The organism is Amycolatopsis sp. La24, from assembly GCF_029087445.1.
Classification (GTDB): domain Bacteria; phylum Actinomycetota; class Actinomycetes; order Mycobacteriales; family Pseudonocardiaceae; genus Amycolatopsis; species Amycolatopsis nivea.
The window spans coordinates 115,205-165,877 of sequence record NZ_JARACH010000010.1; the positions used below are offsets into that span (position 1 = coordinate 115,205).

The 50,673-nt window shown below is 68.3% G+C and carries 52 protein-coding genes and 1 pseudogene (1 of these 53 running past the window's edge); 17 read left to right on the forward strand and 36 right to left on the reverse strand.

The features are described from left to right. A protein-coding gene (locus tag PUT80_RS13410) for an ABC transporter ATP-binding protein (RefSeq protein ID WP_037812034.1) crosses the window boundary here: on the reverse strand, nt 1-651 show its 5' portion. The gene continues 147 nt to the left of window position 1, outside the view; 651 of the gene's 798 nt are visible here — the first part of the coding sequence; it begins with the start codon at nt 649-651; its stop codon lies off the left edge, out of view. A gap of 137 nt (nt 652-788) precedes the next feature. Between PUT80_RS13410 and PUT80_RS13415 the strand changes: the two genes are divergently transcribed. Continuing rightward, the gene (locus PUT80_RS13415; RefSeq protein ID WP_134663261.1) at nt 789-2,069 is read left to right on the forward strand and encodes a sensor histidine kinase; all 1,281 of its coding nucleotides are present in this window, start codon (nt 789-791) and stop codon (nt 2,067-2,069) included. Between the two features lie 24 nt (nt 2,070-2,093). Here PUT80_RS13415 and PUT80_RS13420 read toward each other — a convergent pair whose 3' ends face one another. The 5 genes from PUT80_RS13420 to PUT80_RS13440 form a co-directional block, all read right to left on the reverse strand. Next, on the reverse strand, nt 2,094-2,738 hold the full coding sequence (locus PUT80_RS13420; RefSeq protein ID WP_043839341.1) for a response regulator transcription factor: 645 nt from the start codon (nt 2,736-2,738) through the stop codon (nt 2,094-2,096). A 41-nt stretch (nt 2,739-2,779) separates the two neighbouring features. Then, nucleotides 2,780-3,562, reverse strand: coding sequence for a hypothetical protein (locus tag PUT80_RS13425; protein WP_275292134.1), 783 nt, complete (start codon nt 3,560-3,562; stop codon nt 2,780-2,782). Next, nucleotides 3,562-4,848 (reverse strand): type III PLP-dependent enzyme, encoded by a 1,287-nt coding sequence (locus PUT80_RS13430; protein WP_037812040.1) that lies wholly within the window; start codon nt 4,846-4,848, stop codon nt 3,562-3,564. Before PUT80_RS13430 ends, PUT80_RS13425 begins: the two co-directional genes overlap by 1 nt. Nucleotides 4,849-4,860: 12 nt before the next feature. Beyond that, the gene (locus PUT80_RS13435; RefSeq protein WP_275292135.1) at nt 4,861-5,775 is read right to left on the reverse strand and encodes a 3-oxoacyl-[acyl-carrier-protein] synthase III C-terminal domain-containing protein; all 915 of its coding nucleotides are present in this window, start codon (nt 5,773-5,775) and stop codon (nt 4,861-4,863) included. Nucleotides 5,776-5,848: 73 nt separating this feature from the next. Continuing rightward, the gene (locus PUT80_RS13440; protein ID WP_275292136.1) at nt 5,849-6,208 is read right to left on the reverse strand and encodes a hypothetical protein; all 360 of its coding nucleotides are present in this window, start codon (nt 6,206-6,208) and stop codon (nt 5,849-5,851) included. 45 nt (nt 6,209-6,253) lie between these two features. Between PUT80_RS13440 and PUT80_RS13445 the strand changes: the two genes are divergently transcribed. Genes PUT80_RS13445 through PUT80_RS13455 form a run of 3 tightly spaced genes read left to right on the forward strand, consistent with a single transcriptional unit; the run spans nt 6,254 to nt 8,239 of the window. After that, nucleotides 6,254-6,700: a MarR family transcriptional regulator gene (locus tag PUT80_RS13445; RefSeq protein WP_275292137.1), complete on the forward strand. Its 447-nt coding sequence runs from the start codon at nt 6,254-6,256 to the stop codon at nt 6,698-6,700. 37 nt (nt 6,701-6,737) lie between these two features. Next, nucleotides 6,738-7,634: an NAD(P)H-binding protein gene (locus tag PUT80_RS13450; protein ID WP_134663267.1), complete on the forward strand. Its 897-nt coding sequence runs from the start codon at nt 6,738-6,740 to the stop codon at nt 7,632-7,634. Continuing rightward, nucleotides 7,631-8,239, forward strand: a complete 609-nt coding sequence (locus PUT80_RS13455; protein ID WP_275292138.1) for a CPBP family intramembrane glutamic endopeptidase — start codon at nt 7,631-7,633, stop codon at nt 8,237-8,239. The genes PUT80_RS13450 and PUT80_RS13455 overlap by 4 nt, the downstream gene beginning before the upstream one ends. Here PUT80_RS13455 and PUT80_RS13460 read toward each other — a convergent pair. Then, the gene (locus PUT80_RS13460; RefSeq protein ID WP_275292139.1) at nt 8,206-9,393 is read right to left on the reverse strand and encodes an FAD-dependent oxidoreductase; all 1,188 of its coding nucleotides are present in this window, start codon (nt 9,391-9,393) and stop codon (nt 8,206-8,208) included. The two genes, PUT80_RS13455 and PUT80_RS13460, sit on opposite strands and share 34 nt — an antisense overlap. Before the next feature lie 130 nt (nt 9,394-9,523). Between PUT80_RS13460 and PUT80_RS13465 the strand changes: the two genes are divergently transcribed. Beyond that, nucleotides 9,524-9,970, forward strand: coding sequence for a MarR family transcriptional regulator (locus PUT80_RS13465; protein ID WP_275292140.1), 447 nt, complete (start codon nt 9,524-9,526; stop codon nt 9,968-9,970). Here PUT80_RS13465 and PUT80_RS13470 read toward each other — a convergent pair. Further along, the gene (locus PUT80_RS13470) at nt 9,955-10,578 is read right to left on the reverse strand and encodes a VC0807 family protein (RefSeq protein ID WP_037812049.1); all 624 of its coding nucleotides are present in this window, start codon (nt 10,576-10,578) and stop codon (nt 9,955-9,957) included. The two genes, PUT80_RS13465 and PUT80_RS13470, sit on opposite strands and share 16 nt — an antisense overlap. A gap of 224 nt (nt 10,579-10,802) precedes the next feature. Between PUT80_RS13470 and PUT80_RS13475 the strand changes: the two genes are divergently transcribed. The 3 genes from PUT80_RS13475 to PUT80_RS13485 are packed head-to-tail and all read left to right on the forward strand — an operon-like array spanning nt 10,803 to nt 13,215. Further along, nucleotides 10,803-11,411, forward strand: coding sequence for a DUF1453 domain-containing protein (locus PUT80_RS13475; protein ID WP_275292141.1), 609 nt, complete (start codon nt 10,803-10,805; stop codon nt 11,409-11,411). Next, on the forward strand, nt 11,408-12,562 hold the full coding sequence (locus PUT80_RS13480; RefSeq protein ID WP_275292142.1) for a histidine kinase: 1,155 nt from the start codon (nt 11,408-11,410) through the stop codon (nt 12,560-12,562). The genes PUT80_RS13475 and PUT80_RS13480 overlap by 4 nt, the downstream gene beginning before the upstream one ends. Further along, complete coding sequence (locus PUT80_RS13485; protein WP_037812055.1) at nt 12,559-13,215, forward strand: response regulator transcription factor; 657 nt, start codon at nt 12,559-12,561, stop codon at nt 13,213-13,215. The genes PUT80_RS13480 and PUT80_RS13485 overlap by 4 nt, the downstream gene beginning before the upstream one ends. Nucleotides 13,216-13,230: 15 nt before the next feature. On the opposite strand, the gene PUT80_RS13490 is transcribed toward PUT80_RS13485, so the two are convergent. Beyond that, nucleotides 13,231-13,917, reverse strand: a complete 687-nt coding sequence (locus tag PUT80_RS13490) for a hypothetical protein (protein WP_275292143.1) — start codon at nt 13,915-13,917, stop codon at nt 13,231-13,233. 249 nt (nt 13,918-14,166) lie between these two features. Here PUT80_RS13490 and PUT80_RS13495 point away from each other — a divergent pair, with 249 nt between their 5' ends. The 4 genes from PUT80_RS13495 to PUT80_RS13510 are packed head-to-tail and all read left to right on the forward strand — an operon-like array spanning nt 14,167 to nt 17,919. Beyond that, the gene (locus PUT80_RS13495) at nt 14,167-15,186 is read left to right on the forward strand and encodes a D-isomer specific 2-hydroxyacid dehydrogenase family protein (RefSeq protein WP_275292144.1); all 1,020 of its coding nucleotides are present in this window, start codon (nt 14,167-14,169) and stop codon (nt 15,184-15,186) included. Further along, entirely contained in the window at nt 15,179-16,216 is a 1,038-nt protein-coding gene (gene vanA / locus PUT80_RS13500; protein ID WP_275292145.1) for a D-alanine--(R)-lactate ligase, read from the forward strand. Before PUT80_RS13495 ends, vanA begins: the two co-directional genes overlap by 8 nt. Further along, complete coding sequence (gene vanX / locus PUT80_RS13505) at nt 16,213-16,821, forward strand: D-Ala-D-Ala dipeptidase VanX (protein WP_037812060.1); 609 nt, start codon at nt 16,213-16,215, stop codon at nt 16,819-16,821. Before vanA ends, vanX begins: the two co-directional genes overlap by 4 nt. Next, nucleotides 16,822-17,919: a UDP-N-acetylglucosamine--N-acetylmuramyl-(pentapeptide) pyrophosphoryl-undecaprenol N-acetylglucosamine transferase gene (locus tag PUT80_RS13510; RefSeq protein WP_238608034.1), complete on the forward strand. Its 1,098-nt coding sequence runs from the start codon at nt 16,822-16,824 to the stop codon at nt 17,917-17,919. Here PUT80_RS13510 and PUT80_RS13515 read toward each other — a convergent pair. Together PUT80_RS13515 and PUT80_RS13520 are read right to left on the reverse strand one after the other, a co-directional pair. Beyond that, nucleotides 17,869-18,981 carry a HAMP domain-containing sensor histidine kinase gene (locus tag PUT80_RS13515; protein WP_343076882.1) on the reverse strand — a complete coding sequence of 371 codons (1,113 nt, stop codon included), beginning with the start codon at nt 18,979-18,981 and terminating at the stop codon, nt 17,869-17,871. The two genes, PUT80_RS13510 and PUT80_RS13515, sit on opposite strands and share 51 nt — an antisense overlap. After that, nucleotides 18,978-19,652, reverse strand: a complete 675-nt coding sequence (locus tag PUT80_RS13520; protein ID WP_037812063.1) for a response regulator transcription factor — start codon at nt 19,650-19,652, stop codon at nt 18,978-18,980. The genes PUT80_RS13515 and PUT80_RS13520 overlap by 4 nt, the downstream gene beginning before the upstream one ends. Before the next feature lie 88 nt (nt 19,653-19,740). Here PUT80_RS13520 and PUT80_RS13525 point away from each other — a divergent pair, with 88 nt between their 5' ends. Next, nucleotides 19,741-20,277 (forward strand): M15 family metallopeptidase, encoded by a 537-nt coding sequence (locus PUT80_RS13525; RefSeq protein WP_275292146.1) that lies wholly within the window; start codon nt 19,741-19,743, stop codon nt 20,275-20,277. Here PUT80_RS13525 and PUT80_RS13530 read toward each other — a convergent pair. Further along, entirely contained in the window at nt 20,274-23,033 is a 2,760-nt protein-coding gene (locus PUT80_RS13530) for a BTAD domain-containing putative transcriptional regulator (RefSeq protein ID WP_275292147.1), read from the reverse strand. The two genes, PUT80_RS13525 and PUT80_RS13530, sit on opposite strands and share 4 nt — an antisense overlap. Before the next feature lie 282 nt (nt 23,034-23,315). On the opposite strand from PUT80_RS13530, the gene PUT80_RS13535 reads away from it, so the two are divergent. Next, nucleotides 23,316-24,047, forward strand: a complete 732-nt coding sequence (locus tag PUT80_RS13535; RefSeq protein ID WP_275292148.1) for a phosphotransferase — start codon at nt 23,316-23,318, stop codon at nt 24,045-24,047. A 16-nt stretch (nt 24,048-24,063) separates the two neighbouring features. Beyond that, the gene (locus PUT80_RS13540; RefSeq protein WP_275292149.1) at nt 24,064-25,233 is read left to right on the forward strand and encodes a GyrI-like domain-containing protein; all 1,170 of its coding nucleotides are present in this window, start codon (nt 24,064-24,066) and stop codon (nt 25,231-25,233) included. Here the strand turns inward: PUT80_RS13540 and PUT80_RS13545 are convergent. The 3 genes from PUT80_RS13545 to PUT80_RS13555 form a co-directional block, all read right to left on the reverse strand. Then, nucleotides 25,193-26,068, reverse strand: a complete 876-nt coding sequence (locus PUT80_RS13545) for a nuclease (RefSeq protein WP_275292150.1) — start codon at nt 26,066-26,068, stop codon at nt 25,193-25,195. The genes PUT80_RS13540 and PUT80_RS13545 overlap by 41 nt on opposite strands. Nucleotides 26,069-26,185: 117 nt before the next feature. Next, entirely contained in the window at nt 26,186-26,311 is a 126-nt protein-coding gene (locus PUT80_RS13550; RefSeq protein ID WP_255409804.1) for a hypothetical protein, read from the reverse strand. A gap of 51 nt (nt 26,312-26,362) precedes the next feature. Continuing rightward, nucleotides 26,363-26,758: a cupin domain-containing protein gene (locus PUT80_RS13555; RefSeq protein ID WP_238608039.1), complete on the reverse strand. Its 396-nt coding sequence runs from the start codon at nt 26,756-26,758 to the stop codon at nt 26,363-26,365. A gap of 62 nt (nt 26,759-26,820) precedes the next feature. On the opposite strand from PUT80_RS13555, the gene PUT80_RS13560 reads away from it, so the two are divergent. Next, a complete protein-coding gene (locus PUT80_RS13560; RefSeq protein ID WP_238608040.1) occupies nt 26,821-27,291 on the forward strand; it encodes a MarR family winged helix-turn-helix transcriptional regulator in 471 nt (156 codons plus the stop codon). Nucleotides 27,292-27,523: 232 nt separating this feature from the next. Here the strand turns inward: PUT80_RS13560 and PUT80_RS13565 are convergent, their stop codons facing one another. The 13 genes and pseudogenes from PUT80_RS13565 to PUT80_RS13625 all read right to left on the reverse strand — a co-directional run bounded on the left by PUT80_RS13565 (nt 27,524) and on the right by PUT80_RS13625 (nt 39,927). Then, the gene (locus tag PUT80_RS13565) at nt 27,524-28,093 is read right to left on the reverse strand and encodes a nucleoside-diphosphate kinase (protein ID WP_275292151.1); all 570 of its coding nucleotides are present in this window, start codon (nt 28,091-28,093) and stop codon (nt 27,524-27,526) included. Beyond that, complete coding sequence (locus PUT80_RS13570) at nt 28,090-28,920, reverse strand: spermidine synthase (protein WP_275292152.1); 831 nt, start codon at nt 28,918-28,920, stop codon at nt 28,090-28,092. The genes PUT80_RS13565 and PUT80_RS13570 overlap by 4 nt, the downstream gene beginning before the upstream one ends. Beyond that, nucleotides 28,917-29,294, reverse strand: a complete 378-nt coding sequence (speD, locus tag PUT80_RS13575) for an adenosylmethionine decarboxylase (protein WP_275292167.1) — start codon at nt 29,292-29,294, stop codon at nt 28,917-28,919. Before speD ends, PUT80_RS13570 begins: the two co-directional genes overlap by 4 nt. A gap of 75 nt (nt 29,295-29,369) precedes the next feature. Then, nucleotides 29,370-30,437, reverse strand: a pseudogene (locus PUT80_RS13580) (type III PLP-dependent enzyme); the annotation flags it as partial. A gap of 528 nt (nt 30,438-30,965) precedes the next feature. Continuing rightward, a complete protein-coding gene (locus PUT80_RS13585; protein ID WP_275292153.1) occupies nt 30,966-32,156 on the reverse strand; it encodes a cytochrome P450 in 1,191 nt (396 codons plus the stop codon). Between the two features lie 14 nt (nt 32,157-32,170). Beyond that, nucleotides 32,171-32,986, reverse strand: coding sequence for an ABC transporter permease (locus PUT80_RS13590; RefSeq protein ID WP_043839379.1), 816 nt, complete (start codon nt 32,984-32,986; stop codon nt 32,171-32,173). Continuing rightward, nucleotides 32,983-33,942, reverse strand: a complete 960-nt coding sequence (locus PUT80_RS13595) for an ATP-binding cassette domain-containing protein (protein WP_275292154.1) — start codon at nt 33,940-33,942, stop codon at nt 32,983-32,985. The genes PUT80_RS13590 and PUT80_RS13595 overlap by 4 nt, the downstream gene beginning before the upstream one ends. A gap of 21 nt (nt 33,943-33,963) precedes the next feature. Then, entirely contained in the window at nt 33,964-34,809 is an 846-nt protein-coding gene (locus PUT80_RS13600; RefSeq protein WP_037812081.1) for a DUF4097 family beta strand repeat-containing protein, read from the reverse strand. A 78-nt stretch (nt 34,810-34,887) separates the two neighbouring features. Continuing rightward, complete coding sequence (locus PUT80_RS13605) at nt 34,888-35,409, reverse strand: YlcI/YnfO family protein (protein ID WP_275292155.1); 522 nt, start codon at nt 35,407-35,409, stop codon at nt 34,888-34,890. 139 nt (nt 35,410-35,548) lie between these two features. After that, nucleotides 35,549-35,953 carry a MerR family transcriptional regulator gene (locus PUT80_RS13610; RefSeq protein WP_037812083.1) on the reverse strand — a complete coding sequence of 135 codons (405 nt, stop codon included), beginning with the start codon at nt 35,951-35,953 and terminating at the stop codon, nt 35,549-35,551. 42 nt (nt 35,954-35,995) lie between these two features. Further along, nucleotides 35,996-37,228 (reverse strand): iron uptake transporter deferrochelatase/peroxidase subunit, encoded by a 1,233-nt coding sequence (gene efeB, locus PUT80_RS13615; protein WP_275292156.1) that lies wholly within the window; start codon nt 37,226-37,228, stop codon nt 35,996-35,998. 19 nt (nt 37,229-37,247) lie between these two features. Then, nucleotides 37,248-39,281, reverse strand: a complete 2,034-nt coding sequence (gene efeU, locus PUT80_RS13620) for an iron uptake transporter permease EfeU (protein WP_275292157.1) — start codon at nt 39,279-39,281, stop codon at nt 37,248-37,250. Nucleotides 39,282-39,357: 76 nt separating this feature from the next. Beyond that, nucleotides 39,358-39,927, reverse strand: a complete 570-nt coding sequence (locus tag PUT80_RS13625) for a TetR/AcrR family transcriptional regulator (RefSeq protein ID WP_043839390.1) — start codon at nt 39,925-39,927, stop codon at nt 39,358-39,360. Between the two features lie 71 nt (nt 39,928-39,998). Between PUT80_RS13625 and PUT80_RS13630 the strand changes: the two genes are divergently transcribed. Continuing rightward, entirely contained in the window at nt 39,999-40,583 is a 585-nt protein-coding gene (locus tag PUT80_RS13630; protein WP_238608050.1) for a dihydrofolate reductase family protein, read from the forward strand. 825 nt (nt 40,584-41,408) lie between these two features. Here the strand turns inward: PUT80_RS13630 and PUT80_RS13635 are convergent. The 8 genes from PUT80_RS13635 to PUT80_RS13670 form a co-directional block, all read right to left on the reverse strand. After that, complete coding sequence (locus PUT80_RS13635) at nt 41,409-42,221, reverse strand: aldo/keto reductase (RefSeq protein ID WP_275292158.1); 813 nt, start codon at nt 42,219-42,221, stop codon at nt 41,409-41,411. A gap of 14 nt (nt 42,222-42,235) precedes the next feature. Next, entirely contained in the window at nt 42,236-43,414 is a 1,179-nt protein-coding gene (locus PUT80_RS13640; RefSeq protein ID WP_275292159.1) for an MFS transporter, read from the reverse strand. Nucleotides 43,415-44,419: 1,005 nt separating this feature from the next. Continuing rightward, nucleotides 44,420-45,526 (reverse strand): alpha/beta hydrolase, encoded by a 1,107-nt coding sequence (locus tag PUT80_RS13645; protein ID WP_343076883.1) that lies wholly within the window; start codon nt 45,524-45,526, stop codon nt 44,420-44,422. A 136-nt stretch (nt 45,527-45,662) separates the two neighbouring features. After that, nucleotides 45,663-45,917 carry a hypothetical protein gene (locus PUT80_RS13650; protein ID WP_037812097.1) on the reverse strand — a complete coding sequence of 85 codons (255 nt, stop codon included), beginning with the start codon at nt 45,915-45,917 and terminating at the stop codon, nt 45,663-45,665. Nucleotide 45,918: 1 nt separating this feature from the next. Then, entirely contained in the window at nt 45,919-46,557 is a 639-nt protein-coding gene (locus PUT80_RS13655) for a VOC family protein (RefSeq protein WP_238608054.1), read from the reverse strand. Nucleotides 46,558-46,570: 13 nt separating this feature from the next. Next, on the reverse strand, nt 46,571-47,329 hold the full coding sequence (locus tag PUT80_RS13660) for a maleate cis-trans isomerase (protein WP_275292161.1): 759 nt from the start codon (nt 47,327-47,329) through the stop codon (nt 46,571-46,573). Then, on the reverse strand, nt 47,326-48,855 hold the full coding sequence (locus tag PUT80_RS13665) for an FAD-dependent monooxygenase (protein WP_275292162.1): 1,530 nt from the start codon (nt 48,853-48,855) through the stop codon (nt 47,326-47,328). The genes PUT80_RS13660 and PUT80_RS13665 overlap by 4 nt, the downstream gene beginning before the upstream one ends. After that, the gene (locus PUT80_RS13670) at nt 48,852-50,522 is read right to left on the reverse strand and encodes an AMP-binding protein (protein ID WP_275292163.1); all 1,671 of its coding nucleotides are present in this window, start codon (nt 50,520-50,522) and stop codon (nt 48,852-48,854) included. The genes PUT80_RS13665 and PUT80_RS13670 overlap by 4 nt, the downstream gene beginning before the upstream one ends. Between the last annotated feature and the right edge of the window lie 151 nt (nt 50,523-50,673).

Here is a 50,673-nt window from a genome sequence, read left to right on the forward strand (position 1 = left end):
GTCGGCGTAGGAGGCGGCGACCGGATCGTGCGTCACCATCACGATGGTCTGCCCTTCGGCCCGCACCGCCGCGCGCAGCAGGTCCAGGATCTCGCTCGCCGACGTCGTGTCCAGCGCGCCGGTCGGCTCGTCGGCGAAGGTCACGTGCGGACGGCTGACCAGCGCGCGGGCAATCGCCACGCGCTGCTGTTGGCCGCCGGACAATTCACCGGGGCGGTGCCCGCGCCGTCCGCCGAGCCCGACCTGCTCGATGATCCGGTTCACCAGCGCCGGATCGGCCTTCTTCCCCGCCAGCCGGAGCGGAAGCGTGACGTTGTCGACCACGTCGAGCGACGGCAGCAGGTTGAACTGCTGGAAAATGAATCCGATGTGGTCGCGGCGCATGCGGGTCAGCTGCGCCTCGTCGAGCCGGCCGAGATCCTGGTCGGCCAGCACGACCGTGCCCGAATCCGGCTGGTCGAGCCCGGCCGCGCAGTGCAGCAGGGTGCTCTTGCCCGAACCGGACGGTCCCATCACCGCGGTGAAACTGCCGCGGGCGAACGAAACCGAGATCCCGTCGAGTGCGACGACGCGGGCCCGGTTCCCTCCGTAGAACTTGGTGACGGAGCGGAGCGTCACCGCATCCGTGCTTGGCTGTCCGGACTGGTACATCGGTCACTCTCCCAGGCGCGTCGGGTACAGAAGAAACCTACGAGCGGCAAGGGCGGATTCCGATGGTGCTAACTCTTCGATCCGGACTGGTCCTAGCACCCCTGCCGGGAAAGCCGGGAACAGCACATAATCGGAACATGCCCTCCACCGATGCCCGCGAGCCGGCGGCGCCGAAGCCCTGGTTCGCGCGGGGCGGCCTCGCCGTGCTGCACAGCACCGCGCTGGGTCTGCTCGCACCGGTCGAGGTGGTGCTTTTCGCGCTCCTGGCCTGCGCTGCTTCCCTGCTGGGCGTCGGCGTCGGGGTGTTCCTGATCCCGCCGGTGGTGTACGCCGTCCGCGCGGTCGCCAATTTGCAGCGGAAACTGCACGGCGCCTGGACCGGGCGGGAGGTGCCGCAACCGTATCTCCCGCTGCCCGAGGGCACGCGGTTCTTCCAGGTGTTCGCGCGGTTGCTGGCCGACCGTGCCACCTGGCGGGACACGGCCTGGCTGCTGGTGGACTGCACGATCGGGTGCCTGCTCACGCTGGCCCCGCTGGCGCTGGTGGTCGACGGCGTGCGCGGGCTGCTGATGCCGTTGCTCTACCCGGTTCTGGACGATTTGTGGCTCGGCGACTGGTACGTGGCGCTGCCAGTGGACAACCCGGCCGTCGCCTGGATCGCGGTCGTGCTGGGCCTGCTGCATTTCCCGCTCGTCCTGTGGGCGGCCCCGCACCTGCTGAAACTGCACGCGGCGCTGGCGGCGAAATTCCTTTCCCCGTCCGAAAGCACCGTGCTCGCCCAGCGCGTCCAGCACCTCACCACCACACGCGACGACGCGGTTGGCCACCAGGCGCTGGAACTGCGCCGGATCGAACGCAATCTGCACGACGGCGCGCAAGCCCGCCTGGTCGCGATGGGAATGACGCTCGACGCGGCCGCGAAACTCGCCGAACGGCAGCCGGAAGCCGCGAAGAGCCTGCTGGAAGAGGCCAAGGCGAGTTCGGTGAAAGCACTGCAGGAACTGCGCGATCTGGTCCGCGGGATCCAGCCGCCGGTGCTGGTCGACCGCGGTCTCGCCGACGCGGTCCGCGAACTCGGGATGGAAGCGACGCTGGAGATGGAGACCACCGTCGACCTCCCCGGCCGGTTCGCGCCCGCCGTCGAGACAGCCGCGTATTTCACCGTTTCCGAGGTGCTCAACAACGCGATGAAGCATTCCGGCGCGGATTCCGGGAAAATCGACATGCACCATTCCGCCGGACGGCTGTCCATCACGGTCACCGACTACGGCAACGGCGGCGCGGACCCGGCCAAGGGCACCGGCCTGCGGGAACTCGAACGCAGGCTCGCCCCGCTGGACGGATTCCTCACCGTGCTCAGCCCGCTCGGCGGCCCGACCTCGGTGGTCATCGAAATCCCGTGCCGGCCGATCGGCTGAACGCAAGAGGGTATCGGCGCGCAGTCAGCGGCGCAGGTAGGCCAGCACCGCCTGCACCCGGCGGTTGCTGTCCTCGGACACCGGCAGCTGCAGCTTCGCCAGGATGTTGTTGATGTGCTTGGACACCGCCTTCTCGGTGACGAACAGCTCGGCGGCGATGTTGCTGTTGGACCGCCCCTCGGCGATCAGCCGGAGCACGTCGTTCTCGCGCGGGGTGAGGCTCTCCAGCGCGACGTCGCGCGTGTTGTGCGTGAACAGCCGCGACACCACTTCAGGGTCCATCATCGTGTTGCCCGCGGCGACCCCGCGCAGGACGTCGACGAAGTGGTCGCCGTCGAGCACCCGGTCCTTGAGCTGGTAGCCGACCGCGCCCGCGCCGTCGGCCAGCAATTCGTTGACGTACAAGCGTTCGACGTATTGCGACAGCACCAGCACCGGCAGCCCCGGCACCTGGCGGCGCGCCTCGATCGCCGCGCGCAACCCCTCGTCGGTGAACGACGGCGGAAGCCGGATGTCGACCACGCCGACGTCCGGCTTCTCCGTGACCAGCGCGTTCAGCAGATCCGGCCCGTTGTCGAGCGCCGCGACGATCGTCATCCCGTGCGCTTCGAGCAGCCGGACCAGCCCGTCGCGGAGCAGGAACTGGTCTTCGCCGATGACCACGCGCACAGATCTTCACCTTTTCTTCGCCGCGGCAGTTCCGCTCCCGATTATAGGGGCGCGGAGGGCTCGCTTTCCCGGGCGAAGGCGCAAATTCCCAGAGTCCCGCGAATCGGGTCGTAATCAGCGAGAACCGCAGGCGGCTCGGCCCACAAGGCGGTAGCGGAGCGTCCTTCCACGACCGACCCGCCAGTCAAACCTGGCCCATAACGATCCGCCGACGCGAGCCGATCAGCCTCGGCCCGAGCGTCGGCCGGGTCGATTCCGGGCAGCAGCGCCACACGGGTGCTGCCTGCTCCGGACTCGAACAGCAGCGCGGCAGCCGCGTCCACGGGCGGGCGGGCTCCGGCGTACGGCATTCCTCGCTGCTCCATGACGAGGATGAGCACGCGCCGCATCGGCCTCCGGCGCGCGTATCCGGCCGCCACCCGCAGGGCGAGGAAACCGGCGAGCGGGCCCTGTCCGGAGACCGAGTACGTCATCGGGCCGCCCGGCAGCACGGCGGTCAGGTTGACCGGAGCGGACAGCCGCGGGTCGAAGTCGGGACCATCGTGGGCGACGACGACCAGGTCGAGCGGCTCGCTCACCCGGTCGTGCAGCAGTTCCCGGGCCAGGGAGATGAACGTGTTGCCTTGCGCCTGGGCGACCAGGTCCGGCGAGTAGCCGACGTCGTGTCCGGCGGCCAGATCGGTGAAGTACCGCGTCATGATCGGGTCGTCGAGCCGGTCGGTGCCGGACTCGAAACGCCGGTGCAGCACGGTTTTCAGTCCCATGGGCAGCACGGCGAACGGCGAGGTCCGCGTGGCCGCCACGGGAGCGCCGGCACTGAACATCAGCCCTCCACCGCGGGAACCGGCAGCCGGTGCAGGTGCTGGCGGCGCAGCAGGTCCTCCGGCTGGTCCCGTTCACTGATCACATAGGACTGTCCATCATGGACCAAAACCTCGGCGGGATAGCCGTGGCTGAGGAACAGCACCGGTGACGCACTCGGGCCATAAGCACCGGAGCGTTCCACGCCGATCAGGTCGCCCGGCTGCACCGGCGGCAGCGGGATCTTCTTGCCCAGCACGTCGTTCGGCGTGCACAGCGGGCCGGTGATCTGCCAGGTTTCGGTGGCCGGTTCGTCGATCCGGTTCAGCAGCCGCATCGGGAAATCGCGCTTGACGTAAGAACCGATGCCGACCGCGGCCATGTGGTGGTTGGTGCCGCCGTCAGCGACCGCGAAGTTCTGTCCCAGCGAGGTTTTGACGTAACGGACGCGCACGACGTAGGTGCCGCTCATCGCGGTCAGGTAGCGGCCCAGCTCCATCACGAGCCGTGTGTCCGGATGCCGCCTGGCGAACTCGTCGATCACCGGGTTCAGGCGCGAGGTCAGCAGATCGAGGTCGAGGTCGCGTTCCCCGTCGAAGTACGCCACGCCCAGCCCGCCGCCGACATCGACCAGGTCGAGCCCGAAGCCCAGCCGCGCGGACAGCTGTTCGGCCAGCGCGAAGATGCGCGTGGTGTTCTCCACCACCGATTCCTCGCTGAGAATGCGCGTGCCCATGTAGACCTGGACGCCCATGATCCGCACATTCGCGTGCCGCGAAACCAGATCCTCGGCGGCGAACAGCTGTTCCTCGTCCATGCCGAACTGGCGCGGCTTCCCGCCCATCGTCAGCCCGGACCCCTTGACCGCGAAGCTCGGATTGACCCGCAACGCCACCCGCGCTCGCACTCCGCGCGCCGCGGCGAGCTGGTCGATCAACGCGAGTTCCCCGAAGGATTCGCAGACGATCGCCGCGATGTCCTCGTCCAGACAGGCTTCGAGCTCCGCCTGGCTCTTGCCCGGACCGAGGAAAATGATGTCGTTCGGCGACACTCCAGCACGGCGTGCGGTGCGCAGTTCGGCGAGACTCGAAACCTCCGCGCGCGCCCCATTGTCGTGCAGCACAGCCAGAATCGACACGTTCGGGTTCGACTTCAGCGAGAAGAAGACCTCCATGCTGTCGTGCAGTTCCCGCCGCAGCCGGGCCATCCGGCCGGACAGCTCGCCGCCGTCGTAGACGAACAGCGGGGTGCCGTAACGGTCGGCCAGCTCGGTGATCCCGACGCCCTCGATCTCGAGTTCCGTACTCATCAGGTTCTGCTCCTAGTGTTCGAAGACCATCGCGGAAAACGTCGAGCCGAGGCCGACCGAAACCATCAGGTAGCGCTCGCCCGGGTTCAGCAGCCCGAGCCGGGTCGCGGTGTGGTAGTTGAGAAACGGGTCCGCGCAGAAACAATGGCCGGTGCGCGGGACGTTGCCGAGGAAGATCCGCTTCCGCGGCACGTCCATCGCCTCCGCCGCGCGGATCCACGAAACCTTGTTGACGTTGTGCGGAAGGACGAGCGCGAGATCGCCCGCCGCACACCCGGCGGCCTCGAGCGCGGCGCGGGTGACGTCGCCCAGCGCGTCCGGATAGATCTGCCGGAACACCTTGTTCTGCTCTTCGTTCGTGATGACCTCGCCGCCGGGACCGCCGAGCGTCGTCGTCGCGTAGCCGAGCAGCCGGTCCCGTTGCCCGCCAGGCGCGACCAGCACCGCGGCGGTCCCCTCGCCCATCACCGCGACGTCCGGGATGATCTGCGCGGCCGGGGTGAAAGCCTTCTCCCCAGCGAGAATCAGCGCCAGCGCGTCCGGGTCGCCGTCCTGTTCGAGCAGTGCGCCGGCGAGGTCCAGGGCGAGCAGCCCGGACGCACAGGCGTGGTCGGTGACGGTGAAGGCGAGCGCGTTCCGCAGTCCGAGCCGCTGCTGCACTTCGGCCAGCGGATCGAACGGATGCGGCGACGCCGCGGGCACGGTCTTGGGCCGCAGCACGTAGCGGACGCGTTCCTCGACCCCGGCGAACCCGTCGAGCTTCGCGACCGCGCCGAGCAGCATTTCGGCCTCGGACTCGGGCGACCGGCAGACCTCGGACAACCCGTAGATGCGATGCAGCCTGCGCAACTGGGCGTCGGTGAGGCCGAGCGCGTCCTGCAGCGTCGCGATCGGCACCGCGGCGGGCAGGTAACTGGACACAGACATCAGGCACGTCACCCCGACAGCGTCGCAACCGGCACTGACGTGACGCTGACGCGCGGCTTTCAACCGGCTTCGTTCACCACAGCACGACGGCGGTGAGCACATGCACCGCGCCCACCACGGAGCTTCCCGCGATCATCCCCTTCTCCCCGCGGAAGATCCCGATGCCGGCGTCTCCAGCCTGCGCGACCGCCGCCGCGATCAGGACCACCGCGCAGGCTGGTCCAGACCAGATGAACGGCACCACCGCGGCCGCGCAGCCCAGCGGCACGGCTCTGACCGCGTACATCCAGCTGTAGAACTTCTCGCCATTCGTCGGCGCCTCGCTATGGCTCAACGCCGCCGGCCGCACGGCCGCCACCACCGCGAAAACGACGCTGACCACCGCGAGCACGGCATTGGCCACCACCAGGACGGTCATCATTACCTCACTCATCAACTATTTACAGATTGAACTGTGCACAGATGATAGAGTACCCGCGTGGCGACCGACAGCTCCTTGCCCGAGACCGCGGCCTTCCGGCTCATGGTGCTCGGCACTGACCTGGCGAACGACTTCGCCGGGCACCTGCGCGAAACCGGGCTGACGCCCAAACACCTCGGGACGCTCGCCATGGTCGACCAGGGTTTCGCCCGGACCCAGGACGACGTCGCCCGGCTCATGCGGGTGAGTCCCAGCCTGGTCGTCCGGCTGGCCGACCAGCTGGAGCAGCGCGCCCTCATCGAGCGGAGCCGGGACCCGGACAACCGCCGCAAGCACATCCTCACCGTCACCGCGGAAGGGAAATCCCTGCTGGCCGAGATGGGTTCGCTCGCGGCGGCCGTCGACGCCGAACTGAACGCCGTGCTCGGCTCGCGGCTCGGCGGCCAACTGGACGAGGCGCTCACGCGATTGATGGGCAAGCTCATGACGGACCGGCAGCGGTGATCAGCGGAATTCCGCTCGTCCGGCTACCGTCGCAAGCATGCGGGTACTGGTCGCCGGAGCCTCGGGGTTCGTCGGCAGACGGTTGTGCCCGGCGCTGACCGACGCCGGGCACGACGTGCTCGCCATGACCCGCCGCCCGGACAGCTACCGCGGCGCCGGTCAGCCGGTCCACGGCGACGTCGCCGACATCGGTTCCTTGCGGGACGCGCTCAAGAACGTCGAAGCCGCCTACTACCTGGTGCATTCCCTGGACAGCACCGATTTCCAGCAGCGCGACGCCGCCGCGGCCCGCGCGTTCGCTCGTGCCGCAGCGGAAGCCGGAGTGCGCCGGATCGTCTACCTCGGCGGTCTCGGCGACGACGCGGACTCGCTGTCGGCGCACCTGGCCAGCCGACGCGAGGTCGAACAACTGCTGGCGGAGACCGGAGTACCGGTGACCGTGCTGCGCGCGGGAATCGTCATCGGGCACGGCGGCACCTCGTGGGAGCTGACCCGCCAGCTGGTCGAACGCCTGCCCGCGATGATCACGCCGCGCTGGGTCGGGACGCGCACCCAGCCGATCGCGCTCGCCGACGTCGTCCGCTACCTGGCCGGCGTGCTGGAGCATCCCGAGACCGAGGGCCGGACGTTCGACATCGGCGGCCCGGAAGTGCTGACCTACCGGGACATGCTGCAGCGCGTCGCGGTGATCGAGGGCCGGATGCTGGCGATCGTGCCGGTCCCGCTGCTCACACCCCGGCTGTCGTCCTACTGGCTTTCGCTGGTCACCGACATCGACGCCACGACCGGGCGCGCGCTGATCGACTCGATGGGCAACGAGGTCGTCGTCCGCGACGACGCCATCCGCCGCATCGTCGACTTCGAGCCGATGGGCTACAACGACGCCGTGCTGCAAGCACTGGGCGAACGAGCGCGGCGTCGGCGGGCCAAGTGAAGAAGCTCCTGACAGCGGTGACCGCGGCGGGCTCCGGGCTGCTGGGCGCGTCCTTGGCGAGCAAGCCGGGGTCGCGCCGGTTTCACGCGCTGACCGCGTCGGTCGCGGCGACCTGGTTCGCCGGAGCGCGCGCGGCCGGGCCGGTGCCACGAGGTCGTACCGCCGTCGTGCAGCCGGTATTGGCGGGCGCGGGCGCGTTCGGCGGGTTTTACGGCTGCGCGCTGGTCGCTCGCCGGATTCCGTTGCTGCGCCGGGCAATCACCGGCGTGCTCGGCCACGCCCATCACGGTTCGACGCCGACCGTGGTGACGACGACGCTCGTAACCGGTGCCGCTGAGGAGATTTTCTTCCGCGGCACGCTTTACGACGCGTTCGGCGCGCGAACATCGACCGCGATGTACGTGCTGTCGACCACCGCGACACGGAATCCGGCTTTGGTGCTGGCGTCGGCGGCCATGGGGACGCTCTTTACGCTGCAACGCCGTTGGGGCGGCGGTGTTCAGGCACCCTTGCTGACGCACTTGACCTGGTCCGCCCTGATGATCGGCTTCCTGCCGCGGCTTTTCCCGCCTCAGGATTCCAGCACCGGCGGAGTAGGTCCGTAGGCATTGGCACGGGCGGCGCGAGCGCGGGCACCCGGGATGCCGGTGAGCAAACGCAGCAGCCGATACGGCGGGGCGGCCGGACGACCACGCTCCCTCGCCCGAGCGGCGCGTTGTTCCAGCCGGACCTGCTGCGCCTGCACCTGCCGGATCGCGGGTTCGCGTTCGGCCTGAATCCGCGCGAGGGCAGCGTCGGACGTATCCCGCACGAGGTGGTTGGCCGCGGCGACGGCGTCCTGGATCGCCATGAGGATTCCGTTGCCGCCGACCGGCGAGATGACGTGCGCGGCGTCGCCGATGAGCAGCAGACCCGGCCGCCACCAGCGCTCCACCCGGGAGATGTCGACCGACAGCAGGGTCGTCTGGCTGAAATCGGTCAGCAGCTCGGCACGGTCGGCCAGCCACGGCACGTACTCGGCGAGGAACGCCCGGATCGGGCCGACGCCCTGTTCGCGCGCCTCCGCGTAACCGCCCTTGGGCAGGCTGTATCCCACCTGCCAGCCGCTGGTCCCGGCAAGGAGGCCGACGTAGTGGTGCCGGCCGAAGAAGAGGTCGACGTCGGCGTCCGGCGGGTCCTCGGGACGGTGCGGCAGCCGGAACCACAGCAGGTCGGTGGTGGCGCCGAGGGAGCGCGCCGGAGCGTCTGCCAGGCGGCGGATCCGGGAAAAGCGGCCGTCCGCGCCGACCACGAGCGCGGCGGGCTGGTCGTGGGTACCGGTGTCGTCGCGGTAGCGGACGCCGGTGATCCGGCCCTCGTCATCGCGGTTCAGATCGACGACTTTGGCACCGGTGCGCACGCTCGCGCCCGGGAGCGCGGCGGTTTCGGCGGCGAGGAAATCGAGGAACTGCGCCTGCGGCATCAGGGCGACGTAGTTGTACGGCGAGGAGAGCTTGCCGTAGTCGGCGGTGGTGATCGACCCGGCCGGGGTGTGGAAGCGGAAGAAGCGCGCTTTGTGATGCGGAAGGGCGAGCAGCCGGTCGGCCAAGCCGAGGCGGTCGAGCAGTTCGAGCGTGTAGGGGTGCAGCGAATCGCCGCGGAAGTCGCGGTCGAAGTCCTGGTGCGCTTCCAGCAGCGTGACCGGGATTCCGGCGCGGCCGAGCAGGTAGGCGAGCATCATGCCGCCGGGTCCGCCGCCTGCGACGACCACGCCGGTCATTCCGCTCCCGGTTCGAGGCCGTCGAGCAGCTTCCGCACCATCTCGGCATCGACGTGGGCTATTTCGCTAGATTTTCTAGCCATACCCGGCACTGTACCTCGTCGCTAGAAGTTCTAGCTACTATGCCGACGTGGCGGACGAGCAAGCGGCGCGGGACCTCTCCCTGGCAGTGCGGCGGCTGCTGCAAGCGGGCCGGGGCATGCAGGCGGTGCTGGCGCGGAAACTGTCGCTGCGGGTCACCGACGTGCAAGCCCTCGACCAGGTCGTTTCCAGTCCGGAGCCGATCGGGCCCGGCGAGCTGGGCACCCGGCTCGGCATCACCTCGGCGTCGGCGACCGTGCTGGTCGACCGGCTCGCCGCGGCCGGGCACCTGGCCCGCCACGCCGATCCGGGCGACCGGCGGCGCGTCCACCTCGAGGCCACCGACCACGCGCGCGAGGACGTCCGGAACGCGCTGGGCCCGCTGCTCGCCGAGATGGAAGCCATCACCGATCGGCTCGAGCCCGAGCACGTCCCGGTCGTCCTGTCCTTCCTGGACGACGTCGCGGCGGCGATGCGCGCCTACGACCGGCGCTGAACCGCCTGCTCGCCCCGCCGCCGGGTCAGCAGCGTCCACCCGATCAGACCGGCGAACGCGACGACCATCAACGCCTGCGAAAAAGCGGCCGCCGTGTCGAACGGCAGCGTGTAGACGCCCACGATGCGCAGCACGGAGTCGGCGGTCAACCCGAGGCCCCACACCAGCGAGACTTGGTACCAACGCCGCCGCAACCTCGCGTCGCCCGCGGTGGCCTCGAATTCGCGCTGCTGCTCGCCGCCTGCCGAGAGCGCGAAGCGTCGAGCCGCGTAGTACGCGAGCGGCCGGTTGAGCACGCAGCTGCCGACTAGAGCGACGCCGGCGCAGAAGGTCGTCACCGATTCCTTCGCCAGCAACAGGCGCGGGTCGCCGGTGAGGAAGCTCAACCCGAGGCCCAGGCCGAAAAGCAGCACGAGGAACGACGAGAAGAGGTCGAGCCGCCGCTGTGCCACCGCGACCCAGATCGTCCGCAGTCCCGCGACGATCGTGCCGATCAGCAGTGACACGTAGGCACTCGCGCCGAGCAGGTTGGCCGCGTAGTAGGCGACGACGGACAGGCCGACGTCCAGGAACAAAGTGGTGATCATCGTGCGGGCGTGCGAGGTCATGCCGTACTCCCCGATTTTGGCTTGGCTGCTGGGATTCGCCAGGAAAACGCTACGGTCGCCGCGCCCGGCCGTCTTGGCGCCGCGGGCGTATCCCGGGTGGAGAAATCCAGGGCCGGGTGGAGGCGTTTCTCCACCCGCGAATACGCCGCTCACCGCACGACTTCGCCGCCGTTCCGCCGTAGTTTTCTCGGCATCGGAACGAAATCGAAAGGCAGGAACAACCCATGAGCGGACCCGTGGAGATCGTCCTGATCGTGGCGGCGGTCGGCTACCTGATGGTGCGGCGGATGATCGGCGAACCCGCGCAGGCCAAGCAGATGCTGATCCTGCCCGCGATCCTGTCCGTCGTCGGCCTCAGCACGGTGTCCGGCGACGTGAAGACCGCGGCCTCGCTGGTCTTCCTGATCGGCACCGCGGCGATCAGCGTCGTCCTCGGCGTCCTGCGCGGGTACAGCGTCCGGATTTCCCGGCGCGACGGCACCGCCTTCGTCCGCTACACCCCGGTCACCGTCGGGCTGTGGGTGGCGAACATCGTGGTCAAGATCGGCGTGAACGTCGCGCTCGACGCGTTCGCCCCGCAGGACTCGGGCGGCGTCTCGAACAGCATGCTGCTCACCATCGGCGTCGGCATCCTCGCCGAGGGGCTGGTCGTGCTCTACCGCGCACTGCGCGCCGGGCACCAGGTCATGTGGACCCGGGGCAGCGACGGCGCGCCCGGGCAGACCTCGCCGCTGCTGGACAACATCCAGCGCAACCTCACCGGCCGCCCGTCCGAGTGGAACACTCAGTCCGCGCACGACGCCGGCCAGACGAGGAGGAACCTGGTCCCATGAGCACGACGGACCGGCGGTCGCTGTCCCTTCTCGGGCAGTACCGGGACGAGCTGATCCAGCCAGCCCTCGTCCTCACCGCGATCGCCTGCACCGCGGTTCAATGGCCGGACGCGACCATCGCGTACCGGCCATTGGCCTTGTCGCTGTTCGTGCTGTGCTCGGTCGCCGGGATCGTCTCGCTGCTGCCCTGGGCGCGGGTCGCGGAGAACCGGCAGATCACCGTGATGGGCGCGTACATGCTGTTCGGCGCGCTGCTCCTGCCGCTCGCGCACGGAACGTTCGCGGCGATGTTCCCGTTCGTCGCCGCGTCCGCGTCCGGGGTCAAGCTCGCGTCCCGCCGGGCCGCGGTGACCATCGCGGTCGCCGGGTCGGTCATCGCGGCCGCCGCGACCTGGACGGTCGGCGAGCTGTTGCCGGGCTTCCCGGTGTGGCCGGTGTGGGTGCCCCTGACCGTGGGTCTGCCGGTCGCGGTCGGCATCTCGCACCACGACCGTCTCGACGCCGTCCGCAACGCCCAGCTCGCCGCCGACTCGGCCCAGCGCGCCCGCGAGTCCGAAGCCCGCGAGGCAGCGCTCGTCGAACGCGGCCGGATCGCGCGCGAGATTCACGACGTCCTCGGTCATTCGCTCTCCGGGATCGCCCTGCAATTGGACCTGGCCGACGCACTGCGCGGCAGCGGCCGCGACGACGAGGCAGCCGCCGCGGTCCGCAAGGCACGCGCCATCGCCGTCGACTCGATCAGCGAGACCCGCCGCGCGGTGCACGCGCTGCGCGAAGACACCTTGCCGCTGCCTGAGACGTTGAGCCAGCTCGCCGAACACGCGTCGGCCGAGTACGCGATCGAGGGCGAAGCCGGCGCGGTCGGCCCGGAGACCACGCACACCATGGTCCGGGCGGCGCAGGAGGCGATGACCAACGCGGCCAAGTACGCGCCGGGCGCGACTCGCAGCCTCCGGCTCGCCTTCACCGCCGATCAGGTCAGGCTGACCGTGCACAACGGGCCCGCGACCGAACCCCGCCGCGCCGAACTGGCCGGCGGTTCCGGGGTCGGGCTCGTCGGGATGCGCGAACGGGCCGCCCTGCTCGGCGGCACCCTGAAAGCAGGCCCGGCCGGCGACGGCTGGACCGTGGAACTGGAGCTGCCTCGATGACCGACCGCCCGATCAGTCTCGTTGTCGTCGACGACCAGGCGACTGTCCGCGAAGCGCTCGCGGTCATGCTCGACCTCGCCGAGGACGTCAACGTCGTCGCGACCGCGACCAACGGCGCGGAAGCGGTCAAGGCGGCGCAGGAACACCGTCCGGACGTCGTGCTGATGGACCTCAACATGCCGGTGCTCGACGGGGTCGGCGCGACCGGGCGCATCCGCGAAAGCCAGCCGGACACCACCGTTCTCGTGCTCACGACGTTCGACGACGACGAGTCGATCCTGGCCGCACTGCAGGCGGGCGCGAGCGGATACCTGACCAAAGAAGCGGACCGCACCACGATCCTGCACGCCGTGCGCACCGCGGCGCAGGGCCAGACCGTGCTCTCGCCCGAGGTGCAGCGGCGCTTGCTCGCGCTGGCCGCCAAACCCGCCCCGCCCGCCGAACCGGATCTGGCGCTGACCGCACGCGAACGCGAAATCCTCGGCCTGATCGGCGACGGCCTGCGCAATCCGGAAATCGCGGCCGCCTTGGTCATCAGCGAGGCCACCGTGAAAACCCACATCAACAACCTTTTCGCCAAGGCCGGTTTCCACTCGCGCGCCGACGCGGTCCGCTACGCGCTCAACTATCAGAACGGCCAGCGTCGGCCATAACTTGCGGCGCGGTTCTTATCCAGGCAGGTCTTCGAGACCGAGCCGGTACCAGTCGTCCCGGGTCACGACGTGCAAGTCCGCGCCCCGCCCGAAAACCCGGGCCTCTCGGGGCATCTCTTGGCCGTCCGGCAGGACGAGCCGGTATTCGCCGGTGACCCGGAACCGGTCGTCATCGAGCACTCCGGCAACCAGCCGATCCCGGTACACCGGATAACCGCCGTAGAAGGCCAGCCGGGAACCACGCACTGCCAACGCGGTGGCGCTGCGGATTTCGTTGCGCCACCCGGTCACGCCGCCGTCGTGGATCCGGACGACGGGCCATTCGGTGCCTTCGTCGAAGTAGCCGACCCAGATCTCGCCGTTTCGGGTGGTTTGCACGTAATCGATGCCATCGCCGAAGGTCTGCTCGGCCACGGCTTCACCGTCAGAGTCGTAGACGATCGCGTTGCGGTCCGGCCCTTCAGACCGCCAGGTGCACCGCGCGTCGACCATGAGCACGCGACCGTCCGGCAGTGGCTGCACCCTCGGATGCGCCAGCCGAAAATCCGGAATCCGCGCGGCGACCGCCATTTCCGGCACGTGCACGGTCACCCGCACCGGACGCGAGGCGCGCACTTCCGGAAGCTTCACCGCTCGGTCCGCAGGCGCCGTCCAGACCGCCAGCAGCTCACCGAGCGGCCCGATCGACTCCGAGATCCGCACGTCTCCCTGCTGCGGCGGCACGATTCGCGCATGATGCCAGGCGTGGACGGTCGGCAGGGCCAAGACCGCTGCCCGGCGCGCCGCGTTCTTTTGCTCCCACTCCCCCACTCGTCTATCCGACCACGCTGAGGTCTGCGAGATCCACCGGTTTTTCCCACCATCACCCCCGGCGACCCGCGATCCGCATATCGTCCGTGTATCGGAAACCGCATACGTGCTGGCAACATCCTCCTGCCTTGACTGGCACCCATGACCTACCGCGAACCGGCACGTGCTGCGGGGCTTCGGGTTCGGTCGCTGGTTCCGGCGGCCGGGATCACGATCTATGGCTGCGGGCCTGACGAAGCCGCTCTGGTCGAGGAGGCGGTGTCTCGTTTGGGGGTGACACCGACTGTCACCGCGGCGGCGTTGTCCGAGGCCACCGTCGAACTCGCCGCTGGGAACCGGTGTGTCAGCGTCAGTCACAAAACCCGCATCACCAATGGCACCTTGCGCGCGCTCAGCGACGTCGGCGTCAAGTATCTCTCGACGCGGAGCATCGGCTGCAACCATCTCGACGTCGAATATGCCGAGAAAATGGGCATCACCGTGGAAAACGTGGCGTATTCGCCCGACAGCGTCGCTGATTACACACTCATGTTGATGCTGATGGCGATCCGCAACGCGAAGTCCCTCATCCGCCGGACGGACGCGCACGATTACCGATTGAGCCACACCCCTGGAAAAGAACTGCGCGACCTCACCGTAGGCGTCATCGGAACCGGACGGATCGGCGCGGCGGTCATCGATCGGTTGTGGGGCTTCGGCGGGCAGAAGCTGGCCTACGACCTGTACCCGCGGACGTCGGCCGATTACGTTCCCCTCGACGATTTGCTGCGGCAGAGCGACATCGTCACCCTGCACACGCCGCTCACTCCGGAAACCCGGCATCTCCTTGACCGCCAACGGATCGAGCAGATGAAACCCGGCGCGATCGTCGTCAACACGGGCCGCGGCGGGCTGATCGACACCGACGCTCTCCTGTCCGCGCTGGAAAACGGCAGGCTCGGCGGCGCGGCATTGGACGTCCTCGAAGGGGAGGAAGGGATGTTCTATGCCGACTGCCGCCGAAAGCCCCTCGAGAACACGAATCTGGCGCGACTGCAGAACCTGCCGAACGTCCTGATCAGCCCGCACAACGCCTATCACACCGACCACGCCTTGCGCGACGCGGTGGAAAACAGCCTCCTCAACTGCCTGAATTTCGAAAGCTGGACAAACCATGGCTAAACTCAAGGTCGGCGTGATCTTCGGCGGAATCTCCGAGGAACACCCCGTCTCAGTCAAATCCGCCCGAGAGGTCGCGAAGAACCTCGACCCGGAAAAATACGAACCGTACTGGGTCGGAATCACCAAGGACGGCTCGTGGCAGCTCTGCGACGGACCCGGCGAGGCGTGGGAAGACAGCGGTCGCCCGGCGATGTTGTCGCCGGATCGGGGCGTCCACGGGCTGCTCGTCGAGGAGCAGGGCAAGTACGAACCGGTCCGGCTGGACGTCGTGTTGCCGGTGCTGCACGGCAAACTCGGCGAGGACGGCGCGATGCAGGGCCTCCTCGAACTGTCCGGAATCCCCTACGCGGGCTGTGACGTGCAGAGTTCCGCGCTGTGCATGGACAAATCCCTCGCGTACCTGGTCGTCGACAGCGCGGGCATCGCGACACCGAACTTCTGGGCGGGAAACGCGGACGAGGACGTCGACGCGAGCAAGTTCTCCTACCCCGTCTTCGTGAAACCGGCCCGGTCCGGTTCGTCGTTCGGCGTCACCAAGGTCTCGCGCGAGGAAGACCTGCCGGGAGCGATCGCGGAGGCGGCGCGGTTCGATTCCAAGCTGCTGATCGAGGAAGCGGTCGAGGGCAGCGAGGTCGGGTGCGCGGTCCTGGGCAACGGCGCGGACCTGATCGTCGGCGAACCGGACCAGATCCGGCTGTCGCACGGGTTCTTCAAAATCCACCAGGAGGACAACCCGGAAAGCGGCTCGGAGAACTCGACCATCCTCGTCCCCGCGGACATCCCGGCGGAGTCGCGCGCCCGCGTCCAGGCGACCGCGCAGACCATCTACCGCGCCCTGGGCTGCCAGGGACTCGCCCGCGTCGACCTGTTCCTGCTCGAAGACGGCACCGCCATGCTCAACGAGGTCAACACCTTCCCGGGCTTGACCTCCTACAGCCGGTACCCGCGGATGATGGCAGCGGCCGGACTTTCGTTCGCCGACATGCTCGACCGGATGGTGTCGCTCGCGTTGGCCGGGACGCCCCGATGAAGCCCGGTTTCGCCTTCCTCGACGAGGCCGTGCCCGGGATCCGCTGGGACGCCAAGTACGCCACCTGGGACAACTTCACCGGCAAACCGGTCGACGGCTACCTGGCGAACCGGATCGTCGGCACCCACGCCTTGTGCAGCGCACTGCAAAGCGCGCAGGACAAAGCCGCGACGCTGGGTTTCGGCCTGCTGATCTGGGACGGCTACCGGCCGCAGCGCGCCGTGGACTGTTTCCTGCGCTGGGCGAAACAGCCAGAGGACGGCCGGACAAAGCGCCAGCACTACCCGAACCTCAACCGCGCGGAGATGTTCGAAAACGGTTACGTGGCAACCAAATCCGGACACACCCGAGGCAGCACAACGGATTTGACGCTGTACCACCTGGACACCGGCGAGCTCGTCGCGATGGGCGGCGGCTTCGACCTGATGGACGCGGTCTCACACCACGGCGCACCCGGCCTCACCGCGACCGAGACAGCGAACCGGCAGCACCTCCGTTCCCTCATGGAGGACTGCGGTTTCGCCGCGTACGAATCCGAGTGGTGGCACTACACGCTGAAGGACGAACCTTATCCGGACACGTACTTCGATTTTCTCGTTGCCTAGATGGACATCAAAGCACCACGCGTGGTCGTCGCCGGAGGCCATTCGGCCGGGCACATCGAACCCGCGATGAACTTCGCCGACGCACTGCGGAGATTGGCCCCCGCCGCAGAGATCACCGCGCTCGGCACCGTCCGCGGCCTGGACACGACGCTGATCCCGGCGCGCGGGTACTCGCTGGAACTCATCCCGCCGGTCCCGCTGCCGCGCAAGGCAACCCGGGCGCTGCTGCACACGCCGTCCCGGCTGCGCGCTTCGATCCGGGCCGCCGGCGCAGTCCTCGATCAGGTCCAAGCCGACGTCGTGGTGGGCTTCGGCGGCTACGTCGCTGCCCCGGCCTACCTCGCCGCCCGCCGGCGCGGGCTGCCGATCGTCGTCCACGAAGCGAACATCCGCCCGGGAGCAGCCAACCGCATGGCGGCCAGGCTGACGCCCCACGTGTACACCGCTTCCCCGGACGTCCGGCTGAAAAACGGCACCGCGATCGGGATCCCGCTGCGCCCAGCGATCACCGGACTCGACCGTCCCGCGACCCGCGAAGCAGCTCGCCGCAAGTTCGGCCTCAACACCGATGACCCGGTCCTGCTGGTCACCGGCGGTTCGCAAGGCGCCACCACGATCAACGCCGCCGCCTCCCGCGCAGCTGCCGCATTACGGAAAGCCGGGGTGCAAGTCCTGCACATCACCGGCCCGCAGCACACCGTCGAAGCGGACGACCCGTCGTATGTCGTCCTGCCGTTTGTCGACGAAATGCAGTACGCCTACGCCGCCGCCGACTTCGCGATCTGCCGTTCCGGCGCGATGACCTGTGCCGAACTGGCCGCCGTCGGACTCCCCGCCGCGTTCGTCCCGCTGCCCGACCGCGGCGGCGAGCAACGGCTGAACGCCGGACCAGTCGTCGCGGCAGGCGGCGCACTGCTCGTCAACGACGCCAACCTGACCCCAGCGTGGATCGAATCCGCCCTCGTCCCGATCCTCATCGACCCAGCACGTCTCGCGGCGATGTCCGCCCGCGCCTCCGCGACCGGAGCACCCGACGCCGACACCGCCCTAGCGCGACACGTCCTGTCGATCGCCCAACAACATCGACCCGCCGGGTAGCCGCACCGTCACCCGAAGCCCGCCCGCAACGCCCGGCGCGAGAGAAAGCGTCCCGTCATGCGCCTGCGCGATGCTCTTCACGATCGCCAGCCCCAGCCCGACCCCAGCATGATCACGACGGATCCGCTCGGTGCCGCGCTGGAACGGCTCAGTAAACGTCCAGATCCGCTCCGGACTGACTTCCTCCCCGGTGTTTTCCACGACGAGCGTGCTCGACGTCGCGGACGCAGTCGTGCGGAGCTGCACCGTCCCGCCTTCCGGCAGGTTGTGGACGATGGCGTTGTGCAGCAGATTCGTCGTCAGCTGCAGCAAAAGCGCCCGAGACCCGTTCACGGCAGTGACATCGCCGGAGGTCTCAATGGTCACCCCGTGTTTCTCGGCGAGCGGGAGCAACGTCTCCGCGGCTTCTTCCGCCAGAAGCGACAGGTCGACGGGCTCCCGGGTGAACGACCGCTGATCCGCACGGCTGAGCAGCAGCAACGCTTCGGTGAGTTCGATCGCCCGCGCGTTCACGACGCGGAGACGCTCGTGCAGTTCGCCGATATCGCGCTCCGGGTCGTCGCGGGCGACTTCGAGGAGGCTCTGTGTGATCGCCAGCGGCGTGCGCAGTTCGTGAGAGGCGTTGGCGGCGAATCTCCGCTGTTCGGCGACGTGCGCGTCGAGGCGCGCGAGCATGGCGTCGAAGCTGTCGGCGAGTTCGCGGAACTCGTCGTCGCGGCCTTCCAGTTCGATCCGGTGCGCGAGCGACCCGGTCGAAGCCTGCCGGGTCGCGGCGGTGATCCGGTTCAGCGGGGCGAGCATGCGCCCGGCGAGAATCCAGCCGCCCAGCAGGCCGAACAGCAGCAGGAGCAGCATCACGACGGCGGCGTCGGGCGCGAAATCCTTGATCAGGTCGCGGCCGGACGGGGCCATCACCACCGGCATGACCTCCAGCGCCCGGTCCTGGTAGTCCAGCAGGAAGAAACCCACCGCGCCGAGCAGCAGCGTCCCGGCCAGCATGAGGAATCCGGCGTAGCTGAGGGTCAGTTTGAGCCGGACGCTCATCCCGGGCTCGCGGATCACGCGCGGTCCGATCCGTCGTCGATCCGGTAGCCGACCCCGGGGACGGTCGCGACCAGCCACGGTTCGCCGAGCCGTTTGCGCAGCGCCGAAACCGTGATGCGCACGGCGTTGGTGAACGGGTCCGCATTCTCGTCCCAAGCCCGTTCGAGGAGTTCTTCGGCGCTGACCACCCCGCCCTCGGCCGCGACGAGCACCTCCAGGACGGCGAACTGCTTCCGGGTCAGCGCGACGTACCGGCCGTCGCGGTAAACCTCGCGGCGGAACGGGTCCAGCTTCAGTCCCGCGATTTCCCGCACCGGCGGCCGGTTGTGCGCGCGCCTGCGATCGAGCGCGCGCAGCCGGAGCACGAGTTCCCGCATCTCGAACGGTTTGGTGAGGTAATCGTCGGCGCCGAGTTCGAAGCCGGAGACCTTGTCGTCGAGCCGGTCGGCGGCGGTGAGCATGAGGATCGGCATGCCGCTGCCGGACGCGACGACGCGCTTCGCGATCTCGTCGCCCGAAGGCCCGGGGATGTCCCGGTCGAGCACAGCCATGTCATACGCGTTGACGCTCAGCATTTCCAGCGCTGTGTCCCCGTCCCCGGCGAGGTCGGCCGCGATCGCCTCCAGGCGCAACCCGTCCCGGATGGCCTCAGCCAGGTAGGGCTCGTCCTCGACGATCAGCACACGCATGCCGTCGATGCTACGAGCAGACACGTATCGCTGGCATATCCGAAACCGCGTACGTGCTGGCAACACCGGTTCCCCTTGGCTGGACGCCATGACCCGCAGCGAATCAGCACGACGCCCGGCTCTCGCCGTTTTCCGGCGAACCGTCCGCCAGGTGCTTCGCCGTCGTGGCGCATTGAGCGAGGCCGACGGAGCCGTCCCGCCCGGCACCACGGTGTTCGCCGAGATTCCGGCCGTGGCCAATCTCGACCCGGTTTTCCTGGATGCGCTGCGTCGAGCGGCGAAGGACGCCGCGAACGACGGCGTCGAATTCCGCGTCAACAGCGGCTGGCGTTCCCCGGCGTATCAGAATCAGCTTCGGCACAAGGCGATCGCGAAGTACGGCTCGGAACAGGAAGCCGCCCGCTGGGTAGCCACCGCCGACCGGTCCGCGCACGTCCTGGGAAACGCGATCGACCTCGGCCCCTCCGCGGCGACGGCGTGGCTGTCGAAACACGGTGCCGCGTATGGACTGTGCCAGATCTACCGCAACGAACCGTGGCACTACGAACTGCGGCCCGAAGCCATCGACCAGGGCTGCCCGCCGATGTACGCGGACCCATCGCAAGACCCGCGATTGCAGCGTTAACCCGGATCCGCCGCGAGCCGTTCCTGCAACCGCGCGTGCCGGAACTGGTAGACCTCGCCGACCTGACGCAGCACGCCGCGGCGATGCGCGTCGTCGAGGAAACCCATCAGATCCACCGGGATTCGCTTCCGCGATGCCAGCCACAGCCGACTGAACGTGTACGCGCCCCAAGCCCGGGAGATCCACACGCTCAGCCCCACGGCCAACCCGAACATCAGCCCGGCCGCCACCGCCTGTGCCGTGCTCGACGCCCGCGAGAAGACCTGGCCGCCGATGATCACGCCAGCGATGCCGTAGGCGAGGCTTCCCGGACTCCGCACCAAAAACCGGCCCAGCAACGCCGACGCCAGCCCGCCGGCGAAGGCCAGCGCCAGGTCGTAACGGTCGTTGAAGACGCCGAGGAACCGCGTTTCCTTCGTGAAGGCGAACGCCATCCCGTAGAACAGGCCCAGCGAGACGATGAAGGACAAGGTGAACGACAACGTCGCGGCGCGGTCGTTGCGCAGGACGCTCGCCGGACTCGACACGCGGCTCGCCTCCAGCGGCGTATCCAGCCAGACGTGCACTCCGATCGCCAGCCCGAACACAAGCGCGAGCAGGGCGATCACCCCGATCGACAGCGACCAGGCCAACCCGAGGCACACCCCGATCAGCACCCCGACCGCGAACCGACGCAGGAACCGGCCCGCAGTACCGCGGAACCGCGCCTCCACCCGAAGCGGCCCCGGTCGGCTGCCGACTGTATGCGTTACACAACCTGCCACCGCGAACGACAGCCCGTAGATCGCCCCGATCACCGGACCCGCGGCGATCCAGCCGGTCAGCGCGAACAGCAACGCCGGCGGCAGCCCGAGGCACAGTCCCAGCACCAGCCTCGGCACCGCACGATCCAGCTGCCACCACGCGAGATCGCGGCTTCGGTCGCGTTCCAGCTGCCTGGCGAAGAAGCTCAGCCACCGCTGCGCCTGCTCCGCCGGGTAATCGCGCGGACGGGTCGGCCGGTCGAGCCGGGCGGGCGGGGCCGGTCGCGAGGTGTAGACCACGGGCAGGTACTCGTCCAGCAGATGTCCCTCGATCGCCGCGCGGTCGGGAAAGCGCGTCGTGTCGCAGAGTTCGCCGGGATCGGTCGACGGATGCGCGTACGCCGTCCTGGCCAGGTCGACCATCAGCGGCGTGCGAAGTGCCTGCGCCAGCGGGCTTTCCGGATGTTGCCGCAACTGCCGGACCACCGGGTCCCAGCGGGTTTCGCCGAAGCGCTGCCGGGCGGTGAGGAAGTCGATCGCGTCCTCGGTCTCGACCGGTTCGATCTCCACCACCGCCGCGCGCGACAGAAAGGTCCCGGACTGCTCCACCGCGGATTCGTACTCGGTGCTGCGGCAGGTCACCACGAGCGGACGACCGCCGGAAACGGCCTGGTCCAGCGCGTCGATCGCGGCGGTGTGCAGTCCGGGAGCCAGCTCGTCGAGACCGTCGAGCACCGGGATGACCCGGCCTTCGAGCACTAGCCGCAGCGCCGCTCCCTTGCCGTACGCGCCGGTATTGGCCAGGCCCGGATACTCCTCGACCAGCCGTCGGGCGAGCCAGCCGTGCAGGTGTTCCTCGCGCGGATTCCACGACGACAGCGGCAGCAGTACCGGCACCGGTTCGCCCGGCGGCGGGTCGGCCAGCAGCCCCAGCGTGAGCAGGATGGCCAGCACCGACTTCCCCGCGCCCGGCTCGCCGAGCACGACCAGCTGCCGCGCCGGGACCTGCCGGAACTTCGCGACGACGTCGGTGAGATCGCCGCTGAACGTCAGCCGCTCCGGGTCGCCGGGCCGGCCGAGCACCGCCGACGCGGCCGCGGCCACCGGACGCTCGGTGCTCGTCCAGGTCAGCGGCACCGGCTCCGGACGGTGCAGCGAGCGGATCTCGGTCTCGGCGGTCCACTGCCGGACGATCGCCGCCGCGAGTTCCTCGGCCGCCCGATCGAGCTGACTCGAGGGCTGCTCCGGCTGCACCTGCTCCACGACAACCGGCTCTTCGGTCTCCCCGCGCAGGATCTGCTCGTGCAACCGGCGCACCTCGGCACCGGGATCGACCCCGAGTTCCTCAGCGAGCTGCGTCCGCAACCGCTGGAACACCGCGAGCGCGTCCGCCTGCCGCCCGCTGCGGTCCAAGGCGAGCATCAGCTGCGCGTACGGCCGTTCCCGCAGCGGATGTTCCTCGACGATCTCCCCCAGCTCGTCCACGACCTCGCGGTGCTGGCCGAGCTTCAGCTGCCAGTCGATGCACAGCTCCACCGCGTTGAGCCGCTGCTCCTCCAGCCGCGCCGCCCGCCCGGCGAGCGCCGCGGCGTCCAACCCGTCCAGCACCGGACCGCGCCACAACCGCAGCGCCGACCGGATCTTCTCGACCCCGTCCGCCAGCGCTCCGCCCTCTGCCGACTGCCGAGCGGCGGCAACGGCGTCGGTGAACCGAAGCCAGTCGACTTGCAGATTGTCGACCGTGATCCGGTAGCCCGAGCCGTCGGTGACGATGAGCTTCTGCTTGGGATCGCCGAGCCGCTCGCGGAGCACGGACACACAGTTCTGGATCTGCTTCGTGGCGGTCGCGGGCGGCTCACCGTCCCACGTCGCCTCGATCAGCTTCGGCAGCGGGACGACCGAGTTGGGCGACAGCAGCAAACAGGCCAGCACGCGGCGATGGCGCGCGCCGGGCAACGTCAGCCGGTCGGTCCCGTCCTGGATTTCCAGCGCTCCGAGCACGCGAAAATCCATTCCGCGACTTCCCTCCTCCGCTCCGGGTTACGAGCATACCCGCGCAGGTCACCGGCACCGCGAAGATCGAAAGGACAGACCGGGGACAGCTTGGGGACGGCGCCGGGCAGGGTGGGAACCACGTCCGGCCCCCGAGGTGGGGACCTGGTCGCCGGCCTCCGGGCCGGCGGCGGTGGGGCCGGGCGGACAGCCTCCGCGGGAGGGGCGAGTGCTGGGGGTACTCGCCGCGGCGCGCCGGAAAATGGGGCGACGCGAGTGATCGTCTTCGTGACAATCGCGGCCATGGAGGAAGTCGAAGTCATCGTCGCCCACCACGAACGCGCGACCCTGCGCGTCGGCGACGTGTTCCTGAAGGTCGACACCGATCAGGCGCGCGCCGACGCCGAGGTCGCGGCGATGGCGCTGGCCCCGGTCCCGACGCCGGAGATCCTGTGGCGGAAGCCGCCCGTGCTAGCGCTCGCCGCCCTGCCCGGACGCGAACTGGGCCGTCCTGGCACACCGTCGACCGCGTCGCCCGAGGCCTGGGCCGCTGCCGGAGCCGCCGCCCGCAAACTGCACGAGGCGCCGCTGCCGCCGTCGCCCGGCTGGGACCCCGACGAACTCGCCGCGGAGCTCGACCGCGAATGCGCGTGGCTGATCGCGAACGACGCCCTCCCCGCCGACCTGGTCACCCGCAACCACCAGCTCGCCAAGGCTGCGCTGCGGCCGTGGACCCCGGTGTTCACCCACGGCGATCTGCAGGTCGCCCACATCTTCGTCGAGGGCGACGAGGTCACCGGCGTCCTCGACTGGTCTGAAGCCGCCCAAGGCGACGCCCTCTTCGACCTCGCTGCCCTGACCCTCGCCCACCAGGAACATCTCGCCGACGTCGTCGCCGGTTACGGCACGGACATCGACCTCGACGTGCTCCGCGCGTGGTGGTCGCTGCGCAGCCTCCGGGTGGTCCATTGGCTGCTCGGACACGGCTTCGACCCGGCACCGGAGGTCGCGGTCTTGGAGGCTCAGCTATTCTAGTACTAGAATAGCTGGCGTGCCCGCCCTCACCGACGCCGAACTGACCGTCCTCGGCCTGCTCGTCGAACAACCCCGGCACGGCTACGAACTGGAGCGGGTGATCGAGGACCGCGGCATCCGCGCCTGGACCGCGCTCGGCTTCTCCTCGATCTATTACGTCCTCGACAAGCTGGCCAAACGCGGCCTGATCGAAGCCACCGGCGGCCCGCGCTCCGGGAAATCGCGCGCGACCTTCCAAGCCACGCCGTCCGGCGTCGAACTCTGCGCGGACGCCACCCGCGAAGCACTCACCACCCTCACGCCGGTCCACGCGCGCGTCCTCATCGCGATGGCCAACAGCCCGGGCCTGCCGGACGCGGAAGTGCATTCCGGCCTGACCGCCCGGCTCGCCGCGGTACGCGCACAACTCGCCGAAGTCCGAGCGACGCGCGCCCGCCAAGAACCCCTGCCGGACGCCGCGGCGGCGATCTTCGACTACAGCGAAGCGATGCTCACGGCCGACCTCACCTGGACCGAGAGCGTCCTCGCCAAGGAGACCGCGATGGAGAAGTACGACGTCAAGAAGGCTCACCGCACGCTGTACGCGCCGCCGTCGAAGGACTTCACCGTCGTCGACGTCCCCGCGCTGCAGTACCTCGCCGTCGACGGCCACGGCGACCCGAACACCGCGCCGGAGTACACAAACGCCGTCGAAGCGCTGTACGGAATCGCGTATTCGGTGAAGTTCGCCAGCAAGAAAACCCTCGGCCGGGACGTCGTCGTCGGACCGCTCGAAGGGCTGTGGCGCGCCGACGACCCCACCGTCTTCCTCACTCGGGAAAAAGCGAAGTGGGACTGGACGATGATGATCAATCAGCCGGACTGGGTCACCGAGGAGATGGTCCGGGAAGCCGCCGAAGCCGTCGCGAAGAAGAAGGACAACCCCGCCCTCACCAGCGTTCGGCTACGCACGCTGACCGAAGGCACGAGCGTCCAGATCCTGCACCTCGGCTCGTACGACGACGAAACGCCCACGCTGCACCGACTCCACGACGAATACCTGCCCGCGCACGAGCTGACCTTCAACGGCGACCACCACGAGATTTACCTGAGCGACCCACGCCGCACCGCGCCCGAGAAGCTGAAGACCGTGCTGCGGCAGCCGGTCAAGCCTCTTCGAACACGATCTGCTCCGGCGGAGTCGTGAGCTTCAGCGTCTGCCGCCGGACGGACAGGAGCGTGTGGAGTTCCGTCGCGTGCCCGTCCGGGATGGTGAAAAGCCGGTCGTTGCGGGTGTCGATGTAATCCGCGAACCCGGCGAGCGAGACACCGTCAGTTTCGTCGAGACTCAGGTAATCGGCCAAACGGCGGAACAGTTTCGGCAAAAGCACCACATCGTCGCGCAATTGGGCGCGACTGCGCAGCCGGAACCCCTTGGTGGTGACGTCGTGCTCCCACACGCCTTTGCCCGCAGTGCGCGCCGCGACCGCCGCGTCGGACATCGCCTGCCGGAGATCCGGGTAAAGCTTGGAGTAGAACGTCGGATACGCCAGCCCGGTTTCGAGAAGACGGAAATTCGCCGACGCCTTCAGCGCTTTCGGGTCGAGGTGCACGCTCCCGCCGTCCGTGGAACGCCCCGCGCGCTGCCCGGGAAACGCGAACGCGACCGCACGGCCGTACTTGTCGGCGAACCGGGTCAGGATGTGCCCGCTCGTCTCCCCCGGCGTACTGGTGGAAACGCGGCCGCCTTCGTCGCGCTCGATCTTCGTGAAACCGAGGTACCGCAACAGTTCCGCCCCGGCGGCGTCCGCCAGTTCCTTGGGCTGACGCCACAACTCGGCCCCGGCGACCCTCGGGCGGTAATGCGTTTCGAGCGCGTCGATCCCGTCGAGGCGCAACTGCACCCCGCCGCGGGAATTGGTCCGCACTTTGAGGTTGGCGGCGGAAAACGCGTCGGCGCGGTCGGGATAGAACCGGACCGAATCCCCGTCCGGGGAGGCCCCGACGACCCGGAACTGACCTTTGATCAATGTCAACGGCACGAGAATGACGGTAACTGCCGGAAGGGCCGGCAGTTACCGTGTTTCCCGAGCCGTCACCGACCGGTCACTCGTGTTGTTACCACTTGTCACGCAGCGGATTCCTCCGTGCGTGCGGTGTTACTGGCAGGCTTCGCAGTCCGGGTCGTCGATCCGGCAGGCGGCGCCGTCGACGAGCGGGAAATCGAAGTCGTCCAGAACGGGAACGACCGCGGCGGACTCTTCTGGCGTAGTGGGAGCAGACATATCCGTTGTAGCGCCCAAGATCGCCGAACATTCCGTGACGCCCGCCACAGCTCAGGCGACCCAGCCCGGAAGAATCTTGTCCCCGTCCGCCGTCGCACAGGCCGGCACCACACCCGTCCGATACACCCGCGTGCTCCCCGGCGCACACGCGATCGCCACCATGCCGCTCCGCGCGTCCGCCCGCACCTGCCGCTCCGCGTCCGCGGGCAGCACCACCGTCTCCCCCTCCTGCACCGCCTCAACGACACCGCCCACGGTGATCTCCGCCGCGCCGCCGAGGATCGTCCACACCTGCTCGGTGTCGAACGCGTGCACCGGCCCGACCGCGCCGGGCGCCATCTCGACTCTCCAGACCGCCTGCTGACTGCCGCCCTGCGTCGGCGAAGCCAACGTCGTCATCACCGCGTTGGGCGTCTCGGTCCGACGGCTGTCCCGGATCACTGTCATGCTGCTCTCCCCGTTAAGATAGACAATCAGGTTGTCCATATAGTCAACGAGGTTGTCTACCTATGTCAAGCGATCCACCCGGATACGAGCTGCCGCTGCGCCTGCTGTTCGCCTTCCGCAGCCTGATCGACGACCTGCACGCCGAGCTGGCGAAGCAGGGCCACCCCGGCCTGCGCCCGATGCACGGCTTCGTCTTCCAGGCAATCGGCCCGTCCGGGACCACCGCCGTGGAACTGGGCCGCACGCTCGGGGTCACCAAGCAGGCCGCGGGCAAGACGATCGACACCCTGGAGCGGCTCGGATACGTCCACCGAGAACGCGACCCCGAGGACGGCCGCCGCATGCTGGTGCGCCTGACCGACCACGGTCTCGACTGCCTGACCAAGTCCGCACAGATCTTCGACCAGCTGCGGGCTGAGTGGGCTGAGACCTTGGGAGCCGGGCGGCTGCGGTCGATGGAGGAGGATCTGCGGAAGGTCGCTTCGCCGGAGTCGGCAAGGCTGGATCTGCCGGGGTGGTTCTCCGGGCATTGATCACGTGTCGTGCGTGTCGATGACCAGCCTCTCGAGCTGCGAAACGAAGATGCGGTGCTCAGCAAGCACAGCCTGTTCCGGCGGCACTCCGGCTAGTTCTCCGAGGCCGAGAGTGGTGAGCCGCCGCTGGATCGCCGGATTCGCCCGCTCCGCTGCCCGCTGACGTTCGCTACTGGTCCGACACTCAGCGATCTGGTGATGCTCGTCTTCCAGGGCGGCTCGGAGGCCCGCATCAGCAGGCGCGAACTGCTGCGCGATCCGCCGCCGGATGCGATTGACCGCCGCGGGGTAGGAAATCGCCTCCCAGCCGTGGGTCGCGGGAAGCGCGCACCGCCGCCGCCCCGCGCAGCACGCCGGACACCGCCTCCGCACGGTACCGCTCAGCAGTCTCCGGACCGACCAAAATGGACAGTTCACGCAGCGCATTGGCTGGATCGTCCGGGCAGTGCAGGAGATTGAGGATGACGTTCTCCCCGAGGTACCGCACTGTCCCCGGCTCCGCAGCGTCCGGCCGGGTCGCGCCCTTGCAGCGCGTCAACGTCGCGCAAGCGTCCCCGTCGGCACGATGCAGCAGGAGCAAACACGCCGCTCCGGAGCCGTAAAGCTGCGCGAACGGGTCGTTCTCCAGATCAACCGCTTCCGACGCCCGGTACACCCGCATCATCGACGGCAGATCCAGCTGAAGCACCCGACCCGTCACCACGACGAAGCCATTGCGCTGCACCAGATCCACAATGGAATCGAACGCGTCACTGACTACTCCGTCCGGAGTGATCAGCGCGAACGTCCACACATCCGTCACCGGCGAAGGCTGATCGGCGGAACCGTCGCCCCGCGCAACGTCAGCTCGTCGACCGACACCGGCCGGTACGGCAGCGTCTCCAACCGCGCCACCATGGTCTCCAGCGGCGCTTCCACGTCCGTCCCGAAGAAAAACGCCCATTCGTGCTCCGGTGACCCGAAGTAAACCGGCGTCGGGAAGACCTCCTCGAACCGGCGCCAGCATTTCACCAAGGTGGAGTTCCGCCACAACGTCGGGCACCCGCCCTGGTACGCGACCACCCCGCCAGGCGTCAGCAACGACCGGCACTGCTCCAGGAACTCCTTGCCGTACAACCGATTGTGCTGAGCATCGGTGCCGTCCTGCTCATCCGGAAGATCGACCAGCACGACGTCGTACTTCTCCGCACAGGTGTGGACGTACTCCCACCCATCGACGTAATGCACCCGAACCGGCCCCTCGCCGCGCTCCGCCCGAGCGAGCTCAGCCGACGTGTATCCATACGGAAGATGCTCCGCACACAGCCGAACCGCCTCGGCGTCGATGTCCACGTGATCGACCGACGCCCCCGCCTCGGCCGCGATCTGGCACACCACGCCTTCACTGGACCCGACCACCAAGACCCGGTCCACAGTGGACGCCAGCAGCAACGCCGGAACCAGCAGCGCCTCGTGATATACCAGCTGACTGAACTCGGTGCTCTGCCGCTCGTCGTCGCAGAACAGCGAAATCCCCTGCGCTGTCTTGCCGATCACCAGGTGCTGATAGGCAGTCCGCGTGTCGACCAGCACGTCCGAGACGTGCCACGTCCGGGTCAGTCCCGCACCGACTGGTTCCTCGATGTTCAACTGTCTTCCTGTCCTCTGTGGATAGTGGTGACCCGCGAAACGCTCGCGCCGAGCAAGTCCCGCAACAACTGAACCGCCTGCTCCGGATCCGCCTTGTGCCCGCACGTGAACACATCCACGAACGCCGACCCGCGCTCCGGATACGTGTGGATCGAAGCGTGCGACTCCGACAGCAACGCCATCGCCGTCACCCCGTGCGGTTCGAACTGCTTGTACGTCAGCTCGCACACCGTCGCGCCGGCCTTGTCCAGCACTCGTTCCAAGCTCTCGCACAGAAACGCCGGATCGTCGAGCAACTCCGCGGACACCCCGGAGAACTCAGCCAGCACATGCCGTCCAGCGAATTCCCCGACCCCGCCGGTCTCCCCGCCGATGAAGTACGACCGCAGCGGCGGAAACCCGTTGAACGACACCGAAGAATAGCTTTGCGTGTACGCTCCAGCGTCCGGAATATCGACGTAATCCCCAGCCCGCAACGCCAACGGCAACCGATACGGCGTGCGCTGATAAAGCACGTCGTCCCCGTCGCACGTCGGCCCCGCAACCACAACGGACCCATCCGGACCGCCGTCATGCGCGGTGACCAACCGGTACGCGATCGCCTCGTTCTCCGTCTCGGCCAGCCCGCCGTACCGGCCGATGTCGAGATACACCCAACGCTTCTCGTCCGCCGCGGACTTGCGCGACACCAGCACGACCTCGCTGCGAATCACCCCAGCCGACGCCACCACCGCCCGCCCCGGCTCGAACGACAACTCAGGCGCCACCGCGAAATGCCGCCCCACCGCATCGCGAATAACCGCCGCGTACTCCTCCAACGAAGGCGGCTCAGCCCGATAGCCAACGGGTAACCCACCGCCGATATTCAACCCCCGCAAGGAAACCCCGCGCTCCGCAACCGCACGAGTCACCTCGCCCGCGGCAGCGATCCCGACTTCCCAAGCCCGCGGATCGACATGCTGCGACCCAACGTGAAACGCGACCCCCTCCGGATCCAGCCCCAGCCCCGCCGCCCGAACCAGCAGGTCGACCGCCATCTCGGGAGCACAGCCGAACTTGCGCCCGAACGGCGTCTGCGATCCAGGACTGTCCACCAGAATCCGGCACGAGACCGTCGCCCCCGGCGCGAACTCCGCGATCTTCTCCAGGTCCTCGAGGCTGTCGAAGGTAAACCGCCGCACCCCCACGCGATGCGCGAACTCGATGTCTCGAGCCTTCTTCACCGTGTTGCCGTAAGACAGCAACTCGGGCCGCACCCCTTGCGCGAGACACAACTCGATCTCCTCGCGCCCCGCGACATCGAACCCAGCGCCCGTTTGCCGAAGAACCCGCACGACCTCCGGCGCCGGATTAGCCTTGACCGCGTAGTACATCCGCGCTTCCGGCAGCACCCGCCCAAGCCGCTCGCAGTTCCCGCGCACCACGTCAAGGTCCACGACCAGACACGGCGTCGACGGCTGCCGCTCCTCCAGGAACGCCCGGCAACGCTCCAGCACCTGCGAGAACCCTTCAGTCACAACGCCCGAGTATAGGTGCCAGCTTCACCGAAGCAGCTCCGCGAGCCTGCGCCGCGCGAACCCTACGAACGGTACACAGTCCATTACTTGACACTCCGCGCTTCCGATCTTCCCCCGCCGGACGCCGCCCGTCGCCTCGAATTCCGCCCCGACCTGAGGAAAGAAGCGCCCGTTGTCGTCCCCGAGCAGCCGACCCGCACACGCGAGCGATGCCTACGCGCGTAGCCCGCCGTCCTGCACGCCCCTGCGAATGTCCGTGAGGGGACCCCTGAGGGAATCTGATTCCCTCAGGGACCCCCTCACGACACCTCGGTCGCGCCAAGGCCATCCCGTCCCCCGCAACTCACCAAGACGACCACTCCACCCCCATCCCCTCGCCCCCGCCGCAGTTAGCACTGGCTCGGCGCTGTCAAGGGTGGCCGCGCCAGCGGTCATCGCGAAGCGACGCCGAAGGCGCCCTTGATAGCGCCGAGCCAGTGTTAAACAATCAAAAGCGAGGGAGCCAACGCAACCACGACCGACCCGAACTCACCAGGCGACCGGCAACCGCGAAACCCCGTAAATATTCTGCAACTCAGGCCGCAAAACAACCTCCCCCGCCACCCGCAGCTCAGGAAACCGCCGCACCAGAGCAGGCAACGCCACAGTCATCTCCACGCGAGCCAACTGCTGCCCCAAACACTGATGAATCCCATGCCCGAACCCGACATGCCCCACCGCGCCCCGCCGCACATCGAGCTTATCCGGCCGCTCGAACTTCAGCGGATCCCGATTAGCCGCCTGCACCGACAGCACCACAGACTCCCCAGCCCGGATAACCTGCCCGCCGACCTCGACATCCTCCAGCGCACTCCGCACCCCGGTATGCGCGATGGACAGATACCGCATCAACTCCTCAACCGCCCCGCCAGCAGCCTCCGGCTCATCCCGCACCGCCGCCCACTGCTCCGGATGGCGAAGCAACGCATAAGTCCCCAACGCCAGCATGTTCGCCGTGGTATCCAGGCCTGCCGCCAGCAGGAACGTCCCCAGCCCAGCCAATTCCTCGTCAGTCAGATCGCTGCCGGTCAGGTCGCTGAACAAATCGTCCGTGGGCGCGGCCCGCTTAGCCGGTACCAGCGAAGCCACATACTCCTGCAGCTGTCCATAAGCAGTCATCCTCTCCGCTTCGGAAAGATCAACATCACTGATCGCCGCGGCATACCCCAGAAACGAAGCCCGATCCGAATAAGGCACCCCGAGCAGTTCGCAAATCATCACCGCAGGAACCGGATATGCATAAGCTTCGAGCAGATCGACCCCTGGCCCGGCCTTCTCCATCGCGTCCAGATACTCGTCAGCGACCTCGGCCACCCGGTCGCTGAGCAACCGCATCCGCCGCACCGTGAACTTGCCCGTCAGCAGTTTCCGGAACCGCGTGTGCTCCGGCGCGTCGAGCCCCGTCATGTCCCCCACCGGAGCCGGTGGCAATTCCGGGAACTGCTCCATCCCGGGAAACGGGTAGTGCCACAGTTCGTACCGACTGCTGAACCGCTGGTCCGCCAGGATCGCCCGGACCTCCGCGTGTCCGGTGGCCAGCCAGCCGACGTGCCCGTCCGGGAACGCCATCCGCGCCAGCGGAGCCCGGTCCCGCACCGCGGTCAGCGACGGCGGAGGATCGAACGGACATCCCCGCGCCCGCCCCATCGGAACCCCTTGCACGATCTCTTCGCCAGTCATCCCCCATGCCCCCTTCAGTGTGCGTATTCGCGATTGAAAAGCTTCTTGGACCAGAGATAGCCGCCGATGCCCATCACGGCGCACCAGCCGAGCGCGAACCACAGGTGGTTGCCCAGCGGCTTGTCGAGCAGCAGCGCACGCAGGGTCTCGATGATCGGCGTGAACGGCTGGTACTCGGCGAACCACCGCAGCGCACCCGGCATCGAGTCGGTCGGCACGAAGCCGCTGCCGAGGAAAGGCAGGAGCAGCAACGGCATCGGCGTGTTGCTCGCCGATTCGACGCTCTTGCTCACCTGTCCAAGCGCGACGCACAGCCACACCAGCGCAAGCGCCACCACCACCAGGAATCCGACCGCCGCGAACCACGAACCAACTCCGGCGGCGGGCCGGAACCCGACCAGCAGCGCGACCCCGGTGACCACCACGAGCCCGAACAACGCTTGCAGCACACTGCCGAGCACATGCCCGGTCAGCACCGAAACCCGCGCGATGTGCATGGTCCGGAACCGGGCGATGACCCCCTCGGTCAGGTCCATCGCCACCGAAATCGCCGTTCCCTGCACGGTGGCGGTAATGGTCATCAGCAGAATCGTCGGCGCGACGAAGTTGGCGTACTCGGCTCTGCCTCCGCCCGCCCCGCCTAACCCGGCGCCTAGGGTGCCGCCGAAAACGTAGACGAACAGCAGCAGGAACACGACCGGCATGCCGACCAGCATGATCGTCAGCGACGGATATCGGAGCATGTGCTTCAGATTCCGGCGCAGCATGGTCAGCGAATCGCGCACCGGGTGGAACCGCAGATCCGGGCCGGCGAGAACGGGAGCAGTCATCGGGAAGTCACCTTTTCGTCAGTGGGGTTGCCAGTCAGGGCAAGGAAAACGTCGTCGAGATCAGGGGTGTGCACGGACAGTTCGCCGACCTTCACTGGCAACGCGTCGAGCCGGTCGATCAACGCCTTGAGCGACTGCAGGCTCCCGTCGCTGGGCACGCGCAGCACCAGCGCGTCGTGCTGCCGCGACGCCTCGCTCAGCGCACGCTGCGCCTCCGCGAGGTCCGCCTCTTCCTCGAAGCGCAATTGAACGTGTCCGCCGGGAATCTGGCGCTTCAACTCTTCCGCCGTGCCCTCAGCGACAATCCGCCCGTGGTCGAGCACCGCGATCCGGTCCGCCAGTTCGTCGGCCTCTTCGAGGTATTGCGTGGTAAGGAAAATCGTGACCCCGTCGGCCACCAGTTTGCGCACGATCTCCCACATCGCCCGGCGGCTGCGCGGGTCGAGGCCAGTGGTCGGCTCGTCGAGGAAGATCACTTGCGGGCTGCCGACCAGCGTCAGCGCCAGGTCGAGCCTGCGCCGCATGCCGCCGGAGTACGTCGACACCGGCTTCTTCGCCGCTTCGACGAGATCGAACTGTTCGAGCAGCTCCGCCGTGCGCTGCCGCCGGGCGGTCCGGTCGAGGTGGTGCAGATCCGCCATCAGCAGCAGGTTTTCCTCGCCGGTCAGCAGATTGTCGACGGCGGAGAACTGCCCGGTGACCCCGATCGAAGCCCGCACCCCGTCGGCTTCCGCGAGGAGGTCGTACCCGGCGACCTGCGCCGCGCCGGCGTCGGCATTGATCAAAGTGGACAGAATCTTCACCGTGGTGGTCTTGCCCGCGCCGTTCGCGCCGAGCAGCGAGAAGACCGTGCCGCGGGCGACGGTGAGGTCGATGCCGTCGAGCACGACGTGGTCGCCGAAGGATTTGCGGAGTCCGGTCGCGGCGATCGCGGGCCGGGAATGGTTGCTGGACATAGGTTTCCCCTCAGATGTGAGTCAGGAGCGGTGGATGACGATTTCGCCGAACGCCGTGTGCCCGCGGACCTCGACGGTCTCCTTGGACTCGCCCGCGCCGGCCGACGTCTCCAGCTGGTTGCGCACGTGGCCGAAGTTGGTCTTCACGTCGAGCCAGGCCGCGGTGCCCTCGGCGATGCCGATACGCAGGTCGCCGATCGCGCTCTCGAGCAGGACCGAACCGCGGACGACCTCGCCGAGCCGGATCGCCCCGTTGGACGTCTTCGCGTCGACCCCGGAACCAGCGTGCTCGACGGTGATGTCGCCATTGGCCGCGCGCACCCGGACCTCGGCGCCGGCGGACTCGATCGTGGTTTCGCCGTTGGAGTTCTTGACCGCCACGGTCCCGTCGATCTGCCCGAGCCGAACCTTCCCGGACGACGTGGAGACCTCGGCGTCGCCCGCGACCCCTTCGACCGTCACGTGCCCGACCGAGGTGTCGACGCGCAGCGGACCAGTGCGGTCGAGGCTGACGTTCCCGGCCGCGGTCTTGAACCGCGACTGTCCGAGCTGCCCGGTGCCCTGGAACGCACCCGCCTGCACCTCGGCGGTGACCCGCGAGCCGGTGGGCAGTTCGACCGTCACGTCGACCGAGCGGGTCTTGCGGGAGAAGTCGAACGCCCGCATCTTCGGGCCGGTGATGTGCAGCGTGCCGTTGCTGTAGTCGACGCGGACCTGCTTCGCGGTCTTCACGTCGGACGAGTCCGCCTCGTCGGTCGGCCGGACCTCGACGACCGTGTCGGCACGGTCGCTCGCGGCGAACCGGACCTGGCCGACGCCCAGGTCGAGGGTGACGGAAATCGGGTCGGGCGTGTCGAATTTAGGCATGGTTGTCCCCACATTTCGGATAGGTGTGCCGTCTCCGCAGGTCAGAGACGGGTGAAGGAGTACGCGAAAAAGAGAGAGCTATCGGACCCAGCCGGTGAAGCTCTGCTTGGAAAACGTGCCGCCGGGCGGGTCGAACCGCTGCTCGCGTTCGGGCCGCTGCTGCAGCGCCGCGGTGGCCGCCCGGACGAGCCAGGCGTTGACCGAACGGCCTTCCTTGGCGGCGGCCTCCTCGACCGCGGCCTTGAGCTGCTCGGGCAGCCGCACGTTGATCCGCGCGGACGGGCCGTCCTCGGAGAACAGCGGTTCGGCCTCCGGAGCCGGTTCCGCCGCGGGAGCCGGAGCCGGAGCGGGTTCGGCGGGCGGCGCGGTCACGACGAAATTCGGGTCGCGGCCGCGCAGGCGCAGTTCGACCGAGCCGGGCGCGAGGTCCCGGGTGATCTCGTCGACGGCGCCGGACAGGGTGTCCAGGAGAGTCATCCGGATCGCCGATTCGAGCGATCCGGTCAGCCGCTCGACCAGCGCGCGTCCCTCTTCGCCGCCGGCCTCGGCCAGCGTCGCGAATTCCCGCCCGAGGTTGCTTACGTACGTGGTCAAGTCCATGGCACCACTATGGCACACGCTTGGCACCACCACAAGCCACCATGGCTCAATTTGGCACCACTATGGCACTGCAGCTAGCGAAACCCCAGGTCAGAGAGTGGTGCCACCTCGGAAAAATCCGGTGCCACGATGGCACCGACTACTTGGCCGCCTTGGCCACCGGCAGCTCCACCCCGGCCCGGAACCCAGGGCACTCGTCCAGAGGACCGTCGTGCCGACACGTCATGAGGTGGTGCAGATAGGCCTGCGCGTCGAGCAGTCGAGTCACCTGTTCCTGGATCGACTCGATCCGGGCAGTGACCGTGCTCCGCCAGTCGTCGGACTGGCCGTGGACGCCGAGCAGCGCCGCGATGTCGTCGAGGCTCAGCAGGCCGGTTTCGCGCCAGGTGCGGATCAGCGCGATCCGGTAGAGCTGGTCGCGGTCGTAGAACCGCCAGCCGGAGCGGCGGTGCGGCTCGATCAGGCCGCAGCTCTCCCAGTAGTGCAGCGTCGACACCGGCACGTCGAAGCGCGCCGACACCTCGCCGATCGAGTACAGGTCCATACCTCATTGCACCGCACCTCGACCACTCGAAGCAAGGTTAGCCTAACCAAACAGTCCGCTGGCGTACCAGTCGGCCTGGTCGCGGACGCCGGGCAGCGTGAAGAAGTAGCCGCCGCCGAACGGCTGGACGTAGTCCACCAGCGGTTCGCCGGCCAGCCGCTGCTGCACCGTCTCGAACTGCCGCCGCACGTCCTGCTGATAGCAGACGAACACGTGCCCGGCCTGGAGTTCCCCGTTCGCGTCCACGCCGAGGTCGTAGTTGTAGGAACGGCGGACCAGGCGCTGGTTGTCGGTGGCGGGCGTGCGCGGGTTGGCCATGCGGATGTGCGAGGTCAACGGGATCACCGCGCCCTTCGGGTCGGCGGCGTAGTCCGGGTTGTCGGTCTCGGCGTTGCCGTCCAGCGGCGCGCCCGAATCGCGGCGGCGGCCGAACATCTTCTCCTGTTCGTTGATCGACACCCGGTCCCAGAACTCGACCAGCATCCGGATCAGTCGCACTACCTGGTAGCTGCCGCCGCGCGCCCACGCGGGTTCGGCCGGATCGTCGACCCACACCAGCCCGCTCGCCTCGCCGCCGACCGGGTTCGCCGTGCCGTCCTTGAATCCCAGCAGGTTCCGGCCCGCGCCGGACGGCCGCGGCGGCGGGTTGTAGCCGTGCATCTTCCACCGCAGCTGCATCGCGCCGCGGGTGTGCCGGGTGAGGTCGCGGAGCGCGTGGTGCACGGTGTCCGGATTGTTGGCGCACAACTGGATCAGCAGGTCCCCGTGCATCCAGGCGGCTTCCGGCGCGTCGTCCGGGAAGATCTTCATCGGGGTCAGCTTTTTCGGTTTTCGCGCAGCGAGACCGACGCGGTCGAAGAGGCTCGCGCCGAAGGAAACCGTGACGGTGAGACCGTCGGCGACGACGGACGGGCCGAGCACCTCGCTGTCCGACGGCGGCCGTCCGACGCCCAGATTCGGCGGCGTGCCACCGGCGGTGAGGAACCGGGCGCGGTCGGTGAGCGTGTGCAGGAGCGCGATCAGGTCTGTCTTCGAGCCGCTGAGCAGGTCGAATGCCACGAAGGCGGCGGATGCCTGCTTTTCGGCCGGAGCCGGAGTGAGCACACCGGACTGGTTGGCACCGTGGAACGGATACTCCGTCGCCGGGGTCGGCACCGCGCCGGCGGAGCGTTCGTCGGCCTGGGCGCCGCCGATCAGCACGCCTCCGGTGAGCGCGGTGCCTGCCGCTCCGGCGGCCGCGCCTTTCAGGAAGTTGCGGCGATTGACGTTCGTCACTTCGGGATTCACCAGCCGATCAGTGGCTCGGGGGAACTTCGAGCAGAGTGGGCACCGCGGACAGCGTTTCGACGACAGCTCCGGCCGCGCCGTTCACCGCCTGCCGCTGGGCGAGAGTGGTGGACGCGTGGTTGACCAGCGCCTCGTGCAACGTGGTGAGCTGCTTTTCCGCTGTCTGGACTAGATTGGGCGCGCGCTCGTTGAGCAGCGGAGTCAGCTCAGCCAGGACCGTGCGGGTGACATCAACATCGGCATCCGTTGCGGGGTAAGCGGTTCCGCTGCCTTGATCGTCCATTCCGGACAGATGATCGCGGATCGCGTCTTCGAGGATTTCGTGCGCGCGTATCGGCAGCTTCGTGGGATCGCCCGCGACGTCGTCAGTGGCGAGTTTTCCGCGCAGGGCCGCGAGATCCTGGGTGAGCTGGTCGGCGACCGGCACCAGGGACACCGGAGCCTGACCGTGCCACAAGCCGTACTCCAAGCGGTGCAACCCGGTGAAGCCGGGATCAGCTGTGTTGGCGGGCAACCCGTTGGGCAGGCCGTCGACCGCGGTACCCGCGTCTCCGAAACTGTTGTAGGACGCGCCGACTCGCTCCCACGCGAGCTGCGCGGTCAGCCAATCCTTCTTCGCCGCATCGGTGTTGTTCGCGGCCAGATCCGCGCGGACCGTGCCCACCGCGCTCGACACCGTGCCGAGTTGCTGGGCTGCGTAAGCGAGATATTTCTGATTCGGGCCGGTGAGATCTTCAGTGGTGACCGGCTTGACCGGAGCCGGACCGTCGTTCGCCGCCCCGCCGCTGACCTGCACCGGAGCCGAGGCAGTGGTCGCCTGTCCGGACATCAGGCAGTGGAAGGTGTAGGAACCGTCGGCCAGCGTCGCGGACATCGTGGCGCTTGTGGCCGGGCCGATCGTCTCGATCTCCGCGACGATCCCGCCGCTGCTGTCGTCGAGCCGAATCTCGCCCGCCTTCGCGGTTTTGTTGGTCACCGTGATTCTTTGCGTCCCGGCTTGCGCGGACTTCCACTCCGGCGCGCAATCGTGCTCGGATACGGAGATTGTGGAACCCGTTGCGGCTTGGGGAAGCACGGCGATCACCAACGCAGCCACCGCGACCGGTGCCAGCACCAGCGCGCCCGCGACGATCGCGGTGTGCTTGCCCGCGAGCCGTTCCCACTTCCCCGCCGGCGCAGGTTCGCTTTCCGGCTTGCGCTCGACGGGCTGCCGACCGGCCTTGACGAACAGCGGGAGCACGACGGCGAGGTAACCGAGCCAGGCCGTAACCTGCAGAACGGTCATCCGGGGCGTCAACTCGGTGACGCCGCTGATCAGCGAAACCCACCACGAGTTCGGATCGAGCGCGCCGGTGAGGTCGAAGGCGACCCAGCTCTGGCCGGGCAGCACGCCTCCGTCCTGGAGGTCGCCGAGGCCATAGGACAGAACGCCCGCCGCGATGACGATCAGCACGAATGCCGTACGGCTGAAGAAAACGCCGAGGTTGAGCTTTACCGCGCGGCGGTAGAGCAGCCAGCACAGCAGGATCGCGAGGCCGAGCCCGAGCGCCGCTCCGGTCAGCGGCGCGACCGTGGTGCCGGACGCTTTCACCGCCGTCCAGAGGAACAGCGTGGTCTCCAGGCCCTCCCGGCCGACCGCCAGGAACGCAGTGAGCGTAAGCGCGCCCGCGCCGATCGCCACCGCGCGTTCGACTTCGCCGCGCAATTGTGCGGAAAGCCCCATCGCGGTACGCCGCATCCAAAACACCATGCCGGTGACGAGGAATACCGCTAGCACGCTCAGAGAGCCGCCGACGATCTGCTGCGCCCGGGAGGATAGGACATCGGTGGAAAAGGTGAGAATTGTGGCGAAACTGCCCGCGACGGTCACCGCGCCCAGCACGCCCAGCCACACCGGAGCGGTCGAAACCGGCCCCGCTGTGCCATCTTCCGGCCGCCGGATCTTGCGCAGCGCGGCCAGCAGGATGCTCACCACGAGGCCCGCTTCCAGCCCTTCGCGCAAGCCGATCATCAGGTTCGGAACCGCGTCTGCCCACTGCACGCAGATTACGATAGGCAAACCTAAATTAGCGGTCGAGAGCGGGCTGGGAAACGGTTCTTTTTCTCCCGGATAGTCCTTATTCGGGGCCGATGATCCGTTCGACCGCCTCGGTGATCAAGTGTTCCCGTTCCGCTTCGGAGAAAACGTCCGGCAAGGTCAGCTGTTCGACGATCAGCCAGTTCAGCGCGAGAATCAGCAGCTTGACCGCGGTGGCGTCGCCGGGCAGCCCGGACGCCAGGTGGTACGCGACGTTCCCCTCGACGTCGTCCCGAACCCGCTCCGTCAGCACCCTCCGCAACTCCGGCCGTCGAGTGGCTTCGAGCCGGAGCTCCAGCAACGCCAGATACCCGGTGCGAAACGCCGCGATCCGACCGACCAGCTCACGCATCAGCTGCGCATACGACTCCCGGTCCCCGAGCCCCGGCGGCAGCGAGTCGTCCTCCGGCTGCAGCCGCTCGTACACCCGAGCCCCAGCCTGCGTGAAAAGCTCGTCACGATTGGCGAAGTAGTTCGACGCGGTGCCCGCGGGTACGCCAGCCTCCCCGTCGACCGCCCGGAACGTCAGCCCACGCGCTCCCTCGCGCGCCAGCACTTCGATCGCCGCGTCAACGAGCGCAGCCCGCCGCTGGTCGTTCCTCCGCACCATTTGACACCACTCCAGCTGTAGTAGTACGTTTCAAACCACTTCAGGCATAGTACTACAGACGGAGTTCCTAGATGCGAAAGCTCGTGTACTACATCGCAGTCACCCTCGACGGCCGCATCGCCGGCCCCGCGGGCGAGTTCGACTTCTTCCCGCAAGGCGACGCCCAGCAGACCGCCGCTTACATGGGATTCATGAACACGCTGTACCCGGAAACCATCCCGACCGCCTTCCGCGCCGCTGCCGGTGTCGAAGGTGCCCCGAACCGCCGTTTCGACACTGTCCTGATGGGCCGCGCGACGCATCAGCTCGATCCGAGCGTCCCCAGTCCCTATGCGCACCTTCGCCAGTACGTCGTGTCGAGCACCCTGAAACCGGACCTCGACCCAGCAGTAACCGTCGTCCCCGGCGATCCGGTCGGCCTGGCGAGAGAACTGAAGACGGAGGAAACCGGAAAAGACATCTGGCTCTGCGGCGGCGGCAAACTCGCCGGGGCGCTGCTGCCGGAGATCGACGAAATCGTGCTGAAGAGCTACCCGGTGGTGGCCGGTGCGGGAATCCCAATGGTGGAGGGCGGGTTCGATCCGACAGTGTTTTCGGTGGCGGAGCGAACGGCCTTCCCGAACGGGGTCACGGCGACCCGGCTCGTACGGAACTAGACGGACGGGCCGCGATTTCGGGCGTGCTTCGGACAGGTGGGCGCTCGCTGACACGGCTACCCAGTCGGGGTACTGCGCATCTCCGCCCCAGCCGACACGGCTGTTCCGGCTCCTGTGCCGCACCACTCCGCCCCGGGCGACACGGCAACCAGGGTCAAGCGCCGCATAACTCCGCCCTAGCTGACACGGCGGCCCGGTCCAGGTGCCGCACCACTCCGCCCAGGCGGGCACAGCTGCCCGGTCCAAGTGCCGCATAACTCCGCCCCAGCTGACACGGCTGCCCGGCGTAAGTGCCGTATAACTCCGTCCCACCTGCCAGGGCGGCCCGGCGCAGGCACCGCACCACCCCACCCCGCCGGGCACAACTGCCCGGCCCAAGTGCCGCATAACTCCGCCCCACCTGGCAGGCGGCCCGGCCAAGGCACCGCACAACGTCACCCCGTCGGGCACAGCTGCCCGGTGCCGCATAACTCCGGCCCCAGCCGACACTGCCACCAGTTCCAGGAGCCGCACAACTCCACCCCGGCGGACAGCGCTGCCCGGTCCAGGCGCTGCACAACTCCGCCCCAGCCAACAGATCCACGCCCCGCCTCACTCTGCCCCGGCCAACACAGCGACCAGATCCAAATGCCGCACATCTCGGCCTCGGCGGTCACGGCGCCCGGTCCAAGGGCTGCGCATCTCCGCCCGACCAGGCTGCACATCCCGCCCCGGCCGAGACCGAGCCGAACCCCGGGGCGGCATGCGCAAAACGCCGCATCGAGTGCCTGGCGTGCACCCGATGCGGCGTCGAGGAGGCGGTGTCCGCTGTCTCGCGGCGATCCGTCAGTTGAACTGATCCGGGTCCGGCCCGGTGCGCAGGCCACGGTCGGCGGTGGCGATGGCGGCGAGGTCGCTGTCGGTCAGGTCGAAGTCGAAGACGTCGAGGTTCTGCCGGATCCGGGCGGGCGTCACGGACTTCGGGATCACAATGTTGCCCAACTGCAGGTGCCAGCGCAGCACCACCTGCGCGGCGGATTTCCCGGTGCGCGCGGCGATTTCGGTGATCGCCGGGTCGGTCAGGACGGCACCCTGGGCAAGCGGGCTCCACGCTTCGGTCGCGATACCGTGCTCGGCATGGAAGGCGCGCAGTTCGGCCTGTTGCAGGCCGGGGTGCAGCTCGATCTGGTTGACAGCGGGCACGAGGCCGCTGTTGTCGAGCAGGTGGAGCAGGTGCGCGGGCTGGAAGTTGGACACGCCCGCGGCGCGGATGCGGCCGTCCTTGGCGAGGTGTTCCAGGGCGCGCCAGGTGTCGAGGTAGCGGTCGCGGGCGGGGGTCGGCCAGTGGATCAGGTACAGGTCGACGTAGTCGAGACCGAGTTTCGCGAGGCTGGCGTCGAAGGCGCGCAGGGTGGAGTCGTAGCCCTGGTCTTCGTTCCACAGCTTGGTGGTGACGAAGAGGTCGTCGCGCGGGATCCCGGACTCGGCGATGGCGCGGCCGACGCCTGCTTCGTTGCCGTAGATCGCGGCGGTGTCGATGCTGCGGTAGCCAGCTTCGAGAGCGCTGGCCACCGCGGCCGTGGTCTGGTCGTCCGGGACCTGGAAGACGCCGAAGCCGAGTTGCGGGATTTCGACGCCGTTGTTGAGGCGGATCTTCATCGGTATTGCCTTTCTCAGTGCTGGACAAGGGGTTCGGGCACCGCGACGCGCGGTCGGCGTTCGAGGGCGGCCGACAAGACCGCGAGGCCGAGCGCGGAACCGGCGAGCGCGGCCCCGACCCAGTTCGGTGCTGTGTAACCGAATCCGGCGGAAATCACGACGCCGCCGAGCCACGCGGAGAGCGCGTTGCCGAGGTTGAACGCGCCGATGTTGACGACGGAGGCGAGCGTCGGCGCGCCGTGCGCCTCGTCGAGAACGCGCTTCTGCAGCGGCGGCACAGTGGCGAAGCCGAGCGCGCCGATCAGCAGAATCGTTGCCGCGGCGAGGATTTTGCTGTGCGCGGTGACGGTGAACAGCGCTAGGACGATCGCGAGCCCGCCGAGGCTGACGTAAAGCATCGGCATGAGCTTGCGGTCGGCGAACCGGCCGCCGGTCAGGTTGCCGAGGAACATGCCGATGCCGAACAGCACCAGCAGCCAGGTCACCGCGCCCGAGGAGTACCCGGCGATCTCGGTCATCATCGGGGCGATGTAGGTGATCGCGGCGAAGACCCCGCCGAAACCGAGGACCGTCATGGCCATCGCGAGCACCACCTGGACGTTCCGGAACGCGGCGAGCTCCTTGCGCAAGTGCGCCCCTTCGGGCCGGGGCAGGTCCGGCACCAGCTTCGCGACGCCCGCGAGCCCGACGACGCCGAGCGCCGCGACGATCCCGAAGGTGACCCGCCACCCGACCGCCTGCCCGACGAACGTCCCGAGCGGCACGCCGACGATGTTGGCGACCGTGAGCCCGGTGAACATGATCGCGATCGCCCCGGCCCGCTTGTCCGGCGCGACGAGCTCCGCCGCGACGACCGAGCCGATCCCGAAGAACGCCCCGTGCGCGAGCGACGCGACAATCCGCCCAGCAAGCATGACCCCGAACGCGGGCGCGACCGCCGACAACAGGTTCCCGGCGATGAACAGGCCCATGAGCAGCATGAGCATGGTCTTGCGATTGATCTTCGTGCCGAGAATCGTCATCACCGGCGCTCCGGCGACGACCCCGAGCGCGTACCCGGTCACCAGAAGGCCTGCGGACGGGATGGACACCCCGAATTCGGCGGCGATCTCGGGGAGAAGGCCCATGATCACGAATTCGGTGGTGCCGATCCCGAACGCGCCGATGGCCAGCGCTACCAGTGCTAGTGGCATGAGCCCGCGTCTCCTTGGTCTGCGTGTTGGTGCTGTTTGTCGGCCTTCGCAATAGTTGCATACGCGGTATGTTGTTGGCGCTTGTTGTTGATGAGGGTCACAGTTGGGGGTGGCCTTGGGGTGGGGCGGGTGCTCGGCTGGGGTTGCGGGCGGGTGAGCGGTCTCCGCGCGCCAATGCACTGCGCCAATCCGCTGGGGTTCTTGCCAGGGGGATCGCCTGCGGCGAGAGAGATGTCGGCCGCAGTGGGCTCTGACTGCAGCGAGAGAGGTGTCAGATCCGGCGGAGTGTCGATTGCCGGATGTTGTTTGCCTGCAGACCGCAGCCGACTGTATGCAATCGACCGGGATGCCGGTGACTGGTCGACAGGTGACCGGCAGACACGCGACTGGCGGACACGCGACAGGCGGCTGGCGACAGGCGGCTGGCGACTGGAATCCTGCTTACTGTCTCCGGTAGATGAGCCGCCGGATTCGACCGGATTCGACCGGCAGAATCCATTCGGGGCCTGCCGTGTCCGCGCGCTGCCCGTCGACGGTATGCAATCGACTATCGGCGCGTGGTCAGGCGACTGTATGCAATCGACTTGGATATCGGTGGCCAGTCGGCAGGATCAACGACCGTCCGGTGTTGGACCGGCGGCCGGGACTCCCGTCGCCTCCGGATCGCAACGGCCGAATCGCAAGCCCTCGGGGAAGCGAAAGTGCGCCGGTCCTCCCCGCGAGAGAAGACCGGCGCGCAGAAGAAAGAATTCAAGGCAAGCAAGCGAACCCGCCAGGAGAAGGCGGCCCAACTTACCTCGCCGCGAGCGAAACCCGTCAGGAGCCGCAACCCTGCTCACCTCACCCCGAGCGGAACCCACCGGGAGCAGCAGTCTGGCTCACCTCACCACGAGCAAACTAGCCAGGAGCAGCAGTCCGGATCATTTCACCGCGAGCGAGCCCGCCAGGAGAAGGCAGCCCAACTCACCTCGCCGCGAGCGAACCCACCGGGAGCAGGCAGCCGGCTCACCTCACCGCAAGCGCGCCTGCCGGGAAGCGCTCCCCCAGCCACTGGCCCATCTCCGCTCCGGCGAGGGTCGCTCCTGAGGTCATCCCCTCGTGCAGAGGGGCGCCGAAATGCCTACCCGGCACCCGAACATGCGTGGCGTCTGATGCGCCGCTCAGGTCGTGGAAGCGTTTGGCGTCGGCGGGGAAACACGCCTGATCGCCAGTCAGTTCGACCAGCAGCGTCGGCACCTTCACGTCCGGCAGGCAACCGGCCAAGTCTGCGTTGCTCGAGATCGCCGACCAGGTCGACAGCCACGAGTCTGGGGTCGTCAGGCGTCCGAAGCCGAGCACTCCGTAATTGGTCAGGTCCGGGCGGCGGCCGAATAGTGAACCGTATGGGCGGTCGTTGTGGTCCAGTGACAGGTCGACTGAACGCAGGTCCGCGTCGGTGCGGTAGACGGTTAGCACTCCGGTCGCCAGGGCGCTCCGTCGGTCGGCTGGGTCTTTGGAGGTGGAGTAGCGACGCCGTGCGGTGGCCGATTCCTCTGCCAGTTCCCGGGCTCGTTCGTCGATTCGGGCGACGCGTTCGTATTGGGCCGAGCGGTACGCCGTGATGAAATCCGCAGAGTACGTCGAGGATTCCGGCGGGATGGCGAAACCGTTCGCGGGGAGGTAGGGGTCCAAGGCCGGTGAAGCTGAGCGGGGGTCTTGTTCGTCGGTTACCGAGGGGTCGATCAGGCGCAGCAGTAAAGCTCCCTGACCGGGATGCGGGGCCATCATGAGGAAACCGTCCGCGACGGGCATTTCGGCCTCAGGGAGAGGGACTGGTTTTCCGCTTGGGGCACAGTGGAGTCGGGCGGATGGAGGCAGGGCGGCCTGCTGTAGGTAGAAAGCAGCCAGGGCTGCGCCGCCGGAGTGTCCGATGAGGACTACTGACAGGAAGCCCGCGGAGCGCAGGAAGACGTGTCCGGCTGCCATGTCCAGCAGGGCTTGCTCGTGTAGCAGGGTGAGGTCGTTGCCGACGGTGCGGGTGCCTTGGGTCCATACCGCATAGCCTTGGGCTAGCAGTTCGGGAACCAGGACGTGGTGCGAGAAATCCTGCCGCGGATGCATCAAGAAAGCCACGGTGGACGCACCTGGGACTGTCCTAAGCAGACCGTTGACTGTCGCGCCGTCGGAGGTTGTCAGTTGGTGTGCGGTTGCGGTGGTCGCCTCGGGGAGGGAGGCGGGGGCCAGGTAGCGGCCCGCGCCTAGGCCGTTTTCAGGCATGGGGGCGCCTTTCGATCCGCAGCGCGTTCTTGTCGTGCTGAGTGATCACGGACCCTTCCAGACCGGCGATCGCGCTGTACCAAACGGCGTGCCGACAACCCGTCGCGCGGCGGTCGATGACGATTGTTCCCGGGGCGCTGATTCGGAAGTACGGGCCGATCCGGTCGACCGTATTGCCGTCGTCTTGGCGGGCCACGGCGAGGACGCCTTCGTTTTCCGGCACGTCTAGGACATAGAACCGCGCCACGTCAGACCATCTCCTTCCCCGCGGGCTCCCATGAAGCCGCCTCTTCGACGATCAGTTCTGCTTTGCGCGTAAGCAGTTTGTCCATCGACGGGTCCTCGCCCGAAGCGACGTCGCACAACGCGCGCAGGGTCAGTTCCGCGTCGAGGTCCTCCTGCGGGGTCACTGGACGCAAGGCGCGGGTGATTTCGACCATGTAGCCGTTCGGGTCGTGGGTGTAAATGGATTCGATGGTTTCGTGCATCACCTGCATTTCGACCGGCCATTCGGATTCGTCCAGGCGACGACGATACTCCAGCAGATCTTCCTCGTCGGCGACATTGATCGCCAGATGCCTGCTGTCGGCGAAGAATTTCGGCGTGCCGTGCGGGAGCCGGGCCCACGCGTCGCCCGGGGCGGTTTGGTCGCCTGCTGGTTCCCAGCCGAAGTAATAGAAAAACGCCAAGCGGTCGCCGCCGCCGATGTCGAAGAAGAAGTGGATGAAGTCCGGGTGTTTCTCCGGGCCCCAGCCCGCGGCGCAGATCGAGTGGACGATCGGGAAATTGAGCACGTCGCGGTAGAACCGGACGGTGGCGACCGGGTCGAAGGTCGGGAAGGCGGCGTGGTCGACTCCGCGCACGCGGTGCACTGGCTTCTCAGTCATGCGGAAACTCCTTTCAGGCCTGGACTTTGGCGTCGGCGCGCAGCAGCGAACCCGCGCCCGGCAGCTCGACGGGAAGGCCGAGGCTGCGCAGGATCGAGTACGCGCCGGCGGTGGCGGCGGAGAGCACGGGCAGTCCGAATTCGTCCTCCGCGGGCTGGATCAGGTCGAGGGACGGCATCTGGACACAGCACGACAGCACCAGCGCGTCGCTGTCCCGGAGGTCGAGTTCGCGGGCGGCAGACAGCACATTGTCGCCCGGTATACAGCCGACCTCCGTATTGTCTGCGACGCCCAGCGCACGCCAGCCGGTGATCGTGAAGCCCTCGGCCTCCAGGTACTCGACCACAGTGCGCGCGACCGGTTCGGTGTACGGCATGACGAGCGCGACGCGGTTGGCTTCAAGATCCTTCAGGGCGCGCACCAGCGCACCGGCGCTGGACAGGACTTTGGCGTCCGCGCCGCCGAGCGCGAGTTGCTCGGCGATCCGCAGCTCCGTGTCCCGATGGGCCCCGACACCGGACGCCATCACCGCGACGAGGCAGGCGTAGAGGAGCACGTCCGTCCGCGCGTCGCCGATCTCCAGGACGCAACGCTCGCGCTGAGCGTTCATCGCGCGCAGTTGCTCAGGTGTCACCGCGTGCATGCGCATTCGGCTGGAGTGAAAGGAAAACTCGACGTCCGCCGCCCGCTGGAGCAGCCGCGGCAGCTCCGTTTCGACGGTGACGTTCGAACTCGGCACGATCAGCCCGACGCGCCGGGAAGTGCTGGTCACGAATTCCTCCTGGGAAAGTCTTCAAGGACTGCGAAATCGGCCCGGCCGGCACCGATCGAGGTCGCCGCGAAGGCCCGCGCGGATTCGGGGAGCTGCACGCCGACGCATCGGCTGGTCTGCAGGCGAAGCCGCTCGGCAAGGTCGACCCTTGCCCAGAACTCGTCCGTGGCTCCGGTGAGCAGCAGCGGACCGGCACCGCGACCGGCGCGGGCGACCGCGTCGTCGGCGGGCTCGCTCCACACGTCCGGCTCGGTCCAGGAAAGCTCTTCGACCGGGCCGAGGTCCGCACGCGTGGTGACCCGCGACGGAAGCTGGAACCCGTTGCCCCGCAACGGTTGTGCGAGCACCCATTCCTCCGGGTCGCCGGTCGGCGCCGAACCCAGCCACTCCAGCGCGGCGCGCACGACCTCGGGTTCGGACCGGGCGTAGTCGGCCATCGTGATGTTGCCCGAACGCGTCATGTAGGACAGGCCGAGCCGTTCGGCCGACCAGTCCGCCCGCCACCGGTAGGAATCCCACCACCGCTGACTGCGGCCGGCGAGCTGCTTGAACCGCTCCACCGCCGGTCGTCGCGCCTGTTCGTACGCGGCGAACGCGGCGGACGGCGAACTCTCCCCCGTCAACGCCCCGGCCAGCGCGATCGCGTCTTCCAGCGCCAGCTTGGTGCCCGAGCCGAGCGTATAGTGCGCGGTGTGCGCGGCATCGCCGAGCAGCACGACGTTCCCGCTGTGCCACCGGTCGAGGCCGAGGTTGACAAACCGGCTCCAGCGAGTGCGGTTCGTGAGCAGCTCGCCGCCGCGAAGCTGGTCCGAGAGCACGTTTTCCAGCAGCTGCACGCTTTGCCGGTCCGTCTCGCCGGGACCGGTGGCCGCGTCGAACTCAGCGAGACCGGCGCTCGTCCACGTCTCGTCGTCCACTTCGATCAGGAAAGTGCTGCGGTCCTCCGCGTACGGATAGGCGTGGGTGACGAACAGCTCCGGTCCCCGCCGAGCCGCCGCGAAGAAGGCCGACGACGCGGCGAACGGGGCGCCGCACCACACGTACCGCGTCCGTCCGAGGGTGGTGCGGACGCCGAGTTCCGCGCTGAGTTTGGTGCGCGTCGCGCTGCCGACCCCGTCCGCGGCGATGACGACGTCGCCGGTCACGGTGCCGAGATCGGCGCGCGACCCGGCGCGGTATTCGACGCCGACCTCGGTCGCCGCTTCTCGCAGCACCCGCAGCAGTTCCGCCCGGCCGACCGCGAGATTGCGCGCGCCGTGCAGGCACACCGACCGATCAGGAGCGTCGAAGCGCAGTTCGTGCCCGACGTAACTGACCGCCCGGACCCGGTCCGCGGTCTCCGGATCGGCCTGTTCGAGGTTGCGCATGGTGGCCTCGGTGAGCCCGACCCCGAACCCGAACGTCGCCCGCGACGCGTCCGTCCGCTCGTGGACGACGACCTCCAGACCCGGGTCGTTGAGTTTCAGCAGCCGGGCGGCATACAGCCCGCCGGGTCCGCCCCCGATTACGTTCGCGCGCCGGGTCACCGGGCACTCCCTTCGGCCAGTTTCGCTTGCACGTCCGCGCGCAGCCGGTTCTTCGCGACCTTGCCGACGTTCGTCAACGGCAGCGCCGGCACCACCTCGACGCGTTCGGGCAGCTTGTACTTCGCGAGCCCGCGGCTGAGCAGATGCGCGCCAAGGGTTTCCACCGTCAGCGGCTCGGCGCCGTCCTCGAGCACGAGGTACGCGCACGCTCGTTCGCCCAGCACCGGATCGGGCATCGCGACGAGCGCGGCGGTGACCACGTCCGGATGCTGGACGATGATCTCCTCCACCTCCTCGGCGAAAATCTTCTCGACGCCGCGGTTGATGACGTCCTTGATCCGTCCGTCGATCGAGTAGCTGACGCCCTTCGCGCTGACGTGCCGCCGGGCCAGGTCGCCGGTGCGGTAAAACCCGTCAGGCGTGAACGCGGTCTTGTTGTGCTCCTCGGCGCGGTAGTAGCCGCGGATCGTGTACGGCCCGCGCGCGGCGAACTCGCCGACCTCGCCGTCCGGGACTTCGCTTTCGGACACCGGATCGAGAATCCGGATCTCGTCCGCCGCGGAGATCGGCGCACCGACGGTGTGGTGCCGCACGTCCTCGTCCGCGCCGGCGGGCGTGACCAGGAACATCCCTTCGGCCATCCCGAACATCTGCCGGATCCGGATGCCCAGCTCATCCCGCAGCCGCTCGGCGACCTCCACCGGCAACCGCTGCCCGCCGACCACGAAATCCCGCAGACAGGACAGGTCGGCCGCTTGGGCCCGCGGCGATTCGAGAAGCCGCACGGCAAGCGCGGGCGGCACGAGCGGCAGCACGTCCGGCCGGTGCTCGGCGATGAGGTCGAGCAGCGTGTCGACGTCCGCGGAGGGAGCGAGAACGAGCGTCGCCCCGGTGAGGATCGCGGGCTGCAGCGCGAGCGAGATGCCCGCGTTGTGCATGAGCGGCAACGGATACAGCACCCGCGAGTGCTCGTCCATCTCCATCGCGGCCGCCCAGGCCCGAGCGTTGTAGGCGTACTCCTCGTGCAACCGCGGCGCGACCTTCGGCAGCCCCGTCGTCCCACCGGAAAGCTGGAACACCGCGGGCCGGGCAAGGTCAACATCCAAGTAGGGCAACGGTTCCCGCACTTGTTCAGCCACGAGCCGCGAGTACGACGGCGTATCCCCGAGCGCCTCGCCGCGGCACACAACGACGTCGGAGACGGCCCCGTCCGCCAGCAGCTGCTCCGCCTGCTTGCGCAACCGCCCGTCCCGGAAATCGGCCTGTGCGATCAGCGTCCGCGCCCCGACGTGCGCCGCGAGCAGCCCGATCTCACGAGTCCCGTGCTGCGGCAAAGTACAGACCGGCGGCGCGGCCGCGAACAAACACCCGAGGTACGCGACGACGGTCTCCGCCACGTTCCCCATCTGGAACACCACCGGCTCCCCCGGACGGACCACCCCCGACCCGAGCAGCCCCGCCGCGAACCGCGACGCAGTGTCGAAAAGCTCGTCGTACGACCACGCCACACCCTCGGAAACGAGCGCGGTGCGACCACCGTGCCGACGAGCCGCGGCCAGGAGTTCAGCAGGCAGGGACCGCCCCGCCCACAACCCGGCACGCCGATAAGCAAGCACGCTGACCTCGTCGAACGGGGCCACTGGTAGTGCAGCTGGAGGCAACGTCATGCAGCCAAGGTAAGCCGCCCGGGCGCAGAATTCAATACTTGTGTCGAAATTTCGACACTCATGTCACCAGCCGAGGTTCGTGAGGGCCACCCTCACAGCCCCTGATTCCCTCAGGGTTCCCCTCACGACCAGCCCAGCCCCAGCTCAGCCC

Excerpts from the sequence above, each read along its gene's own strand:
- PUT80_RS13415 (WP_134663261.1), top strand. The coding sequence starts at position 789 with ATGCCCTCCACCGATGCCCGCGAGCCGGCGGCGCCGAAGCCCTGGTTC.
- PUT80_RS13425 (WP_275292134.1), bottom strand. The coding sequence starts at position 3,562 with ATGTTCAGTGCCGGCGCTCCCGTGGCGGCCACGCGGACCTCGCCGTTC.
- PUT80_RS13430 (WP_037812040.1), bottom strand. The coding sequence starts at position 4,848 with ATGAGTACGGAACTCGAGATCGAGGGCGTCGGGATCACCGAGCTGGCC.
- PUT80_RS13435 (WP_275292135.1), bottom strand. The coding sequence starts at position 5,775 with ATGTCTGTGTCCAGTTACCTGCCCGCCGCGGTGCCGATCGCGACGCTG.
- PUT80_RS13440 (WP_275292136.1), bottom strand. The coding sequence starts at position 6,208 with ATGAGTGAGGTAATGATGACCGTCCTGGTGGTGGCCAATGCCGTGCTC.
- PUT80_RS13450 (WP_134663267.1), top strand. The coding sequence starts at position 6,738 with ATGCGGGTACTGGTCGCCGGAGCCTCGGGGTTCGTCGGCAGACGGTTG.
- PUT80_RS13460 (WP_275292139.1), bottom strand. The coding sequence starts at position 9,393 with ATGACCGGCGTGGTCGTCGCAGGCGGCGGACCCGGCGGCATGATGCTC.
- PUT80_RS13470 (WP_037812049.1), bottom strand. The coding sequence starts at position 10,578 with ATGACCTCGCACGCCCGCACGATGATCACCACTTTGTTCCTGGACGTC.
- PUT80_RS13475 (WP_275292141.1), top strand. The coding sequence starts at position 10,803 with ATGAGCGGACCCGTGGAGATCGTCCTGATCGTGGCGGCGGTCGGCTAC.
- PUT80_RS13480 (WP_275292142.1), top strand. The coding sequence starts at position 11,408 with ATGAGCACGACGGACCGGCGGTCGCTGTCCCTTCTCGGGCAGTACCGG.
- PUT80_RS13485 (WP_037812055.1), top strand. The coding sequence starts at position 12,559 with ATGACCGACCGCCCGATCAGTCTCGTTGTCGTCGACGACCAGGCGACT.
- PUT80_RS13495 (WP_275292144.1), top strand. The coding sequence starts at position 14,167 with ATGACCTACCGCGAACCGGCACGTGCTGCGGGGCTTCGGGTTCGGTCG.
- vanA (WP_275292145.1), top strand. The coding sequence starts at position 15,179 with ATGGCTAAACTCAAGGTCGGCGTGATCTTCGGCGGAATCTCCGAGGAA.
- vanX (WP_037812060.1), top strand. The coding sequence starts at position 16,213 with ATGAAGCCCGGTTTCGCCTTCCTCGACGAGGCCGTGCCCGGGATCCGC.
- PUT80_RS13510 (WP_238608034.1), top strand. The coding sequence starts at position 16,822 with ATGGACATCAAAGCACCACGCGTGGTCGTCGCCGGAGGCCATTCGGCC.
- PUT80_RS13520 (WP_037812063.1), bottom strand. The coding sequence starts at position 19,652 with ATGCGTGTGCTGATCGTCGAGGACGAGCCCTACCTGGCTGAGGCCATC.
- PUT80_RS13525 (WP_275292146.1), top strand. The coding sequence starts at position 19,741 with ATGACCCGCAGCGAATCAGCACGACGCCCGGCTCTCGCCGTTTTCCGG.
- PUT80_RS13530 (WP_275292147.1), bottom strand. The coding sequence starts at position 23,033 with ATGGATTTTCGCGTGCTCGGAGCGCTGGAAATCCAGGACGGGACCGAC.
- PUT80_RS13535 (WP_275292148.1), top strand. The coding sequence starts at position 23,316 with ATGGAGGAAGTCGAAGTCATCGTCGCCCACCACGAACGCGCGACCCTG.
- PUT80_RS13550 (WP_255409804.1), bottom strand. The coding sequence starts at position 26,311 with ATGTCTGCTCCCACTACGCCAGAAGAGTCCGCCGCGGTCGTTCCCGTT.
- PUT80_RS13555 (WP_238608039.1), bottom strand. The coding sequence starts at position 26,758 with ATGACAGTGATCCGGGACAGCCGTCGGACCGAGACGCCCAACGCGGTG.
- PUT80_RS13560 (WP_238608040.1), top strand. The coding sequence starts at position 26,821 with ATGTCAAGCGATCCACCCGGATACGAGCTGCCGCTGCGCCTGCTGTTC.
- PUT80_RS13585 (WP_275292153.1), bottom strand. The coding sequence starts at position 32,156 with ATGACTGGCGAAGAGATCGTGCAAGGGGTTCCGATGGGGCGGGCGCGG.
- PUT80_RS13590 (WP_043839379.1), bottom strand. The coding sequence starts at position 32,986 with ATGACTGCTCCCGTTCTCGCCGGCCCGGATCTGCGGTTCCACCCGGTG.
- PUT80_RS13595 (WP_275292154.1), bottom strand. The coding sequence starts at position 33,942 with ATGTCCAGCAACCATTCCCGGCCCGCGATCGCCGCGACCGGACTCCGC.
- PUT80_RS13600 (WP_037812081.1), bottom strand. The coding sequence starts at position 34,809 with ATGCCTAAATTCGACACGCCCGACCCGATTTCCGTCACCCTCGACCTG.
- PUT80_RS13605 (WP_275292155.1), bottom strand. The coding sequence starts at position 35,409 with ATGGACTTGACCACGTACGTAAGCAACCTCGGGCGGGAATTCGCGACG.
- PUT80_RS13610 (WP_037812083.1), bottom strand. The coding sequence starts at position 35,953 with ATGGACCTGTACTCGATCGGCGAGGTGTCGGCGCGCTTCGACGTGCCG.
- PUT80_RS13625 (WP_043839390.1), bottom strand. The coding sequence starts at position 39,927 with ATGGTGCGGAGGAACGACCAGCGGCGGGCTGCGCTCGTTGACGCGGCG.
- PUT80_RS13630 (WP_238608050.1), top strand. The coding sequence starts at position 39,999 with ATGCGAAAGCTCGTGTACTACATCGCAGTCACCCTCGACGGCCGCATC.
- PUT80_RS13635 (WP_275292158.1), bottom strand. The coding sequence starts at position 42,221 with ATGAAGATCCGCCTCAACAACGGCGTCGAAATCCCGCAACTCGGCTTC.
- PUT80_RS13640 (WP_275292159.1), bottom strand. The coding sequence starts at position 43,414 with ATGCCACTAGCACTGGTAGCGCTGGCCATCGGCGCGTTCGGGATCGGC.
- PUT80_RS13655 (WP_238608054.1), bottom strand. The coding sequence starts at position 46,557 with ATGACTGAGAAGCCAGTGCACCGCGTGCGCGGAGTCGACCACGCCGCC.
- PUT80_RS13670 (WP_275292163.1), bottom strand. The coding sequence starts at position 50,522 with ATGACGTTGCCTCCAGCTGCACTACCAGTGGCCCCGTTCGACGAGGTC.